Annotated in this window: 54 protein-coding genes and 6 pseudogenes (2 of these 60 cut by a window edge); 28 read left to right on the top strand and 32 right to left on the bottom strand. The window is 73.3% G+C overall.

Annotated elements, in window-relative coordinates:
• On the top strand, positions 1–403 hold the 3' portion of the coding sequence (locus tag ACZ8ZB_RS04770; protein ID WP_470736462.1) for a secondary thiamine-phosphate synthase enzyme YjbQ. Its footprint begins 20 nt before the window's first position; 403 of the gene's 423 nt are visible here — the last part of the coding sequence; its start codon lies beyond the left edge, outside the window; the stop codon is at positions 401–403.
• Positions 404–524: 121 nt separating this feature from the next.
• Here ACZ8ZB_RS04770 and ACZ8ZB_RS04765 read toward each other — a convergent pair whose 3' ends face one another.
• The 4 genes from ACZ8ZB_RS04765 to ACZ8ZB_RS04750 form a co-directional block, all read right to left on the bottom strand.
• Positions 525–3434: an ATP-binding protein gene (locus ACZ8ZB_RS04765; protein WP_470736461.1), complete on the bottom strand. Its 2910-nt coding sequence runs from the start codon at positions 3432–3434 to the stop codon at positions 525–527.
• Positions 3435–3607: 173 nt separating this feature from the next.
• Positions 3608–4618: a (-)-alpha-amorphene synthase gene (locus ACZ8ZB_RS04760; protein ID WP_470736460.1), complete on the bottom strand. Its 1011-nt coding sequence runs from the start codon at positions 4616–4618 to the stop codon at positions 3608–3610.
• Positions 4593–5918 (bottom strand): cytochrome P450, encoded by a 1326-nt coding sequence (locus tag ACZ8ZB_RS04755; protein WP_470736459.1) that lies wholly within the window; start codon positions 5916–5918, stop codon positions 4593–4595. The genes ACZ8ZB_RS04760 and ACZ8ZB_RS04755 overlap by 26 nt, the downstream gene beginning before the upstream one ends.
• Before the next feature lie 462 nt (positions 5919–6380).
• Positions 6381–7217, bottom strand: coding sequence for a universal stress protein (locus ACZ8ZB_RS04750; protein ID WP_470736458.1), 837 nt, complete (start codon positions 7215–7217; stop codon positions 6381–6383).
• Positions 7218–7488: 271 nt separating this feature from the next.
• Between ACZ8ZB_RS04750 and ACZ8ZB_RS04745 the strand changes: the two genes are divergently transcribed.
• Both ACZ8ZB_RS04745 and ACZ8ZB_RS04740 read left to right on the top strand, forming a co-directional pair.
• Positions 7489–7974, top strand: coding sequence for a cation:proton antiporter regulatory subunit (locus ACZ8ZB_RS04745; RefSeq protein WP_470736457.1), 486 nt, complete (start codon positions 7489–7491; stop codon positions 7972–7974).
• Between the two features lie 4 nt (positions 7975–7978).
• The gene (locus ACZ8ZB_RS04740) at positions 7979–9226 is read left to right on the top strand and encodes a cation:proton antiporter (protein ID WP_470736456.1); all 1248 of its coding nucleotides are present in this window, start codon (positions 7979–7981) and stop codon (positions 9224–9226) included.
• 130 nt (positions 9227–9356) lie between these two features.
• Here ACZ8ZB_RS04740 and ACZ8ZB_RS04735 read toward each other — a convergent pair whose 3' ends face one another.
• On the bottom strand, positions 9357–10442 hold the full coding sequence (locus tag ACZ8ZB_RS04735) for a DNA polymerase III subunit beta family protein (protein WP_470736455.1): 1086 nt from the start codon (positions 10440–10442) through the stop codon (positions 9357–9359).
• 175 nt (positions 10443–10617) lie between these two features.
• Here ACZ8ZB_RS04735 and ACZ8ZB_RS04730 point away from each other — a divergent pair, with 175 nt between their 5' ends.
• Complete coding sequence (locus ACZ8ZB_RS04730) at positions 10618–10923, top strand: hypothetical protein (RefSeq protein WP_470736454.1); 306 nt, start codon at positions 10618–10620, stop codon at positions 10921–10923.
• On the opposite strand, the gene ACZ8ZB_RS04725 is transcribed toward ACZ8ZB_RS04730, so the two are convergent.
• Together ACZ8ZB_RS04725 and ACZ8ZB_RS04720 are read right to left on the bottom strand one after the other, a co-directional pair.
• Positions 10889–11377 (bottom strand): hypothetical protein, encoded by a 489-nt coding sequence (locus ACZ8ZB_RS04725; RefSeq protein WP_470741421.1) that lies wholly within the window; start codon positions 11375–11377, stop codon positions 10889–10891. The genes ACZ8ZB_RS04730 and ACZ8ZB_RS04725 overlap by 35 nt on opposite strands.
• Before the next feature lie 139 nt (positions 11378–11516).
• Positions 11517–11909, bottom strand: a complete 393-nt coding sequence (locus tag ACZ8ZB_RS04720; RefSeq protein ID WP_470736453.1) for a DUF5997 family protein — start codon at positions 11907–11909, stop codon at positions 11517–11519.
• A 58-nt stretch (positions 11910–11967) separates the two neighbouring features.
• On the opposite strand from ACZ8ZB_RS04720, the gene ACZ8ZB_RS04715 reads away from it, so the two are divergent.
• Complete coding sequence (locus ACZ8ZB_RS04715) at positions 11968–12741, top strand: LysR family transcriptional regulator substrate-binding protein (RefSeq protein WP_470736452.1); 774 nt, start codon at positions 11968–11970, stop codon at positions 12739–12741.
• Positions 12742–12746: 5 nt separating this feature from the next.
• Here ACZ8ZB_RS04715 and ACZ8ZB_RS04710 read toward each other — a convergent pair whose 3' ends face one another.
• The 4 genes and pseudogenes from ACZ8ZB_RS04710 to ACZ8ZB_RS04695 all read right to left on the bottom strand — a co-directional run bounded on the left by ACZ8ZB_RS04710 (position 12747) and on the right by ACZ8ZB_RS04695 (position 16085).
• Positions 12747–13496 carry a DUF4142 domain-containing protein gene (locus ACZ8ZB_RS04710; protein WP_470736451.1) on the bottom strand — a complete coding sequence of 250 codons (750 nt, stop codon included), beginning with the start codon at positions 13494–13496 and terminating at the stop codon, positions 12747–12749.
• 641 nt (positions 13497–14137) lie between these two features.
• Positions 14138–14756 (bottom strand): annotated as a pseudogene (locus ACZ8ZB_RS04705) (beta-L-arabinofuranosidase domain-containing protein); the annotation flags it as partial.
• 136 nt (positions 14757–14892) lie between these two features.
• Positions 14893–15588, bottom strand: coding sequence for an HAD family hydrolase (locus tag ACZ8ZB_RS04700; protein WP_470741420.1), 696 nt, complete (start codon positions 15586–15588; stop codon positions 14893–14895).
• Between the two features lie 20 nt (positions 15589–15608).
• Positions 15609–16085: an Lrp/AsnC family transcriptional regulator gene (locus tag ACZ8ZB_RS04695; RefSeq protein WP_470736450.1), complete on the bottom strand. Its 477-nt coding sequence runs from the start codon at positions 16083–16085 to the stop codon at positions 15609–15611.
• 208 nt (positions 16086–16293) lie between these two features.
• On the opposite strand from ACZ8ZB_RS04695, the gene ACZ8ZB_RS04690 reads away from it, so the two are divergent.
• Entirely contained in the window at positions 16294–17781 is a 1488-nt protein-coding gene (locus tag ACZ8ZB_RS04690; RefSeq protein ID WP_470736449.1) for an FUSC family protein, read from the top strand.
• Positions 17782–17875: 94 nt separating this feature from the next.
• On the top strand, positions 17876–18922 hold the full coding sequence (locus tag ACZ8ZB_RS04685) for a lactonase family protein (protein ID WP_470736448.1): 1047 nt from the start codon (positions 17876–17878) through the stop codon (positions 18920–18922).
• A 63-nt stretch (positions 18923–18985) separates the two neighbouring features.
• Here the strand turns inward: ACZ8ZB_RS04685 and ACZ8ZB_RS04680 are convergent, their stop codons facing one another.
• From ACZ8ZB_RS04680 to ACZ8ZB_RS04650, 7 genes and pseudogenes are all read right to left on the bottom strand, one after another.
• On the bottom strand, positions 18986–19909 hold the full coding sequence (locus ACZ8ZB_RS04680) for a sirohydrochlorin chelatase (protein ID WP_470736447.1): 924 nt from the start codon (positions 19907–19909) through the stop codon (positions 18986–18988).
• An 84-nt stretch (positions 19910–19993) separates the two neighbouring features.
• Entirely contained in the window at positions 19994–21001 is a 1008-nt protein-coding gene (locus ACZ8ZB_RS04675) for an N-acetylglucosamine kinase (RefSeq protein ID WP_470736446.1), read from the bottom strand.
• Positions 20998–21675 carry a uracil-DNA glycosylase gene (locus ACZ8ZB_RS04670; protein ID WP_470736445.1) on the bottom strand — a complete coding sequence of 226 codons (678 nt, stop codon included), beginning with the start codon at positions 21673–21675 and terminating at the stop codon, positions 20998–21000. Before ACZ8ZB_RS04670 ends, ACZ8ZB_RS04675 begins: the two co-directional genes overlap by 4 nt.
• An 82-nt stretch (positions 21676–21757) precedes the next feature.
• A pseudogene (locus tag ACZ8ZB_RS04665) lies at positions 21758–22913 on the bottom strand (WD40/YVTN/BNR-like repeat-containing protein).
• 97 nt (positions 22914–23010) lie between these two features.
• Positions 23011–23421 (bottom strand): annotated as a pseudogene (locus tag ACZ8ZB_RS04660) (DNA alkylation response protein); the annotation flags it as partial.
• A gap of 217 nt (positions 23422–23638) precedes the next feature.
• Positions 23639–24436 carry a pectate lyase gene (locus ACZ8ZB_RS04655; RefSeq protein ID WP_470736444.1) on the bottom strand — a complete coding sequence of 266 codons (798 nt, stop codon included), beginning with the start codon at positions 24434–24436 and terminating at the stop codon, positions 23639–23641.
• A 235-nt stretch (positions 24437–24671) separates the two neighbouring features.
• Positions 24672–25751 carry an NADH:flavin oxidoreductase/NADH oxidase gene (locus ACZ8ZB_RS04650; RefSeq protein ID WP_470736443.1) on the bottom strand — a complete coding sequence of 360 codons (1080 nt, stop codon included), beginning with the start codon at positions 25749–25751 and terminating at the stop codon, positions 24672–24674.
• 124 nt (positions 25752–25875) lie between these two features.
• Here ACZ8ZB_RS04650 and ACZ8ZB_RS04645 point away from each other — a divergent pair, with 124 nt between their 5' ends.
• Entirely contained in the window at positions 25876–26235 is a 360-nt protein-coding gene (locus ACZ8ZB_RS04645) for an ArsR/SmtB family transcription factor (RefSeq protein ID WP_470736442.1), read from the top strand.
• A gap of 30 nt (positions 26236–26265) precedes the next feature.
• On the opposite strand, the gene ACZ8ZB_RS04640 is transcribed toward ACZ8ZB_RS04645, so the two are convergent.
• Complete coding sequence (locus ACZ8ZB_RS04640) at positions 26266–27621, bottom strand: FAD-dependent oxidoreductase (RefSeq protein ID WP_470736441.1); 1356 nt, start codon at positions 27619–27621, stop codon at positions 26266–26268.
• A 199-nt stretch (positions 27622–27820) separates the two neighbouring features.
• Between ACZ8ZB_RS04640 and ACZ8ZB_RS04635 the strand changes: the two genes are divergently transcribed.
• Entirely contained in the window at positions 27821–28288 is a 468-nt protein-coding gene (locus ACZ8ZB_RS04635; RefSeq protein ID WP_470736440.1) for a DUF6214 family protein, read from the top strand.
• A 39-nt stretch (positions 28289–28327) separates the two neighbouring features.
• On the opposite strand, the gene ACZ8ZB_RS04630 is transcribed toward ACZ8ZB_RS04635, so the two are convergent.
• On the bottom strand, positions 28328–28990 hold the full coding sequence (locus ACZ8ZB_RS04630) for a DUF305 domain-containing protein (protein WP_470736439.1): 663 nt from the start codon (positions 28988–28990) through the stop codon (positions 28328–28330).
• A 191-nt stretch (positions 28991–29181) separates the two neighbouring features.
• Between ACZ8ZB_RS04630 and ACZ8ZB_RS04625 the strand changes: the two genes are divergently transcribed.
• Positions 29182–30684 carry an LVIVD repeat-containing protein gene (locus tag ACZ8ZB_RS04625; protein ID WP_470736438.1) on the top strand — a complete coding sequence of 501 codons (1503 nt, stop codon included), beginning with the start codon at positions 29182–29184 and terminating at the stop codon, positions 30682–30684.
• Here the strand turns inward: ACZ8ZB_RS04625 and ACZ8ZB_RS04620 are convergent.
• The 4 genes and pseudogenes from ACZ8ZB_RS04620 to ACZ8ZB_RS04605 all read right to left on the bottom strand — a co-directional run bounded on the left by ACZ8ZB_RS04620 (position 30672) and on the right by ACZ8ZB_RS04605 (position 33277).
• Entirely contained in the window at positions 30672–31349 is a 678-nt protein-coding gene (locus tag ACZ8ZB_RS04620; protein WP_470736437.1) for a TetR/AcrR family transcriptional regulator, read from the bottom strand. The two genes, ACZ8ZB_RS04625 and ACZ8ZB_RS04620, sit on opposite strands and share 13 nt — an antisense overlap.
• 147 nt (positions 31350–31496) lie before the next feature.
• Positions 31497–32207, bottom strand: a complete 711-nt coding sequence (locus ACZ8ZB_RS04615; protein WP_470736436.1) for a phosphatase PAP2 family protein — start codon at positions 32205–32207, stop codon at positions 31497–31499.
• A gap of 276 nt (positions 32208–32483) precedes the next feature.
• Positions 32484–32624 (bottom strand): annotated as a pseudogene (locus ACZ8ZB_RS04610) (M56 family peptidase); the annotation flags it as partial.
• A 104-nt stretch (positions 32625–32728) separates the two neighbouring features.
• On the bottom strand, positions 32729–33277 hold the full coding sequence (locus ACZ8ZB_RS04605) for a DUF5134 domain-containing protein (RefSeq protein WP_470736435.1): 549 nt from the start codon (positions 33275–33277) through the stop codon (positions 32729–32731).
• A gap of 146 nt (positions 33278–33423) precedes the next feature.
• Here ACZ8ZB_RS04605 and ACZ8ZB_RS04600 point away from each other — a divergent pair.
• Together ACZ8ZB_RS04600 and ACZ8ZB_RS04595 are read left to right on the top strand one after the other, a co-directional pair.
• Positions 33424–34716: pseudogene (locus ACZ8ZB_RS04600) on the top strand (FUSC family protein); the annotation flags it as partial.
• Between the two features lie 257 nt (positions 34717–34973).
• Positions 34974–35693 (top strand): MarR family winged helix-turn-helix transcriptional regulator, encoded by a 720-nt coding sequence (locus ACZ8ZB_RS04595; protein WP_470736434.1) that lies wholly within the window; start codon positions 34974–34976, stop codon positions 35691–35693.
• 22 nt (positions 35694–35715) lie between these two features.
• On the opposite strand, the gene ACZ8ZB_RS04590 is transcribed toward ACZ8ZB_RS04595, so the two are convergent.
• Both ACZ8ZB_RS04590 and ACZ8ZB_RS04585 read right to left on the bottom strand, forming a co-directional pair.
• Entirely contained in the window at positions 35716–36480 is a 765-nt protein-coding gene (locus ACZ8ZB_RS04590; protein WP_470736433.1) for a VOC family protein, read from the bottom strand.
• A 92-nt stretch (positions 36481–36572) separates the two neighbouring features.
• Entirely contained in the window at positions 36573–36977 is a 405-nt protein-coding gene (locus tag ACZ8ZB_RS04585; protein WP_470736432.1) for a VOC family protein, read from the bottom strand.
• An 81-nt stretch (positions 36978–37058) separates the two neighbouring features.
• Between ACZ8ZB_RS04585 and ACZ8ZB_RS04580 the strand changes: the two genes are divergently transcribed.
• Entirely contained in the window at positions 37059–37601 is a 543-nt protein-coding gene (locus ACZ8ZB_RS04580) for a GNAT family N-acetyltransferase (RefSeq protein WP_470736431.1), read from the top strand.
• Positions 37602–37605: 4 nt separating this feature from the next.
• Here the strand turns inward: ACZ8ZB_RS04580 and ACZ8ZB_RS04575 are convergent, their stop codons facing one another.
• Positions 37606–38289: a glycerophosphodiester phosphodiesterase gene (locus tag ACZ8ZB_RS04575; protein WP_470736430.1), complete on the bottom strand. Its 684-nt coding sequence runs from the start codon at positions 38287–38289 to the stop codon at positions 37606–37608.
• A gap of 253 nt (positions 38290–38542) precedes the next feature.
• On the opposite strand from ACZ8ZB_RS04575, the gene ACZ8ZB_RS04570 reads away from it, so the two are divergent.
• The 5 genes from ACZ8ZB_RS04570 to ACZ8ZB_RS04550 all read left to right on the top strand — a co-directional run bounded on the left by ACZ8ZB_RS04570 (position 38543) and on the right by ACZ8ZB_RS04550 (position 43812).
• Positions 38543–39940, top strand: coding sequence for a DUF6421 family protein (locus ACZ8ZB_RS04570; RefSeq protein ID WP_470736429.1), 1398 nt, complete (start codon positions 38543–38545; stop codon positions 39938–39940).
• Between the two features lie 44 nt (positions 39941–39984).
• Positions 39985–40731 (top strand): SDR family NAD(P)-dependent oxidoreductase, encoded by a 747-nt coding sequence (locus ACZ8ZB_RS04565; protein WP_470741419.1) that lies wholly within the window; start codon positions 39985–39987, stop codon positions 40729–40731.
• Positions 40728–41798 carry a threonine aldolase family protein gene (locus ACZ8ZB_RS04560; RefSeq protein WP_470736428.1) on the top strand — a complete coding sequence of 357 codons (1071 nt, stop codon included), beginning with the start codon at positions 40728–40730 and terminating at the stop codon, positions 41796–41798. Before ACZ8ZB_RS04565 ends, ACZ8ZB_RS04560 begins: the two co-directional genes overlap by 4 nt.
• A 75-nt stretch (positions 41799–41873) precedes the next feature.
• Positions 41874–42446, top strand: coding sequence for a transglutaminase-like domain-containing protein (locus ACZ8ZB_RS04555; RefSeq protein ID WP_470736427.1), 573 nt, complete (start codon positions 41874–41876; stop codon positions 42444–42446).
• A gap of 184 nt (positions 42447–42630) precedes the next feature.
• Positions 42631–43812, top strand: coding sequence for a hypothetical protein (locus tag ACZ8ZB_RS04550; protein ID WP_470736426.1), 1182 nt, complete (start codon positions 42631–42633; stop codon positions 43810–43812).
• A gap of 22 nt (positions 43813–43834) precedes the next feature.
• Here the strand turns inward: ACZ8ZB_RS04550 and ACZ8ZB_RS04545 are convergent, their stop codons facing one another.
• Together ACZ8ZB_RS04545 and ACZ8ZB_RS04540 are read right to left on the bottom strand one after the other, a co-directional pair.
• Entirely contained in the window at positions 43835–44854 is a 1020-nt protein-coding gene (locus tag ACZ8ZB_RS04545) for a hypothetical protein (protein WP_470736425.1), read from the bottom strand.
• A 107-nt stretch (positions 44855–44961) separates the two neighbouring features.
• Positions 44962–45690 carry a lysophospholipid acyltransferase family protein gene (locus ACZ8ZB_RS04540; protein WP_470736424.1) on the bottom strand — a complete coding sequence of 243 codons (729 nt, stop codon included), beginning with the start codon at positions 45688–45690 and terminating at the stop codon, positions 44962–44964.
• Positions 45691–45915: 225 nt separating this feature from the next.
• On the opposite strand from ACZ8ZB_RS04540, the gene ACZ8ZB_RS04535 reads away from it, so the two are divergent.
• The 7 genes and pseudogenes from ACZ8ZB_RS04535 to ACZ8ZB_RS04505 all read left to right on the top strand — a co-directional run bounded on the left by ACZ8ZB_RS04535 (position 45916) and on the right by ACZ8ZB_RS04505 (position 50766).
• Positions 45916–46305, top strand: coding sequence for a thioredoxin family protein (locus ACZ8ZB_RS04535; RefSeq protein WP_470741418.1), 390 nt, complete (start codon positions 45916–45918; stop codon positions 46303–46305).
• Between the two features lie 212 nt (positions 46306–46517).
• A complete protein-coding gene (locus ACZ8ZB_RS04530; RefSeq protein ID WP_470736423.1) occupies positions 46518–47027 on the top strand; it encodes a flavin reductase family protein in 510 nt (169 codons plus the stop codon).
• Positions 47028–47244: 217 nt separating this feature from the next.
• Positions 47245–48042: an electron transfer flavoprotein subunit beta/FixA family protein gene (locus ACZ8ZB_RS04525; RefSeq protein ID WP_470736422.1), complete on the top strand. Its 798-nt coding sequence runs from the start codon at positions 47245–47247 to the stop codon at positions 48040–48042.
• 61 nt (positions 48043–48103) lie between these two features.
• Positions 48104–49066 (top strand): electron transfer flavoprotein subunit alpha/FixB family protein, encoded by a 963-nt coding sequence (locus ACZ8ZB_RS04520; RefSeq protein WP_470736421.1) that lies wholly within the window; start codon positions 48104–48106, stop codon positions 49064–49066.
• 229 nt (positions 49067–49295) lie between these two features.
• Positions 49296–49891 (top strand): annotated as a pseudogene (locus tag ACZ8ZB_RS04515) (DUF6986 family protein); the annotation flags it as partial.
• Between the two features lie 159 nt (positions 49892–50050).
• Positions 50051–50548, top strand: coding sequence for a DUF2975 domain-containing protein (locus ACZ8ZB_RS04510; protein ID WP_470741417.1), 498 nt, complete (start codon positions 50051–50053; stop codon positions 50546–50548).
• Positions 50548–50766 (top strand): helix-turn-helix domain-containing protein, encoded by a 219-nt coding sequence (locus ACZ8ZB_RS04505; RefSeq protein WP_398920634.1) that lies wholly within the window; start codon positions 50548–50550, stop codon positions 50764–50766. Before ACZ8ZB_RS04510 ends, ACZ8ZB_RS04505 begins: the two co-directional genes overlap by 1 nt.
• A 93-nt stretch (positions 50767–50859) precedes the next feature.
• On the opposite strand, the gene ACZ8ZB_RS04500 is transcribed toward ACZ8ZB_RS04505, so the two are convergent.
• Positions 50860–51087: a hypothetical protein gene (locus ACZ8ZB_RS04500; RefSeq protein WP_470736420.1), complete on the bottom strand. Its 228-nt coding sequence runs from the start codon at positions 51085–51087 to the stop codon at positions 50860–50862.
• Between the two features lie 248 nt (positions 51088–51335).
• Complete coding sequence (locus ACZ8ZB_RS04495) at positions 51336–52430, bottom strand: LacI family DNA-binding transcriptional regulator (RefSeq protein WP_470736419.1); 1095 nt, start codon at positions 52428–52430, stop codon at positions 51336–51338.
• Between the two features lie 197 nt (positions 52431–52627).
• Here ACZ8ZB_RS04495 and ACZ8ZB_RS04490 point away from each other — a divergent pair, with 197 nt between their 5' ends.
• From ACZ8ZB_RS04490 to ACZ8ZB_RS04480, 3 genes are all read left to right on the top strand, one after another.
• Positions 52628–53581: an ROK family protein gene (locus ACZ8ZB_RS04490; RefSeq protein WP_470736418.1), complete on the top strand. Its 954-nt coding sequence runs from the start codon at positions 52628–52630 to the stop codon at positions 53579–53581.
• Positions 53582–53695: 114 nt separating this feature from the next.
• Entirely contained in the window at positions 53696–53887 is a 192-nt protein-coding gene (locus tag ACZ8ZB_RS04485; protein ID WP_470736417.1) for a hypothetical protein, read from the top strand.
• Between the two features lie 154 nt (positions 53888–54041).
• A complete protein-coding gene (locus tag ACZ8ZB_RS04480) occupies positions 54042–55082 on the top strand; it encodes an NUDIX hydrolase (protein WP_470736416.1) in 1041 nt (346 codons plus the stop codon).
• 9 nt (positions 55083–55091) lie between these two features.
• Here ACZ8ZB_RS04480 and ACZ8ZB_RS04475 read toward each other — a convergent pair whose 3' ends face one another.
• Positions 55092–55134, bottom strand: partial view of an MBL fold metallo-hydrolase gene (locus tag ACZ8ZB_RS04475; RefSeq protein WP_470736415.1) — the 3' portion only. 692 nt of this gene lie beyond the right edge of the window; the window shows 43 of its 735 coding nt (coding positions 693–735); its start codon lies beyond the right edge, outside the window; its stop codon occupies positions 55092–55094.

Below are 55134 nucleotides of genomic sequence, written 5' to 3'. Positions count from 1 at the left end.
CCGAGTCCTGACCGTCGCCACCGGCTCCGCCGAGAGGGTCGTCGACATCACCGGCGACTGCGAGGCCTTCCTGCGGGAGACGGCGGCCGGCCGGGACGGCCTGCTGAACGTCTTCGTGCCGCACGCCACGGCCGGCGTCGCCGTGATCGAGACCGGCGCCGGCAGCGACGACGACCTCCTGTCCGCCCTGCACACCCTGCTGCCCGCCGACGACCGCTGGCAGCACCGCCACGGCAGCCCCGGGCACGGCCGCGACCACGTCCTGCCCGCCTTCGTCCCGCCGCACGCGACGCTCCCGGTGGTGGACGGACGGCTCGAACTGGGCACCTGGCAGTCGGTGTGCCTGGTCGACACCAACCGTGACAACCCCGACCGCCGGGTACGGCTGAGCTTCCTGGGCTGAACCGGGCCCGGCGGAGGCGGTCCTCAAGGCGCCCCGGCCGGGGCGGGCCGCGTCCGGTGGTGCGACACGCGGCCGGGGCCGGGAGCCGCGGGCCGTGCGGACGGCCCCGGCGGCGGTCCGTTCACGGCCGTTGCCGGGGAAACGACTCCAACGCGGCCGCCAGACCGGAGGCGTCCGTGCCGATCTTGCGGTAGACCGACGAGAGCAGATGACGCACGCCCTGCTCCGTGAGGCGCAGCTTCCCGGCGATCACCGCCGTGGACACCCCCCGGGCCGCCAGCTCGGCGGCCTCCCGTTCGGGCGCGGTCAGCGTGTCCGTCTGGGCGTACCGCAGGGGCAGCGGCCGCAGTCCGGCGGCGGCGAGCTCGTCCCTGGCCCGCACCGCCAGTGCCTCCGCGCCGCAGTGCACGGCGCCCTCCAGCCCGCGGTAGAGGCGGTCGGCGGCCTCCTGCACCTGCCCGGTTCGGGACAGCGCCGCCCCGTGCCCGACCAGGGCGCGGGCCAGCTCGTAGGCCGCGGGCGACTGCTCCAGCCGGTCGACGGCCTCCGCGTACAGGTCGAGCGAGGCCCGGCCGCCGGTCACCTCGGCCAGGGTGTGCAGCGTCTGCCCGATCGCCGAGGCCGCCCCGAAGTCCCTGGCCCGCTTGACCGCGTCCTGCGCGTGCCGGACCGCCCGGTCGGGCGCGGTACGGGCGAGCGCGGACGCCAGCCCCGACTGCCAGCCGCACCAGGCGGGATTGCGCCACTCCCGCCCGTCCAGCCACTCCCCGACGGCGGAGAGCAGCGCGGCGGCCTCGTCCGCGCGGCCCTCCGCCAGCAGCAGCTCGGCGTACACCGTCCGCGGGTCGGGGTAGATGACGGCGTTCGGGACCAGCCTGCCGTAGCGGTGCTGGTCGGCGACCTGGCGGGCCGCCGCCGTGCGTCCGCGGGCCAGGAGCGTCTGGATGAGGATGCCGACGGCGAACCACTGGGCGGGCACCGCCCCCTCCACCCGGTCGGCGATGCGCAGCCCCTCCCGGACGAGGTTCTCCGCCTCGGCCAGGGAGCCCCGGCGGTAACGGATGTACCCGGCGAGGGTCTGGCCCAGGGCGAGGTGGGAGCCGCGCCAGCCCTTCGCCTCGCACTCCGCCATGCCCCTGCTGAACAGCTCCTCGGCACGCCGCGGCTGATCGGCGTAGAGGAACACCATCGCCACCGCCACCGGCACCTCGAAGCCCCGGTTCTCGTCGGTCCAGCTCAGCCCGCCCCGCAGGGCCCGCTCGGCGTACTCCAGGGCCGTCTGCCGCGGCTCGCCGCACACCACCGCCTCCCAGGCCCGCAGGCCCAGGATGTACCGCTCCTCCAGGCCCCGGCCGGTCACCTGCGCTGCCAGTCTGGCGAGCCTGCGCGAGCGGGCGGCGGGATCCGGCTCGTCGGTGCGGTACGAGCTCCACACGAAGTGGTCGGCCTGCATCCGCAGCCGGATCCGGGGATGGGCGGTGCGCCGCGCCTCGTCGGCGGCGACGGCCGCGGCCTCGGCCACCTGGTCGGTGTGCGCCAGCGCCTGCGTGAGCCGGTAGACCATGGACGCCCGCAGCTCCGGGTCGATGCCGGGTTCCGCCAGTGCCTCACGCAGGTGCGCGACCGTGGCCGTGGGCTTGATGAGGAAGGTGGAGGAGGCGAGTTCGTGCAGCAGCTCGGCGCGCTGCTCGGGCAGCGGAGGCTCCTGGAGCGCCCGCGCCAGCAGGCGCCGGGCCGCTTCCGGGGCGCCGGCGCGCATGTACTCGCGGGCGGCCTCGCGCAGACACGCCACCGCCTCGGCACGGCCGTCGCAGGGCACCTCCAGCAGGTGCCGGGCGGCCGCCGCCGGCCCGAACCCGGCGGCACGGATGGCCTCGGCGGCCCCGTTGTGCAGTCCGACCCGCAGCGCCTGGGGGATGGAACGGTAGACGGCGGTGGCGATCAGCGGGTGGACGAAGGCGAGTCCGTCCCCGGCCCCGTCGTCCTCGGCCAGGATCCGGGCGGCGCGCAGCCGCTCCGTCGCCTCGGCGGCCGCCTCGTTGCCGACCACGGCGATGGTGGCGGCGAGCTCCCGCGACACGGACTCGCCGAGCACGGCCACGGCGTAGGCGAAACGGACCGTGGACGTCCCGAGGGCGTGCAGACGTTCGATCAGTCCGCGGCCCTTGACCGCCGCGGCGAGGTCCCGCATCGCGCGCAGCTCGTGCCGGGTGCCCCGCAGATTGTGTTCGCCCAGGCGGATGGCGAGTTCGACGGCCTCGAACGGGCTTCCCCCGGTGACCTGCCGGCACTCCTCGCAGAACTCGTCCTCGGCCTCGTCCCCCACCTCGTCCCTGACGATCCGCGCCACCCCTTCGGCGGTGAGCGGCTCCAGCGCGTAGGGGCGGATGCCGAGGCTGCCCGGCAGGTCGCGCAGCGGCTCCGCCCCGGGCGGCAGGTCGTCGGGCCGGTGGGCGAGGACGATCAGCATCGGCAGATCCGCCGCCCGGGGCGCGAAGGAGGTGAGCCAGTCGAGGGACTCGACGTCCGCCCAGTGCAGGTCGTCGAGCAGCAGCACCATGGGCGCCTTCCGCACGGCGAGCCGGGTCATGACCCAGTCCAGGCCCTCGCGGACCCCGGACGGATCGGGCACATGGGGGCCGGACCCCGCCTCCAGGCCGAGGACGGTGGCGACGACGTCGTACCAGCTGTCCAGGAACGCGCGGAGCTCGTCGTCGTCCATCGCGGCCAGTGAGGGCTGGAGGAGCCGGCGCACCACACGGAACGCCAGCTCCTGCTCGTTGCGGCCGCCGCAGCTCGACAGCACGGTGACGCCCTGGGCCAGCGCGCGGGAGCGGGCCTGCGCCAGCAGCGCCGTCTTGCCGATCCCGCCGGGTCCGGTGAAGACGAGGAGCCCGCCGCGCGGCGCCTGCGGCACCCCGTCCCGGGTGTCCCGCAGGTCCGCCAGCGCCTCGTCCAGGGCCCGGAGCTCCCGTCGGCGTTCCAGCAACGGCCGGGACTCGGTGACATGCTGCCGCCGCTCGATCGCCATGTGCCCTACCGCTTCCTGTCGTTCGGTCAACGGGTGGCAGACGAGCGTATGCCCGTCGCGGCGCACCGCGCCCGTGTTCCGGTACGGCCACGACAGGACGAATGAATCGAAGGCGGCGGCGGCTTGAGACATCCTCTCCGTGGGTAGGGGGCGTCGAATGGACGGCGCCCGGGTCAGACGGGGCCCGCCGCCGCGTCGGCATAGCGCGGCACGGTGCGGGACCAGTGGTAGCACCCGCGGATCCAGCCGGCCATGCCCTCCACATAACCGACCGCCGAGGGACTCAGCCGCGGCCTGATCTCCTCGAAGAGACCGACGAACTCGTCGGTCGCGCGGTTGATCTGCCGGATCGCCAGCATGACGGCGACCGGCAGGGAGCAGCGGCGGGCCCGCTGGTGGGCGAGGGCCAGATTGATCATCCCGCCGGTCCGCCGCTCCTTCGCCGCGGAGTACAGATCGGGGATCCACACCGCCGCGTCGGCCGACAGCCGGGTCAGCCGCCGCATCACCGGGTGCTGGAGCTCCGCGTCGGACAGTTCGCACGGCTGTGCCGCCTCGCACAGCGGGTGGAAGGGCTCGACCCCCGCGGTCAGCGACCGTATCGACGTGCACAGTCCGGTCGGCAGCGGGGCGGTGTCGGCCTGTGCCACCGCCTCGTACAGCAGGCCGTGCACGTACTCACGGCTCTTGGCGGCCCACCGCGCGGCCTGGGCGGGCGTGCACCGCTCGCGGACCCGCCGGTGCAGATCGGCCAGGGCCGCGCCGAGCGGCGTCGACGGCGGCGCGTCGTCCCGAAGGACGGCGATGCTCTCGTCCAGCATGGGCAGCAGCCGGCCGGGCCCCTGCCGGCCGATCTCCTCCGCCCGGTCGTCGAAGACGAATTGATAGGCGATCTGATCGGCGACGATCTGCAGCAGACCGGAATCCATCTCCGGGCCGTTGTAGGAGGCGAGCTGGGCCGGACGAGTGCGGACGATCATTTCCGGGACCCAGCTCTCCTCCGCCAGTCCCGTTTCCCGCAGCCACTTCTCGACGCCCGCCGTGACCTGGTGCTCGTGCGGATTGCTCCGGAAAGGGAACGGCATGCGCAGATGGGCGTCGATCAGGTCGCTGAGAGGGGAGCCGGGAATTCCGTGCAGTGTGCCGGCCGCGATGTCCTCATGCGTGGTCGACAAGGGTGTCACCCGCCCCTCGGGATCGCCGGTCGAGCCCGTACCCGCGCGGTTCGCAGATCATCTGCAGCGACCGGGGGCCCAGTGTCACCGCGGGACGCACCGGCGCGACGGGCCCCGGGGGGTGCCGCAGCCGCCAGCGCCGGGCGATGGTCGCGAGCGCCACCGTGCTCTGCGCCATGGCGAAGGCGTCCCCGAGGCATTTCCGGCTGCCCGCGGAGAACGGGATCATCGCGCCGTACGGCTGGTCGGTGTGCTCGCCCGACAGCCACCGCTCGGGCCGGAACCGCTCGGGGTCGGGGAACGACGAGGGCGTGTGGTGCAGCAGATACGGGCTGTACAGAACGGTGGCCCCGCGCGGCAGGCGGCGCCCGCCGAACTCGACGTCCCTGGTGGTGGACCGGGTGAAGAGCCAGCCGGGAGGGGAGTGGCGCAGGGTTTCGTTGATCACGGCCCTGGTGTAGGGGAGGCGCGGCAGGTCGTCGGAGGCGGGGAGGGCACGCCCGGCCAGTACGGAGTCGACCTCGGCGTGCAGCCGGCGCTCGGTCTCCGGGTGCTGTGCGAGCAGGCTGAACGTCGAGGACAGGCCCAGGGAAGGGCTCTCCGACCCGGTGAGCAGCAGGGAGACGAGCTGGTCGTGCACCTCGCCGGGGGTCACCCCGTGCTCCCCGGCGTCGGCCGCCGCCAGCAGGGCTCCCAGCAGATCGTCGCGCGGCCCGCCCGCGCGGCGTTCGGCGATCGCCGCGTCCACGAGCCGGTGCAGCCGGGCGACCGCGTCCCGGTACCGGCGGTTGGCGGGCAGGGGCACCCGGAACAGGGCGTCGACCGGGACGACCGTACGCACGAACAGTCCGTGGACGATCCCGGCCAGGCAGTCCCGCACCTCGGCGCTCCTTGCCGCGTCGAGCGAGTCGGAGAGGAGGACCCGGCTGATCGACCCCGTTGTCAGGGCCATCATGGCCGCGCTGACGTCGACCTTCCGCCCCGACCGCCACGCGCGGCACGCCGACTCGGCCTCCTCGCCCATCACCTCCGTCAGGCCGGCGACGCGGGACGGGCGGAAGGCGGGCTGCAGCAGCCTGCGCTGTCTGCGGTGATCGCCGTGCGGGCAGGTGACGACCCCGTCCCCCATGAGGGCCCGGAGCCGCTCGTAGAGGGGGCCGCCCTTGTCGAAGGTGCGGGTGTCCCTGAGCATCTCGTGGACCAGCCGTGGGTGGCACACCACCCAGGCGCGGACGGGACCCAGGCGTATCTCCACCAGATCGCCGTAGGCGGACAGAGAATTCAGAAACTCCAGCGGACGCCGGAACAAGGCGATACCGTGTCCGAGGGACGGTAATATGCCGGGTGCGCTTCCCGACCTCCAGGTCGGGGCCGGTTCATGAACACAATTGCTCATCGAATACCACCTGTCTCAAGCGACACAACGGAATTCAGTGAGTCCACATATGCGAGTCCACATACGTGTGGCACTCGAACCTTGTCCTGCCCATACCGGACCGGCACCCGACGTACCCCCTCCCGTCGCCAAGGGGGCGCACGGGTGCATGGGAGGGCGCAAGGAATTTGAACGTGCGCCCCCATGGAACGGGCGAGCCGAACCCGTGCCGTGGTGATCGTCACCGTGTCGCGCGACCGTCTCCACGCTCACCGGCGCCCGCTGGACGGACGGGACACGTCCACCCGTGCGAAGGCACGGACCGTGTGCTCGGTCCGGTCGCGCCGCGGCGAGGGAGTTCCCACGGGGAGCGGGGACACCCCCTCACCCGGCCCTTCACCCCCCGCCGCGGACGACGGCGACGGGACAGTCGGCGTGATGAAGCAGTGCCTGGCTGACCGAACCGAGCAGCATTCCGGTGAAGCCGCCGTGGCCGCGGGCCCCGGCCACCACCAGCTGGGCCTCCCGGCTCGCGTCGAGCAGCGCGTGCCGCACCCGCGCCCGCTCCAGACGCAGCTCCACGGCGACCCGGGGACGGGTGTCCCGCCACGGAGCCACCGCCTCCGCCAGCAGCCGCCGGTGCCGCTCACGGAGCCGGTCGAGATCCACCACCACGTTCAACGGATCGGCGGGCCCCTCGTACGGTGTCGGCTCGCTCCAGGTGTTCCACACGTGCATCGCGACCAGCGACGCTCCGCGCAGCGCGGCCTCGGCGAAGGCGAAGTCCGCCGCCGCGGCCCCGGCCGGCGAGCCGTCCACGGCGAGGAGCACGGGCCCCTCGGGAGCGGGGCGGCCGCGGACCACCAACAGCGGACCGTGCCCGTGCGCGGCCAGCTGTACGACCGTCGAGCCCAGCAGCAGATCCCCGAACCCGCCGTGGCCCCGCCCGCCGACCACCGTCAGCACCGCGTGCCGCGACTCGCTCCGCAGCACCGTCAGCGTCCCGCCGGACGCCACGGTCCTGGCGATCTCCAATCCCGGCGCGCGGTCGTGGGCACGCTGCTCCGCCTGCGCCAGGACGCCGTGGATCATCGGGTCGAGGTCGGCCGGGCGGCTGAACGCGTGCACGATCCGCAGGCGCGCGCCGCGCAGCAGGGCCTCGTGCGCCGCGACGTCGACCGCGGTGAGACTGGACGGCGAACCGTCCACTCCCACCATCACCGTGTCGTTCACCACTCGCTCCCGTCCCCGGTCATGGCGGTACCTCCGGGTACCCGCGGGGGACGGCCCGTACCCGCCCCCTCGACCTGCGGCGATGCGGTTTCCCCGGGCATCCTCGGCTTTGTCGCGCCTCCTGTCCATCCGTGACAACACCCATGTTCCGGCCGAATGGCGGGATGGCACCATTACCCCCGTGGGGGTGGATCACCCGTGCCGTTCGACGGCAGGGCCGGCACCCCGCTTCGGACGACATCGACAAGAGAACCGGGAAAGGGGACGGGCTGTGCCTGCTCCACGGATGAGCGCCACGCCGCTGCCGGGCATCGGCGTGAAATACGACCTCACCACGCGTGAGCACGAGCACCTGTCCGTGATCGCGCACCGCGACGGTGCCCGCACGGTCAACGTCTACCGCTCCGACGACCCGGACGCCTGCGCCCGCTCGATGCGGCTGACCGTCGCCGAGTCGGCCGCGCTGATCGACGCGCTGATGCCCGCCCACCACAGTCCCAACCTGCTGCACACCACCGACCTGGGGCTGGTCGCCGAGCGCATCGAGCTGTCCGCCGCCTCCCACTGGAACGGCCGGCTGCTGGGCGACACCCGGATGCGCACCGACACCGGGGTCTCGATCGTCGCCGTGCTGCGACGGGCCGAGGCGATCCCGTCCCCCGCGCCGGACTTCCGGCTGGCCGGCGGGGACACGCTGATCCTGATCGGCACCCGCGAGGGCATCGACGCCGCCGCCGCGATTCTCGGGCGGGAGTGAGCGAGTGCACTCTTCCGCGGTCTTCCTGATCGAATTCGGTGCGATCATCCTCGGGCTCGGCCTGCTGGGACGCCTCGCCGGACGCCTCCAGTTCTCCCCGATCCCCCTCTACCTGCTGGCCGGCCTCGCCTTCGGCGAGGGCGGGCTGCTGCCGCTCGGCGCGAGCGAGGAGTTCGTCGCGATCGGCGCCGAGATCGGCGTCATCCTGCTGCTGCTCATGCTCGGCCTGGAGTACACGGCAAGCGACCTCGTCTCCAACCTCAAGACCCAGTACCCGGCCGGCCTCGTCGACATGGCGCTGAACGCCCTGCCCGGCGCCGCCCTGGCCCTGCTGCTCGGCTGGGGCCCGGTCGCCGCGGTGGTGCTGGCCGGCGTCACCTGGATCTCCTCCTCCGGAGTCATCGCCAAGGTCCTCGGCGACCTCGGACGGCTCGGCAACCGCGAGACCCCGGTCATCCTCAGCATCCTGGTGCTCGAGGACCTGGCCATGGCGGTCTACCTGCCGATCATCACCGCCCTGCTGGCCGGCGTCAGCCTCGCCGCGGGCAGCGTCACGCTGGCCATCGCGCTGGGCGTCGCCGGACTCGTGCTGTTCGTCGCCGTCCGCTACGGGCGGGTGATCTCCCGCTTCGTCTCCAGCGACGATCCGGAGAAGCTGCTGCTGGTCGTGCTGGGCCTGACCCTGCTCGTCGCGGGCCTCGCCCAGCAGCTGCAGGTCTCGGCGGCCGTGGGCGCGTTCCTGGTCGGCATCGCCCTGTCCGGGGAGGTCGCCGAGGGCGCGCACAACCTGCTGGCGCCGCTGCGGGACCTGTTCGCCGCCGTGTTCTTCGTCTTCTTCGGACTGCACACCGACCCCCAGTCGATCCCGCCGGTGATCCTGCCCGCCCTCGCGCTCGCCGTCGTCACCGCGCTGACGAAGATCGCCACCGGTTACTGGGCCGCCCGCCGGGCCGGGATCTCCCCCAAGGGCCGCTGGCGCGCGGGCGGTACCCTGGTCGCCCGCGGGGAGTTCTCCATCGTCATCGCCGGTCTCGCGGTCACCGCCGGCATCGAACCGGACCTCGGCCCGCTGGCCACGGCGTACGTCCTGGTCCTGGTCGTCCTCGGCCCGCTCACGGCCCGCTACACCGAGCCCATCGCGCTGCGCCTGACCGCCCGGCGCACCGCGTCCGCCGACACCGTGCCCGCGCAGATCGCGGTGCCGGCCGCGGAGACGCTGGAGCCGGTGGACGAGAGCCGGCCCGAACGCTGAACCGGCCGGCGCCCCCGCCGGCGGAAGAGGCCGGGGCGCCGTTCGGATCAGGCCGGCTCCGGTGAGCGACACCCCGCAGCCGAGCCGAGCGGTTCCGGACCCCGCGACCCCGGCAGGATCCGAACGGACCCTAGTCCTCCAGCCGTACCGGCATCAGGAGCGAGAACGTGTGCGCGTCGTCCGGCCGGCGGATCACGAGGGGCGCGGTGGGGGCTCCGAACTCGAGGATCAGCCGGTCGCCGGCCCCCGCGGCGAGCGCGTCCAGCAGGAACGCGCGGTTCACGGCGACGAGGTCCCGGCCGACGGCGCCGTCCCCGGCCAGGGTGACCGAGCCGTCCTCCGTCACCTCCAGCACACTGAGATCGGCGGACGTCCCGCCCTCCTCGCGCACCTCGCCCGCGCGGACGGGGCCGGTGCGCACCGCCTCCCGGAAGGCCGGCGCGTCCACCACGGCGCGCCGCCCGGCCGGGAGGCGGACGAGACGCCGGTAGTCCGGGAAGTCGTGGTCGAGGCACTGGCCGGCCGCCTGCCGGTCCCCGGTCTCCAGCGTCACCCGGTCACCGTCCACGGCGAGCCGGACCTGTCCCTCGCCGTCCAGCAGCGCCCGCATCGCGTCGGCGAGCGGAAGGGGCACGGTGACCTGGACGCGGGACCCGTCGTGCCCGTCGGCGGCGGCGCGCGCCACGGCCATCCGGTACCGGTCGGTGGCCACCAGGCACAGCGCGTCGCCCTCGATGTCGAAGAGGATCCCGCCGAGCATCGGCAGTTCCGGGTCGCTGCCGGCCGCGAACCGGACCGCGTCCAGCGCGGCGGCCAGCCCGGGGCCGGAGAGGGACAGCCGTACGGCGGTGTCGGTGCGAAGCGAGGTCATGGGGTTCTCCCTGTGGTCGAGGAGGTGTCGGAGCGCGGAGAACTCGGCGCGGGCATCGGACAGCCCCTGCTCCAGCCGGCGCAGATGCGCCCGAAGCAGCTGTCGTACGAGACCGGTCTCGTCGCCCGTCCAGCCGGCCAGCACCAGCCGGATGTCCGCCAGCGGCATCCCGGCCCGGCGCAGCCGGGCCAGCAGCCGGGCCTCGTCCACCTGCCCGGGCGCGTACCAGCGGTAGCCGCTGACCGGATCCACCCGGTCGGGGACCAGCACGCCGGCACGGTCGTAGAACCGCAGGGCGCTCACGCCCAGCCCGCTCTCCCGGGCCATCTCACCGATGCTGCGCATCTCGCTCTCCACACCGCCAGACCCTGGCCCCTCGACAAGGTCGAGGGTCAACCCCGGACCGCTCCTGCCCGGCAACGGCTGTCCGGCGAGGCCGTACGCGTGAGGGCTTCACCCGACCCGGCGGGCCCGGCACCACCGGCGTACCACCGGCGCACGGGGGGCGCGTCGGACCGGCATGGACAGCCCGGGGACGGCGCGGCGCCTTCTCGGACACGACGCCGCGGGCCGGTCGTACGCCGGACTCACCGGCGGGTACGGCGGCCGCACACCGATCTGCACGGCCCTCGCCGCGGAGTGGCGGGCCGGGGGCCGGACGGTCCCGGAGCACCGCGACGGCCTGTGGCCCCCCTTCGCCGCCGCCCCGGCCGGGGAGCGTGCGACGGTGCTGCGCGCGCCCTTCTCCGTCCCGCTGCCGCGACCGCCCCCGAAGGACACCCGCGAGGAACTCACCAGCGCTCCGGCCCCGCCGACTCCGTGCTGACCGGCGCCAGTACGGCGAGCGTGCCGGTCGCCCCGCGCAGCGCCAGTTCGAGCGGGCCGGGGGCGTGCAGGGTGCCGGTGCCGTCCGGCGGGACCAGCCACTCCAAACGCCCGGCCGGCCGGTACGGCGGCGGCACGGCGACCCAGGACCCCCGGCCCACGTGCCGCACCCCGAAGCCGACCCATTCGCTGACCGGGTCGGGCGGCAGGAAGAACCCCACCCTGCGGGCCGTGACGTCCACCAGCGTGGGACCGGGCACCTTCAAGGGGTCGCGCCACAGGATGTCCAGGGCGAGCAGCCCGAGACGGTCGGGCACGCTCAGCACGTCCCAGTACCGGCCCGCCGCGAGCAGCGCCGTGCCCTTGCCGTGGTCCCACTCGCGTTTGCACTCCTGCGGGTCCGTGGCCGCCGCGGCCAGCCACTCGACGGCTTGTTTCCACATGGCGCTGTGCATGTCCACCCCGGGCACGGTCGGCTGCGCCGCTGCGGGCGCGTGCGGTACGGACATGCTGGTGGATGTTTCCATCCACCGGAAGGGTGGCGCGGGCTGGCGTTTGTGGAGTCCCGTCCGGCTCCGGACGGGACTCCCGGTGTCAGCCGTCGCCCTCCGCGCGCTCCGTGTCCCGCTTCTTGATCCGGGCCGCCTCCTTGCGGACCTCGGCCTGGGTGGCGCGTTCCCGCTCCAGCCACTCGGGGCGCTCCTCCTTCAGCGCCTCGATCTGCTCGGTGGTGAGGGCCTCGGTGATCCCGCCGCGCGCGAGGCCGGCGATGGACACGCCCAGCTTCGCCGCGACCACCGGACGGGGGTGGGGACCGTCGCGCCGCAAGTCCCGCAGCCACTGGGGCGGGTCCGCCTGGAGCGCGTTCAGCTCGGCGCGTGAGACGACACCGTCCCGGAAGTCGGCGGGGGTGGCGTCGAGGTACACACCCAGCTTCTTCGCCGCGGTCGCGGGCTTCATCGTCTGGGTGTTCTGGTGCTGCGTCATGGCGTCCAGGGTATCGAGCGTGTGCACGGTCGCCGACCACGGCCGGTAACCTGGCCAGGTGACAGGCTCGGAAGTGTCCCCCTCGTTCCGGCTCGTGTACGTACCCGGCGTGATGCCCGACAAATGGGCGCGCATCTGGAACGAGCGGCTGCCCGACGTCCCGCTGACGCTCACACAGGTCCCCGCGGAGGCGGCGCAGGGCCTGCTGCTGGGCGGTGACGCCGACGCGGGCCTCGTCCGGCTGCCCGTCGACCGCACGGTTCTCAGCGCGATCCCCCTCTACACCGAGCAGACGGTCGTCGTGGCGCCCAGGGACCACCTCGTCACGGCGGTCGACACGGTGTCCCCCGAGGACCTGGCCGACGACATCGTGCTCCACCCGCTGGACGACGTCCTCGCCTGGGAGAGCCTGCCAGGACGGCCCGCGCTGGAACGTCCCGCCACCACCGCCGACGCGATCGAGCTCGTCGCGGCCGGGATCGGCGTGCTCGTCGTACCGCTGTCGCTCGCCCGGCTGCACCATCGCAAGGACCTCACCCACCGGCCGCTCGAACCGGCCCCCGAGTCGAGCGTGGCGCTGTCCTGGCCCGAGGCGGCGACGACGGACCGGGTCGAGGACCTCATCGGGATCGTCCGCGGCAGGACCGTCAACAGCACCCGCGGCCGCAGGCAGCAGCCCGCGCAGGAGAAGAAGCCCGCCCAGGAGAAGAAGCCCGAACGCACCGCCCGGCGGCCGCGGCCGGCCGGCGGACCGGCCGGCCGCGGCCGCCGGGGCGGCACCGGCGGCACACCGAAGAACCCGCGGCGGGGCAAGCCCCGCCGCGGGTCCTGACCCGGCTATCTGACCGTCGCCGACGGCGACGGCGCCGGGGACGCCGTGTCGAGGTCCTTCAGCTCCTCGGGGATCTCCAGCACGAGGACCGGAGCGCCGGCCTGCGGAGCCGGCGGGGTCACCTGCTCCCGCGGCATCTTCGGCGGGCTGGTCTGCTGGAAGTTGACCTGTTCGTGATTGACCAGCCCCGTCTTCTCCAGCACCGTGATGTGGTCGAGCACCGTGTCGTTGGCCTGGTCGGCCAGCTGCCGGATCAGGGTGTTCCTGGTGTTGGCCCGGATGTTGGCGATGGCGGGGAAGATCTGTCCGTGCGTCACGCGCATGATGTTCACCGCCGTGGAGTCGAACTCCTTGCCGCTGGTGGACCTCACGGTCTCCACGAACCCCTGCTGCTGCGGTGACGCCTGGTTCGGCAGCGTGATGCCGAGCTCCAGGGAGATCTTGCGGCAGCTCTCGTCGAGCCGGCCGTGACCGACGACCAGGTGCTCGCCCGCCTCCTTCATCTCCGCCGTCGTACCCCGCTCCATCGCCAGCAGCCCCAGCGGGTGCTCCCACAGTCCCGCCGCGCGCACCTTCACCACGAAGTCGCGGTCCGCCTCGGTCAGCGGGCCGTAGTTCGTGTTGGCCACCACCCGGTCCTGCTTGGTCGACGTGTTCTGTACGCCCAGCATGGTGGGATAGGCGAGCGCGGTGAGGGTGAGGATCATGGCTCCGCCCACGAACGCGGTTCCTGCCGTGCTGCGCGAGATGCGCATCGTGCCTCCTGGGATAAGAACGGCCCAACAGCAGGAAGTACGGACGCCGGACGCGGAGCAATCACCGTTCGGGAAAGAATTTTCGGCCGGGTCAGCGGGCGTGGACGGCCTTCCGCGCCGTGCCCACCACCTTGTCGCCGTCGGCGCGGCTGAGCAGCCCTTCGAGGACGCCAGGCCGCCACGGTGGACCGCACCCGCGTCACCAGCGCTCCCTTGCCGCGGAAGGGAGCCCCGGCCCAGATCTCGTCGAGCAGGGTGGCGCCGTCGTCCCGGGCGGGATCGGCGACTCCGGAGTCCGACGTGCCGAAGATCACACGCGGTTCCGAGCGCCGGACGTAGGCGTGGGTCGGGTCCTCGGTGCCCTCCGCGAAGGGCGCCGGCTCGATGCCGTCCAGCGTGTAGTGCAGGGGTTCGTCCGGCACCGGCGTGAGGGAGGGCAGCAGGGCACCGGAGAGGCCGGCTCGCGGTACAGACCCAACCGCACGGCGTCCGGCCCCGGGTGGCGGGCGACCAGGTTGACCGGGCCGTGGAACAGGGCCTGCAGCGCGGGGTCGTCGGGGGCCGGCTCCACCCGCAGCCGGAAGGGCACGGAGATCCGTACGGTGTCGCCGTCGCGCCAGGTCCGCGCGACCTCGAAGTAGCGGCCGCACCCACGTGGACAGGGTGAGCGCCGGGGCGCCGGTGAGAACGGCCGCCGGAAGGTCCACGTACTGGTACGAGCCGCGCACGTTCTCCGCCGCGCGGCCGAACCGTCCCTCGACGCTCAGCACGGCCGGACCGTGCCGCAGCGCCTCCCGCACCTCGGCCAGGGCCCCGACCACGGTGCCGATCCGGTCGGCGAGGACCTGCTCGCCGGTGCCGCGGTACGCCTGCGCCAGCACGGTCAGGAAATGGCCGGTGTAGTGGCCGCGCAGATTGCCGTTGGCCTCCCCGTCCGGCCCTTCCCAGCCGCCGGGGCGCGACCGCGCCCAGGGTGGACAGGCCGGCGGTGGCGCGGAAGACCTGGAGCAGCCGGTGCACGTCGTAGCCGCGGGCGTGGTCGAGCGTCAGCCGTCGTTTGCCGGCGAAGACGTCCGGCCCGAGCGTCACCTCCTCCAGTCCGAAGGGCCGTACGGTCCACGCCGCCGGCACGCCGGAGGCGCCGGCCGGCGTGCGGGGTGCGGCGACGGCGCGTGCGGTGGCCGCCGTGGGGAGCGCGGTCGCCGTCGCCGTCAGGGCGGCGGTACGGAAGAGGGTTCGTCGGGAGAGGGGCGGTGCCATGGATGCTCTTCTGTTCGATATCACGAACACTATGCGAGCCATAGACCAGGCGATAGGAGGAGGCGGAAAGGCGTCAACGGCTCGGGAGCGATCGGTTCCGGACGTTCACCGGGGACGCGCGGACGGCGGGAGCCGCTCAGGAGCGACGGGTGGAGTCCGCCAGCCAGGCGAGCGCGGCCCGTGCCGTGAACTCCTCCTGCCCGCCGCGCAACAGCAGGCCGGCGGTGGCGAACTCGGGGGCGTCGGCCTGGGCGGCGACGTAGGGGACCGCGATGCAGCGCATCCCGGCCGCGTGCGCGGCGGCGGCGCCCGGGGCCGCGTCCTCGACCACCACGCAGTCGGCCGGGTCCGCGCCGAGCCTGCGGGCCGCCTCCAGGAAGACGTCGGGGGCCGGCTTGCCGTGCGCGACCTCGTCGGCCGCGACGACGGTGCGCAGATGTGCGTCCAGACCGGTGCCGGCCAGGATCACCTCGATCGCCTCGGGCGAGGAACCGGACGCCACGGCCATCGGCACCTCCTCGGCCGCCAGCAGTTCGACGAACGCCCGCATCTGCGGGTACACCCGCGTCGAGACGCCGGCCAGCCGCAGATAGTGGCGGTTCTTGACCGCGAGCAGCTCCTCCACCGGGGCGGACAGACCGTACCGCTGCCGCCAGTCGGCGATCGTCTCCCGGGTGCTGATCCCGACGTAGCGCTCGTGCTCGGCCCAGGAGAAGTCCGGCACCCCATACTCGGCGAGGGTCCGTCGGCCCGCCTCGTAGTAGTTGGGTTCGCTGTCCACGAGCGTTCCGTCGAGATCGAAGAGGACCGAGAGGCTGCCGAGCGTGTTCACGGGGTCCAGGATGGCAGGGCTCACCTGCGCGCCGTACGGCCGATCGACTCCACCAGCGGCAGCAGCCGGTGCGGGACGCGTTCGCGCAGCGCCACCTCGCTGCGGGTGCGGACCACGCCGGGCAGGCTGATCAGCTTCTGGATCACGTCCTCCAGGTGCGCGTTGTCGCGCGCCACGACCCGGGTCAGCAGATCGCCGCCGCCGGTGATGGAGAACGCCTCGACGATCTCCGGTACGGCGGCCAGCGCCTCGCCCACCTCGTCCAGGCGCCCCTGGGTGACCTCGATGTGCACGAACGCGAGGACGGGATGGCCCAGCGCGGCGGGGGAGAGGGCGGGGCCGGTGCCGGTGATCACGCCCTCGCGCTCCATGCGGTCGAGGCGGGCCTGCAGGGTCCCGCGGGCGATCCCGAGGATCCGGGCGTACTCCCGCACGCTGGTGCGGGGCTGCTCCAGCAGCAGCCGCAGGATGCGGGTGTCGAGCTCGTCCACGGCCATCGGGCCTCACGTCTCCGGTTCGGCCATTGGCACGTCGATGGCCATGGGAATGCCGAGAGCACTGTACCAATGGCACACTTTCGCAAGAACCTGTTGAGCCACTGGTGGAAGAGGTGCTGATATAGGTGAGTCGATGGCGCTGCGGACGACCCCGCGGCGCCTTTTTCGTGCCACGGCGCACACCATCGGATCTCCCAGGGGGCGGTACGTGCTGAAGAGGGTGTTCACGGCTCCGGACCCGGGCCGGACGCGGCTGCGCTTCGCGACGCGGGCCGTGCTCGGCATCGGTCTGGCCGTCGTCGTCTGCGGCCTGGCCGGGCACTCGCTCACCGGTGCCGTCACCGGTGGGCTCGCCGCGCTGCTCGCCCTGTTCACCGTCACCGACGCCACGGTCCGCGGGCAGGCCGTCACCACGGCGCTGCTGCCCGCCGTCGGCCTGCCGGTGCTCGCCGCCGCGGCCGTCCTGCACGACCATCCGGTCGCCCGCGACCTCACCTTCCTCGCCGTGGTCGGGCTCGGCGTGTACGCGCGGCGCTGGGGTCCGCGCGGCCACAGCCTCGGGGTCTTCGCGTTCATGACCTACTTCGTGGCGCAGTTCCTGCACGCGAGGACCGGCCAGCTCCCCGAGCTGTACGCCTCCGTCCTGCTGTCCGTGCTCGCCGCGGCCGCGGTGCGCTTCGGGCTGTGGTGCTACGAGCGCCGGCTGCCCCCGGCCGTCGTACCGGCGCCGCCCGGCGGCACCGGACTGGCCCGCGTGACCACCCGCCAGGCGGTCCAGGCGACCGCCGGTGCGGGCTTCGCCCTGGTCGTGGGCCAGCTGGTGTCCGGACAGCGCTGGTACTGGGCCGTCGGCGCCACCTGGTGGGTCTTCGTCAACACCGCCTCGCGCGGCGAGACCCTGGTGCGCGGCTTCCGCCGGGTGCTCGGCACCGTCATCGGCATCGGGCTCGCGCTCCTCGTCGCCGTCCCCGCGCACGGGGACGGGCCGTTGACCGCCCTGGTCGTCGCCGTCGCGGTCTTCGGCATCTTCTACACGGCCGCCGTGTCCTACACCTGGATGATGCTCTGGGTGACGTTGCTCGCCGCCATGCTGTACGGCCTGCTGGGCGTGCTCACCCCCGGCCTGCTGGCGCTCCGGCTCGTGGAGACGGCCGTCGGCGCGCTCGGCGCCGTGCTGGCGGTGCTCCTCGTCCTGCCCGTGACCACGCACAGCGTCACCGACGCCTGGATCCAGCGGGCCCTGCGCTGCGTCCACGCGTGCACCGCCGAGGCGGCCGCCCGGCTGGCCGGGAGGGCGGACGCCGACCCGGCGCCGGTGGTGGCGGAGCTGGAACAGCTGCTCGCCCGGGTACGGCTCTCGGTCGCCCCGCTGGTGCATCCGCTGAACCCCCTGCTCGGCCGCAAGCGGCGCGCCCGGCGGGTGCTCGACCTGCTCGACGCATGCGCCCGGGAGATCCGGGGCCTCGTCGCCGTCGCCGCCGACCCGGAGGCCTCGCACGACGCCCGGCTGGCCGCCGCCTGCTGGCGCGTCGAGGCCGCCGTCGAGGCGCTCACCGGCGGTCGGGACATCGTCGTACGGACCTCCCCGGCCGGGACGGAGCCCGCCCTGGCCCACCTGCACGGCCTGGAACGCGCCCTCGCCGAGCTGGCCGCGCCGCTGCGGGCGCCGTCCGGCTCCTCGTCGGCCGGGGTCTGACCCGCACGGACGCACCGGACGGGTCTCTGGTCTAGACCTGAGGTGATCGGCTGCTACCGTCACCCCGGTCGGCAGCGGACGAGAGGGGACAGTCGTGGCGGACGGCAGGCGGCGGGCGTTCATCGGGTCGTTCACGGCGGCGGGAGGCCCGGGCATCGTCACCGCGGCCATCACCCCCGGCAGCGGCGCGCTGACCGTCCTGAGCACCCTGAACGCCGTGCCCGACCCGTCCTACCTGGCCCTGTCGCCCGACGGCCGCATGCTGTACGCGGTCAGCGAGACGGCCGAGGGCGCCGTGGCCGCGTTCCGCGTGACCGGGAACGGGACGGAGCCGGCCGGGCGCCGGGTGCGGGTGGACGGCAGCGGGCCGACCCACCTCAGTCTCTTCGCCGGACACGTCCTCACCGCGAATTACGGTTCCGGCAGCGTCAGCGCCGTCCCCGTCCGCCCGGACGGCAGCCTTGCGCCGGTGCCCGGGGTGTTCCGGCACAGCGGCTCCGGTCCCCACCCACAGCGCCAGCGGGGCCCGCACGCCCACCAGGTGCAGCCCGACCCGAGCGGCCGCTGGGCGGTCGGTGTCGACCTGGGCACGGACTCGGTACGGGTCTGCACCCTGGCCGACGGCGTGCTCGTACCGCACCGCGAGACCGCCCTGCGCCCGGGATCGGGCCCGCGACACCTGGCCTTCCACCCCGACGGCTCGTACGCGTACGTCCTCAACGAGCTCAGCCCCACCCTCGTGGTCTGCCGCTGGGACGCCGCCGGCGGCGCGCTGAGACCGCTGGCCGAGGTCCCGGTCCTGTCCGGCGCCCCGGCCGGCGACGCCTACCCGTCGGGGGTGGCCGTCTCGCCCGACGGACGCTTCGTGTGGACCGCGACCCGCGGCGAGGACGTCCTGTCGGTATTCGCGGCCGGGGGGAGGGGCGAGGCGCTGACCCCGGTCGCCACCGTCCCCTGCGGCGGTCACTGGCCCCGCGCGATCACCGAGTCCGACGGCGTGCTGTACGTCGCCAACGAGCGTTCCGGGGACGTGACCTGGTTCGCGCTCGACCCGGACACGGGAGTGCCGCGGCGCGCCGGCTCCGTCCCGGTGGCAGCGGCGTCCTGCGTGGTCACCGGGACGGAGCCGGAAGGGGCATGACGAAGGGCCCGCTCCGGAAGATCCGGAGCGGGCCCTTTCGGCGTCGGGCGCGAGCCTGCCGGGTCAGCGGGCCGGGGTGCTCTGCGCCTGCTGCGGGGCGATGCCCAGCGCGGTCGTGTACTTGGCCAGCGCCAGCTTGCCGATCGCCGGGTACGGGCCGAGCGCCTCGGCGGCTGAGCAGCCCGCCTCCTTCGCGGCCTCCTCGATCAGGCTGGCGTCGATCTCCGGGCCGATCAGGTACGGCGCGAGCGCCAGCTGCTGCGAACCGGAGCCGCGCAGCTGCTCGGCCACGGAGGCGATGGAGCCGTCCTGGTCCAGGGCCGCCGCCATCACCGGCACGGCGAGGCGCGCGGCGAGCAGCATGCCGGTGATCCCGGCCGCCTGCACGGCCTCGTCACCGCCCACGGAGGCCAGGATGATGCCGTCCGCCGCGGTCGCCACGGTGAACAGGCGGGCACGGTCGGCGCGGGCCAGACCGGCCTCGGAGAGCCGTACGTGCAGCGCCTCGGCGAGCAGCGGGTGCGGACCCAGCACATCGGTCAGCTCGGCGGCGACGCGGCTGTCCATCACGGCCTGGCGGACCTGGCGCAGCAGCGCGCTGTCCGGACCGGCGAGCAGCGGCACGACGACGGCGACGGGGCCGTCGGGCTCCTTGACGTCCATGCCGGCGGCACGGGCCTGCTCGAAGCGGGCCGTGCGCTCCCCGGCCGCGTGCGCGAGGACGGACGTCAGCGAGGAGAACTCCTCGTCGTCGCCGTCGAGGTAGCCGATCCGGGCGTCCAGGCCGGGCAGCTCGGAACGGGCGATGCTCACGACCTCGTCGGCGAGCGAGCGGGTGGCACTACTGGGCGCACCCGGCACGGCGAGGACGAGCGCGGGCGCGTCCTCGGGAGCCACCAGCGGCTCGGGACGGCGGTGCCGCCCGGGCTGGCGGGGGCGCGGCATTCGTACTGGCAGGCCGGACGCGGGCCCAGTGGGGGTGCTCATATTGCGGCATGTTAGTGGCTTCCCGGGCTCCCCTGTTCGGGGAGGGTGCAGGTGAGCGGTATCCGTCCGGTTTTGTCTGATGAGTCACGTACGGACGTCGGCCGCGCGGGTGACGTCCTCACCTGCCGGGCTCGTCACGCACAGCATCTTCTCGTCGCCCGGAAGGGTGAACGCGTCGGCGAGGAGGTCCTCCGCGACGCGGACCGCCCCGTGCAGGGGGTCTCCTTCGGCCATGATCCACCGCGCCCCCGGCAGCCGCTCGGTCAGCTCCTCGTCCAGGGGGCCGAGCAGCGCGGCGCCCATCCGGAACAGGCCTCCGGTGAGACCGATCACCGGTGCGTCCGCCGCCGGGCAGACGGCCGCGGCGGAGTCGGCCATGTGCCGGGCCGCGGCCCGCAGCACCCGCACGGCGACGGGGTCGCCGTCGGCCGCGCACTCGCCCACCCGGGGCGCGAAGGAGGCGAGCACGGCCGGCCGGTCGGTCCGCGGATACAGCCGGCCGGGCAGTTCGGCCGCCGGGCCGAACAGGTCCTCGGCGGCGGCCAGCAGCCGCGCGGAGCCGCCCCGCCGCCCGTCGTGCGCCCGCAGCGCCGCCTCCAGCCCCGCCCGCCCGATCCAGGCGCCACCGCCGCAGTCGCCGAGCAGGTGGCCCCAGCCGTCCGCCCGGTACCAGCCGGTCAGGTCGGTGCCGATCGCGATCAGACCCGTACCGGCGGCGATCACCGCACCGGGCCGCGGCCCGAGCGCACCGACGTACGCGGTGACGGCGTCCGCGGCCAGCGCCGCCCGTCGCACGCCCAGCTCACGGCGGAGCGCGTCCGGCAGCTCCGCGCGCAGCGCGTCCCCCAGGCCGGCCAGCCCGGCCGCGCCGACGACGGCCACCTCCAGCCGCTCGATCCCGGCCTCGGCGCACAAGGCCCGCGCCATCGGCGCCAGCCGCTCCACGAAGTGCCCCGGGTCGATGCCGCGCTCACCGGTCCGCACCGGTTCCCCCGAAGCGGCACGGGCCAGCGGACCCCGCCCGCCGGCCCCGACGGCCGCCCGCAGACCGGAACCCCCGGAGTCCACGGCGAGGAAACCGGGCCCGGTCACGGCAGGCGCCAGTCCACCGGTCGGCCGCCCTGCCGGATCAGCAGGTCGTTGGCCCGGCTGAACGGACGGGAGCCGAAGAAGCCGCGGTCGGCGGACCTCGGTGACGGATGGGCCGACTCCACCGCGGGCAGATCGCCCAGCATCGGGCGGCAGTTGCGGGCGTCCCGCCCCCACAGGATGGAGACCAGGGGTTTGCCACGGTCGGCCAGCGCCCGTATCGCCTGCTCGGTGACCTCCTCCCAGCCCTTGTCGCGGTGGCTGCCCGGCCTGCGCGGGGCCGTCGTCAGCGCCCTGTTGAGCAGCAGCACGCCCTGCTCGGTCCAGGGGGTGAGGTCGCCGCTCGACGGCTGGGGCAGTCCCAGGTCGGTGTTCAGCTCCCGGAAGATGTTGATGAGGCTGCCCGGCAGCGGCCGCACCTCGGGCGCGACCGAGAACGACAGTCCCACCGCGTGCCCCGGGGTGGGGTACGGGTCCTGCCCGACGATCAGGACGCGTACCTCGTCGAAGGGTTGCTGGAAGGCCCGCAGGACGTTCGCTCCGGCCGGGAGGTAGGTGCGTCCCGCGGCGATCTCCGCACGCAGGAAGTCCCCCATCGCGGCGACTCGTCCGGCCACCGGCTCCAGGGCCTTCGCCCAGCCCGCTTCGACGATTTCATTCAAGGGTCGTGGTGCCACGGGCGTCACCCTACTGCCGCGACGGCGGCGCAGATCAACCAGTGGCCAGGGCCGGACGGGATCCCCGTGCGGCTCGTGCGGCTCATGCGACGACCGCGGCCCGTACGCACAGTACGTCCGGCAGGTGCGACGCCAACTGCCGCCAGCTGTCGCCGTCGTCGGCGGACGCGTACACCTCGCCGTTGCGGTTGCCGAAGTAGACGCCCGCCGGGTCCGCCCCGTCGTGACACATCGCGTCGCGCAGCACCGTGCCGTAGTGGTCCTCCCGCGGCAGTCCCGCCGCGAGGGGCTCCCAGCTCCCGCCCGCGTCCGTGGTCCGGTAGACCCGGCAGCGCCGGCCGGCCGGCACCCGGTCGGAGTCGGCGTTGATCGGGAACACGTACGCCGTGCCGGCGCGGTGGGGGTGGGCCACGACCGCGAAGCCGAACGTCGACGGCAGGCCCCCGCCGATGTCCGTCCAGCTTCCGCCCGCGTCGTCGCTGCGGTACACGCCCCAGTGGTTCTGCAGGTACAGCCGGTCCGGGTCGCCCGCGTCCCGGGCGACCTTGTGCACGCACTGCCCGAACTCCGGGTTCGGGTCCGGCAGAAACACCGCGGACACCCCGGAGTTGGACGGGGCCCAGCTCGCGCCGCCGTCCAGGGTGCGGAACACGCCCGCCGTGGAGACGGCCACCGTCACGGCGCGCGGATCACGCGCGTCGGTCAGCACGGTGTGCAGGCCCTCACCGCCGCCGCCCGGCACCCACTTCGCGCGCGTGGGGTGTTCCCACAGCGGCCGGACCAGCTCGAAGGACTCCCCGCGGTCCTCCGAGCGGTACAGCGCGGCCGGTTCCGTCCCCGCGTACACCACGTCCGGTTCGGCCACGGACGGGTGCAGCTGCCAGACCCGCTCCAGCGAAGCCCCCGTGTCCTTGGGGAACCTGACGGCGGGCCGGGCCGGCTCGGTCCAGCTCCGGCCCAGGTCGTCGGAGTGGAACACCGAGGGGCCCCAGTGCGCGCTGTCCCCGCCGGCCAGCAGCCTCGGGCTCGCGCCACGGGTGTCGATGGCGACCGAGTGCACGGCCTGTGCGTTGAAGTGGGGACTCTCGTCGAACTCCCAGGCGCCCCCTCGCCGGCGCCCGATGAACAGGCCCTTGCGGGTGCCCACGGCGAGCAGTACCTCGGTCATGCCGATCACCTCCGAGACGTCTTCGTCGACGCCCTCGTTCCAGGACACCGGCCAGTCTGCACCCCACCACTGACAGTCACCCCCCCGGACCGGCGTCGCCGCAGGCCGGAACCGGTGCCACCGCGTACGGGGAGGACCGTGCGAGGCGACCCGCCGGCGGGTCGGCCGCCGTCCGGCAACGCGTGGCCGAGGATCGCGTCCAGCCCGGCCGCCGCGGACAGCGTGCCGAAGGCGTGCCCCCGGTCGCCGCCCAGCCGCGTCGCGCAGAAGGCGTCGGCGACCGCGGGCGGGGCGTGCCGGACGAGGAGGGAGCCCTGGAGGGCCGGGGCCATCCGCTCCACCAGCCGCCGGGCGCCCGCCTGCGACCCCTCGGCCGACCGGTCCTTCAGCCCGGCCACGGCCGCGTCCAGCCGGACGTCCGCCCCGCGCGCCACGGCGAGCCCGTCGAACAGGGCCTGCGCGGTGGCCGGGTCCCGGCCGAGCGCCCGCGGCACGTCGGGCGCGTTGACGTTCCCCGAGCCCTCCCAGATCGACGGCAGCGGGGCCTCGCGGTAGTGCCGGGGCATCCCGGACTGCCGTCGTGCGCCATCTGCTCGCCGATCCCGTCCTGCTGCCCGCCGACTGGCCGGGCGAGGAGCCGCGGTCCGCCTACGCGGGGTGCCGGCGGGAGCTGACGGGGAGGTGCGCTCCCGCGTGGGGGGGGGGGGGCGGCGCGTGACGCGGGGGTGCGCACGGGGACGGCCGGCCGTACGAGGCGCCGCGCGGGACGTCTCGTACGGCCGTCACCCGTGGGGGCTACCGGTAGGTGATGTCGGACGACGCGTACTTGCAGTACGTGCTGTCGGGGCCGGAGCCGTTGGTGCTCGGCTCCTTGCCGGTGTTGTTGCCGATGTACTTCTGGCAGGGGACGATCTTCTTGCTGCTGTCCCCGATGATCGTGATGTTGCGCAGGGTCGCGCTGTCGCCGTAGTTGGTGTTGATGCCGGCGATCCTGCTGCCCTTCCAGGTCACCTCGATGGTGTTGAGGTTGATGGTCCGCTTGTACTGCGTGGAGCAGTTGCCGCAGGAGCGGACGAAGGTGCCGAAGTTCTTGACCGCGAAGTTCGACACGTTCAGCGTTCCGGCCCCGTTGAACTGGAACACCTTGTCGCCGGCTTCCTTGGCGCCGCCGCCGCTGACGGTGTAGACCGACCCCGAGGACTTGCCCTTGAACGTGGCGGCGTCCTCGCCGACGTCCTCCCACCAGACGTTCTGCAGCGTGCAGGAGCCCTTGCAGTGGACGCCGTCGGCCGCGGGGGCGCCCAGGATGACGTTCTTCAGGACCGCGCCGTCCGCCAGTTCCAGGATCGGGCCCTGGTCCTCGTCCTGGCTGCCGGAGCCGAGGTCGCCGGTGCCGTACAGGCGCTTCATCCCGTAGTCCTTGGTGCCGGACACGGCGATGGTGGAGGAGACGCCCTGGCTGCCGTTCGCGGTCGGCCAGGTGGCGGCGCTCGCCGGGGACGCACCCGTGGTCATGAGCATGCCAACAGAGAGTCCCAGGGTGGCGAGCGCGCCCGTCAGCGCGCGGGCGCGTGGTCGTTTCGCGGAAGTCATGTCGTTCCTTCTGTCGTGGTGTGGGGGGCGAGCCATGTGGGTGAACGACGTTCAGGATGATGCGCGATTGACCCGCCAGGTTGACGTGAGCGGGTCATACCGCTGAACGGAAGGTATGGGGCAAGCGCTTTCTAGTCAATGTCCCGCGCACATCACATTCGGTCAGGAAGGAACGTCGTCGGCGGCCCGGGGCGCTGGGGGCGCCCCGGGCCGCCGACGCGGTGGCGGACGGTGCTCAGACCGAGAGGTGGTACTGGTCCGGCACGTGGACCTCGCCGCCCAGCTCGCGGGCCGCGTGCCGGGCCCAGGAGGGATTGCGGAGCAGCTCGCGGCCGAGGAGCACCGCGTCCGCCTCGCCGTTGGCCACGATCTTCTCCGCCTGTTCGGCGTCGGTGATCAGCCCCACGGCGGCGACCGGCATCGGCGTCTCGGCGCGCACCCGCGCGGCGAAGGGGACCTGGTAGCCGGGCCCGGTCGGGATGCGGACGCCGGGGGCGTTGCCGCCGGTGGAGACGTCCAGCAGGTCGATGCCGTGGGCGTGCAGTTCGGAGGCGAAGCGGACGGTGTCGTCCGGGGTCCAGCCGGACTCCTCCAGCCATTCCGTGGCCGAGATCCGGAAGAACAGCGGCTTGTCGTCCGGCCACTCCTCGCGCACGGCGTCGACCACCTCGAGCGCGAACCGCGTCCGGTTCTCGTACGAGCCGCCGTAGGCGTCGGTGCGGCGGTTGGAGCGCGGGGACAGGAACTCGTTGATCAGGTAGCCGTGGGCGCCGTGGATCTCGGCGATCTCGAACCCGGCGGCCAGCGCGCGGCGCGCGGCGGCGCGGAACTGTCCGACGACGTCACGGATCCGGTCGACGGACAGCTCGTCCGGCACCGGGTGCCGCTCGTCGAAGGCGACCGCGCTCGGGGCCACCGGCTGCCAGCCGCGGGCGTCCGGCCCGACCGGCGCACCGCCCTTCCAGGGCCGCTCGGTCGACGCCTTGCGTCCGGCGTGCGCGAGCTGGACGGCGGGGACGGTGCCCTGCGACGCGAGGAAGCGGGTGATCCGGCGGAACGCCTCGACCTGGGTGTCGTTCCAGATGCCGAGGTCGTACGGGGAGATCCGGCCCTCCGGCGACACGGCGGTGGCCTCCACGACGATCAGTCCCGTGCCGCCGGCCGCGCGGGCCGCGTAGTGCGCGAGGTGCCAGTCGTCGGGCGCGCCGGCCCCGGGCCCTTCGGGTGCGGCCGAGTACTGGCACATCGGGGACATCCACACCCGGTTGGGAACGGTGACGTCGCGCAGGGTGTACGGCTGGAAGAGCGTGCTCACGAGGGGCTCCATTCGGCGAGGGCCGGGACGGGTGCGGCTCATACGGTAAACACCGTAGTACGGGAAGTGTCAAACTATGATGGTTCTCGTACCATGAGGATCCCCGGACCGAAGGTGAGCCGCCGTGACGAACGCCTCCCCTGCCCCCAGCAGCCGCGATCTGCCGCACCCGGCGTGCGAGGAGATCCGGCTGGAGGGCGTGCTGCACGCGCTCTCCGACCCCGTACGGCTGCGGATCGTGCGCGAGCTCGCCGCCGGGGGCGTCGAGCTGTCCTGCTCGCACTTCGATCTGCCGGTCACCAAGTCCACCACCACGCACCACTTCCGGGTGCTGCGCGAGAGCGGTGTGATCCGGCAGGCCTACGAGGGCACCGCCAAGATGAACAGCCTGCGCCGGGGGGACCTGGACGCCCTGTTCCCGGGACTGCTCGACTCCCTGCTCACCGCGGCCGCCCGCCAGGCCGTCCGCCACGACGGGCTCTGACCGTCCCGGGCCCGGACACGCCCCCTTCCGTCACGGGCGGGGCTGCCCGTCCGCTCCGCGAGCCGCCGACAGGAGGGACTCCCAGTCGGGGAGCTTGACGACGCTCCGGCCGAGGGAGGCGCCCAGCCGGGCCTCCGCCCGCTCGATCGCCTGCCAGCCCGTCCACGTGACCGGTTCGACGCCCTCGGCCCGCAGTGCCGCCAGCGGATCGCCGGGCAGGTCGCGGTCGGTGAGGAAGGGCGCGTCCCGCAGCAGGGAGGTCACCGTCTCCTTCGCGCAGGGCCGGTTGGTGCCGATGACGCCCGTAGGACCCCGCTTGATCCAGCCCGCCACGTACTCGCCCGGAGCGACGGCGCCCTCCCGCAGCACCCGCCCGGCGAGATGCGGCACCGTGCCGCCGGCCGGGTCGAACGGCAGTCCTTCCAGCGGCACCCCGCGGTACCCCACCGAGCGGAGCACCAACTGCGCCTCGATGTCCTCGAACCGCCCCGTGCCCGTGACGCCGCCGTGGCCGTCCGGCACCGTCCGCTCGAAGCGCGCCGCGCCCACCCTGCCCTCCCGGGCGACCAGTTCGACCGGGCGGAGGAAGAAGCGCAGCCGGATCAGCCGCCGGGCGCCCGGCGGCGGCGCCCCGGCCCAGCCGCGCAGCACCTCGACGTTGCGGCGCTGCGGGGCGGGCAGCGCGGACGGGTCCGTGTACGCGGGGTCCCGCGCCGCCTCGGCCGGGTCCACGGCGAGGCCGGTGTCCGGCAGGGTCCCCAGTTCGCGCAGCTCCTTGGTGGTGAAGCGGGCCTGGGACGGGCCGCGCCGGCCCACCATGTGGATGCGGTCCACCCGGCCGGCCGCGAGCGCGGTCAGGGCCGCGTGCGGCATGTCGGTCGGGCTCAGCTCCGTCGTGCCCCGGGCCAGGATGCGCGTCACGTCCACGGCGACGTTGCCCACCCCGATGACCACCGCGGACCGCACCCCGCGCAGGAAACCGTCGTCGGAGGCGTCCGGATGCGCGCTGTACCAGGACACGAACTCCGTCGCCGACCAGCTGCCCGGCAGCTCCTCGCCCGGGATGCCCAGGCGCCGGTCCGTGGCGGCGCCCACGCAGTACACCACCGCGTGGTACAGCTCCCGCAGCCGCGCGACCGGCACCCCGCCCGGCCCGACCGGCACCCCGCCGAGGAAGCGCACGCGCTCGTGCTCCAGGATCGCGCGGAGGGTGCCCTGCAGGGACTTGATCTTCTCGTGGTCCGGCGCCACGCCGTAACGGACCAGGCCGTACGGGCACGGCAGCCGGTCCAGGACGTCCACGCGCACCCGGGCGTCCTGCTGGACGAGGCTCTGGGCGGTGTAGCACCCGCTCGGCCCGGAACCGACGACGGCGACACGCAGCACGGCGGAACTCCTCACCCGGGGACCGACAGGAGATCGCTGGTGTCTCCAGCATGGCACCGTCCGCGCTCCGCTGACAGGGTGCCGTCCGCCGTCCGGGGTGCGTGTTCTTACGGAGGGAAACTGATCACGCGGTTACGTTGCGTGTGTGCTTGAGGCATCTTTTCTTCATCTTTCCGATCGTTCTCCGGTGGAGGGCGCGGTGTCCGTATGGCCCGCGTGGGAGGTGCGGGAGGGCGAGCGGGCGACGCGGTGGCTCCACGTGCGGCTGGCCTTCGGCGACGGGGCCCGTATCGACGCGCTGGTGACGGTGTGCGAGGGATGGGTCTGCGTCGAGGACGTACGGGCCCGGCCCGCGCTGGCCCTGGAGGACCTCCCCCTGTTCGCCGACTGGATCGAGGGGCCGCTCGCCCGGGCCTGCGGCGCCGAGGCCGAGCCGGGCCCCGGGGACGGGGCCGAGCCGGGCGGGTCCCGGGAGCGGCCCGCCCGGCCGGGGGAGCCGGTGGAGCACGGTCGCGTGGCGCGGGCGTACCGCGCGGCGCAGGAGCGGGGAGCCGATCCGGTCCTCGCCGTGATGGACGAGACCGGGTACAGCCGGCGCGGTGCGCTCAGGCTCATCGGCCGGACGCGTGACGCGGGGCTGCTGCCCTCGCGGCACGCCCGGCGCTGAGCCGCCCGGCCGGCCGCCGGGGCGGCGTGCGGCGCACCGTCACATCAGATCGCGCATCCGGCTGATCTCGCTGGTCTGCTGGGCCACCACGTCGTCCGCCATCTCCTCCATCACGATGTTGTTGCCCTGCCCCTTCAGCTCGGTGGCCATGGTGATCGCCCCCTGGTGATGGGTGATCATCAAGGTGAGGAAGAGCTGGTCGAAGGCCTTTCCGTCGGCCGCGCGCAACTGCTCCAGCTGGGTCTGCGTGGCCATCCCGGGCATCGTCGCGTGGTCGTGTCCGTGCCCGTCGTCCCGCTCCGCCTCGTCGTGGCTCCTCAGCCAGCCCTTCATGGCCTTGATCTCCGGCTGCTGCGCGGCGGCGATGCGCTCGGCCAGCTTGACGATCTTCGGCGACCCGGCGCGGTCCGGCACCAGTTCGGTCATCTCCAGGGCCTGCGCGTGGTGCCGGATCATCATCCGCGCGTAGGAGACGTCCGCCGAGTTGGGGGAGTCGTCCTCGACGCGCTGCCGCTGGGCCTCCTCGGCCGACAGGGTCCGGTTGGCCTCCCCGGGCTCGCCCGGCGCGATGACCGAAGGCCCGCCCCCGGCGGCCGATCCGGTCTCGTCCGTGCCGGAGTCGCAGCCCACGAGCCCGAGTGCGGCCAGGGCGGTCAGCCCGGCCGTGACGACGGACACGCGTGACACACGGCGGTAGTGCACAAGGACCTCCTGTGGCTGGCAGGTTGCAGGACACCTCGTGAGTGTCGACGACCGTCCTAGCACGCTTCCGCACGGCGGTGATCGAAAAACTTCATTGCAAGTGTGTTGCCCCCTGTCGGTATGAGCATGTCCACGACGATACTGCCGGTGCGAAAACCGTTCCGAGGCGAACGGAACCAGGGAGGAAAACAGTGATCCTGTTGAGCGTTTCCCGAACCCGGCGCAGACGCCTGGGAGTTGCCGCGGCGGCCGGCGGGCTGCTGGCCGCACTGCTCACCGCCGCGCCGGCCGCGGCGATCCCCGACCCCGGGGACTCGCCGGCCGCGGAGAAGGAGGTCCCGCGCAGCGCCCAGGCCGAGGCGCGCGAGGCCATCCGAAGCGGCGAGATACCCGGCCAGGACGAGATCGTCCACTCCGACAACATCCGGCACGTGGCCCACGTCCCCAAGGACGCGCTGCCCGGCACCAACTCGGACCTGGCCTTCCAGGGCCGGTACGCCTTCGCGGGCAATTACGACGGCTTCCGCATCTTCGACATCAGCAACCCGAAGGCGCCGAAGACGGTGGCCCAGGTGCTGTGCCCCGGCTCGCAGAACGACATCTCCGTCTCCGGCGACCTGCTGTTCCTGTCCACCGACTCCTCGCGCAGCGACAGCAGTTGCAACAGCACCACGCAGCCGGCGACCGAGAAGTCCTCGTGGGAGGGGATGAAGGTCTTCGACATCAGCGACAAGCGCAACCCGCGCTACGTCGCCGCCGTCGAGACCGCCTGCGGCTCGCACACCCACACGCTGGTGCCCGAGCGCAAGAACGTCTACGTCTACGTCTCCTCCTACTCGCCGAACGCGGCCTACCCCGACTGCCAGCCGCCGCACGACGGCATCTCGGTGATCAAGGTGCCGCGCAAGGCCCCGCACAAGGCGGCACTGGTCGGTTTCCCGGTGCTGTTCCCGGGTGAGGGCCCGGACGGCGGCGGCAACCCCGGCGCTCCCACCAACCCGGGCGTCTCCAAGACCACCGGCTGCCACGACATCACCGTGCTGCCGTCGAAGGACCTGGCCGCCGGCGCCTGCATGGGCGACGGCATCCTGTTCTCCATCAAGGACCCCGAGCGGCCCAAGGTGATCGACCGGGTGCAGGACAACGTCAACTTCGCGTTCTGGCACTCGGCGACCTTCAACCAGAAGGCGAACAAGGTCGTCTTCACCGACGAGCTGGGCGGCGGTGGCGGCGCCACCTGCAACGCGGAGATCGGCCCGAACCGCGGCGCGGACGGCATCTACGACATCGTCGGCAAGGGCGACCGGCAGAAGCTCGTCTTCCGCAGCTACTTCAAGATCCCCCGTCACCAGGCGGACACCGAGAACTGCGTGGCCCACAACGGCTCGCTGATCCCGGTCAAGGGCAAGGACCTGATGGTCCAGGCCTGGTACCAGGGCGGCGTCTCCGTCTGGGACTTCACCGACTCCTCGAAGCCGAAGGAGATCGCCTACTTCGAGCGCGGTCCGCTGAGCACGGAGCAGCTCGTCACCGGCGGCTCCTGGTCGGCGTACTACTACAACGGCTACATCTACTCGAACGACATGGCCAAGGGCTTCGACGTCCTGAGGATCGACGACCGGCGCACGGACCCGGCCCGCCGGGTCCACCTGCGTGAGCTCAACGTGCAGACCCAGCCGGACTACTTCGACTGAGCGTCCGGCTCCGTGGCGAAGAACCGGGACATGTCCGTCCGGTCCTTCCCGCACGTCCCGCCGGGCACCTCGGTGTCCGGCGGGACGCCCATCTCCCAGGCGAGCCGGTAGCGCTTGAACAGCTCCGCGCGCAGCACCGGGAGCGGCATGGGCGCGCCCGGCATCAGGGCGGCGTACACGGCGCCCATCAGCAGGGCGCGCAGCATCGGGTAGTCCGCGTCGACGTCGTGGGAGCCGTGCCGGGCGACGGTGTCGCCCAGCAGTTCGGCCAGCCGCCGCTGCTCGGGGCAGGGCAGGAACCCCTCGGCCTGCAGCAGTCCGGCCATGTGCTGACGCATCAGCACCGGCCGGTCCCGCGCCAGGCCCAGGATCGCGTCGATGGCCCGTGCCATCCGCTCCCGGCCGTCCTCGGTGCGCGGCTCCCGCTCCAGGGCCTCCTCCAGGGTGCGGTGCATCAGCCGGTGCACGGCGGACTGCACCAGCTGGCGTTTTCCCGGGAAGTAGTACGACACCAGACCCCGTGCGGAGCCCGCCCGGTCGGCGATGTCGCCCAGCGTCGTCGCCTCGTACCCGTGCTCGTCGACCAACTCCACGGCGGCGTGCAGAAGCCGCTCCTTCGAACGCCTCCGCAACTCTTCATTGACCAGGGCGCTGCGCGGGGACATGCTGGACTCCTGCGTTGACTGGCTGCCAGCCAACTATACTCAGCGCATCCGGTGAGGCCCCTTGGCGGGTCTTTCCGGGGTGCCGTTCACCTCGGGCGACGCGGGGGATCGTCCGAGGTGAACGGTCTTGGACGCGGGAAAGCGGCCTCAGGCCATCGGTTGCGGGGCGCCCGGACTCACCGGTGCGCCGGGACGGCGCCGCCGGTGGATCCCCACGGCCACGACGACCACCAGGGCGCCGATCAGCCAGCCGCCGAGGACGTCCGTCGGCCAGTGGACGCCGAGCCAGACCCGGGTGAGGCCGACGCCGGTCACCGAGAGGGCCGCCACGAGCAGCGCCGTGCGCCACAGGACGCGCCCCGCCCCGTGGCGGCGCAGCAACCACAGCAGCAGGCCGCAGACGACGGTCGCGGTCATGGCGTGCCCCGACGGGAACGCCGCGTAGTGCGCGGAGTCCACCGGGTCGGGCCAGACCGGGCGGGCGCGGTCCAGTGCGGCCTTCAGTCCCTGCTGCACCGCCGTCCCGGCGGCGACCGTCAGCACCAGCCAGAGCGCCGTCCACGAGTCCGCGTACCGCCGGACCAGCAGCACCGCCGCCACCCCGCACAGCACCCGCATCGTCCACGGGTCCCAGACCCAGTCCGTCAGCACGCGGGACGTCTGCGTCAGCCCCCGCTCCTCGACCGCCCAGCGGTGAGTGGTCCGGGCGATGTCGGCGTCCAGCTCGAGCAGCGGACGCCACTCCACGCCGACCAGCGTCAGCAGCAGCGCCGAGCAGAGCGCGAGCACCCCGGTGAACAGGGCGGCCGGGCGGTGCTCCGGTGGTCTGGACGGGGATGCGGCGTGGGGGGTGCGCATGAGGCGATCCTTGCTGAACGCCGGCGTCCGGTGCCAGTGCCCCGTCCCCGCCGGGCTTTTTCGGGCCCGTGTCAGCCCCTTTCAGGACGTGCGTCTGCCCTTCCTGGGCTCGCGCACTCCTCCCCGGGCTCGCGCGGGACCCTCCGGACCCGTGCCGGCCCTTTCCGGAGCTGCGCGGCTCCCGCTCCAGGGCCTGCGCCGGCCTTGCGGTCCAGCGTCTGCTTCCTGGCCCGCCCGCCCCCCGGGGCCGCGTCCGGCCTTCTTCGACCGGGTTCGTAGTGCCGCCGCGATCACGCACTGCCACGTCCGCAGCGCCACCACCGGTTCACGGTCCGGCCGGTCGGCCCGGGCGAGCAGCCGGGGACCCGTGACAGCGGTCGGGACGCCGAGCAGCAGCAGGACCGCGGGGAGGATCATGCGTGCAGCCCATGAGCGCGGGCCGCCTCAGGGCACGGCCGGACGGGCCGAAGCGACGCGGCCAACGGTCCCGCGCGGTCGCCGCCGCACCGTGCGTCCCGCCCTCACATCGCCGGCAGCATCGCCACCATCGCGATCCCCATGGAGAGCCGGCAGGCCCGCGCCAGCTCCGGCCGGTCGCCCCAGCCGGCCTCCCGGCCGCCCCCCGCCACGGCGGTCACGGGCACCAGCCGTACGCCGGTGACGAGCACGTACACGACGAAGTAGAGCAGCAGGGCGCCGGTCAGCAGGGGGATGCCCGAGCCGCCGTGCCCGTGCCCCTCCCCGGTGGAGGCGGCCATGGTCACCGCCATGTACACCATCGCCCCGACGCCCACCAGATGATGCAGGTGCCGCACGCCGGTGCGGGCCGCCCACAACGCGTGCAGCCCGGCCGCGCCGAACACCACCGCGAGGGCCGGCCAGGCCCACGCGGGCGGGCTGAACACCGCCGCGGGCACGGCCATCACGGCCATGCCGAAACCCATGAGCGCCTCGCCGCCCGCGGCGCGGCGCTGCTCCGTCACATGGCTGCGCATGCGCAGCAGACAGTAGGCGCCGGTCGCCGCGCAGAGCGCGACCAGCAGCCAGCCGGACGACGCCGGTCCGTGCACCCGAACCTCCCCTCGGCCCGTTCGACGGTCGGTCAGGGCATGCCCGGCCCCTGCGGCGGGCACCCGAGCGCACGGAAGTGCGGGGGGAGCGTCCGGGGGAGCGCGGCGGGACGGACCCATATTTTTCACGAGTAAAATACTTGCTAATGTTGTTCTCCATGCGCAGTACCACCCCCACCGTCCCGAAGGCCGTCCGGCGTCTCCCGCTCGCCGCCCCGCTGCGCCTCGGACGGCCTTCCGACATCTGGTTCAAGCCCGCCCTCAGCGTCGTCGCCGCGGTCGCGCCGCCCAATCTGCTCCTGGTGGCCCTCGGCAGGCTCGACCTCGCCATGTACACCATGGCGGGGTCCCTGTGCGCCCTCTACGCCCACAACCGCCCGTACGCCGCCCGGGCCAAGGCGCTGGTGTGGGTGGTGCTCGGCATGCTCGCCGGCCTCGCCGTGGCCCTGGTCGCCGCCTCGCTCACCACGAACGCCGTCGTCCTGGTCGCCGTCGGCTCCGTCCTGGCCGCCGTGCAGAAGGCGCTGTGCGACGCCACCCGCATCGGCCCGCCCGGCCATGTGATCCTCGTCTTCGTCAGCTCCGCCGCGCTGTTCGTGCCCCAGACCCCCGGACAGGTCCCCGGTCACCTCGCGCTCGCCGCCGCGGCGGGCGTGTGGGCCTGGCTGGTCGGCATGGCGCCCGTGCTGCTCCGGCCGCACGGGCCGGAGCGCCGGGCCACCGCCCAGGCCCTGAGGTCCGCCGCGGCGTACGCCGAGACGGCGGACGCCGGGGAGGGCCACCCGCGCGCCCGCGCCGACGCCTACGCCGCCGTCCAGGCCGCGTGGCAGTCGCTGCCGGCCACGGGGAACCGTCCCCCGGCCGTCCGCCGGGGGCTCGAACGGCTCGTGATCCGCGCCGAGGTCGCGCTCGCCGCGCCGGCCGACGTCGACCCCGCACGTCTGCGCGGCTGGGCCCGCGACCTGCGCGGCACCGGCCCGGTCCCGCGCCCCGGCGACCCCCGTGCGGGCGCCGACGAACTCCTGGGCGTGGCCGCGGTGCACGCCGTCGCGCCGCGCTCCCTGTGGAGCAGGCTCGGACCGCTCACCCCGATCGCCGTCCGCACCGCGCTCGGCTGCGCGCTCGCCGGCTACGCCTCCCTGGCTCTCGGCGTCGGCCGCCCCTACTGGGCCCTGGTCACCGCCGCCTCGCTCTACCAGGCCAACATCACCCTCACCTGGAGCCGTACCGTCCAGCGCGTCGTCGGCAACCTCGTCGGCGTCCTGATCTTCGCCGCCGTCGCCCCGGTCGCCCACCTCGGCCCGCTCGCCCTCGTCCTGTGCTGCCTCGCCCTCAATTTCGGCGCCGAGGCGTTCATCAGCCGCAACTACTGGCTCGGCACCGTCTGCGTGACCCCCCTCGCCCTGCTCGTCACCGAGTTCCCCGGCTACCAGCCGACCGGCGAGCTGGTCGCCGACCGCGTCGTGGACACCCTCGTCGGGGCCCTGGTTGGATTCGCCGCGGCCATGGTGGTCACCAACCGCAGGGCGGGGAACCGTGTCGAGGGGGCGCTCACCACCGTCGGCCGTGCCCGTGAGGGCGCCGCCCGTCTGCTGGCCGACCCGCAGGCCGCACCCGCGGCCCTGGACGCCGCCCGCCGCCACCTGGCCGCCGCCCTGGTCGACCTGCGGGCCGCCGCCGACGCCGCGTCCGGCGAGTGGTGGCAGCGCGCCCTGCCCCAGGAGCGGGTCGTGCTCGCCGAGCAGGCGGGACACCGTACGCTCGCGGCGACGGTACGACGCCTGGGGCTGCTACCGGGCACGGGCACGGGCGCGAACACGGAGGACGTACGGCCATGACGGCGACCGAAGGACCAGCGGCGGCCGACGGCGGGGCACCGGCGACGGCCGACGGGGACACGTCAGGACGCTCACGGGACGACACCGTCGCCGCCGTCGTCCGGCAGTGGCGGGCCGTCCACCCCGGCCTCGACACCGGCCCCATGGAGGTCATCGGCCGCATCAACCGCTGCGCCGCACTCCTCCAGCAGGCGGAGGACGCCCCGTTGCGCCGGGAGGGGCTGACCCGCCCGGAGTTCGACCTGCTGGGCGCGCTGCGCCGCACCGGCCACGAGCTGACGCCCGGCGAGCTGGCCCGTGAGACGTTCTCCTCGGGCGCCGCCGTCACCAAACGCCTCAAGCAGCTCAGCGAACGCGGGCTGGTGGAGCGGCGCGGCGACACCCGGGACCGCCGGGTCGCCCACGTCCGTCTCACCGACGCCGGACGCGACCTGGTCGACGGCATCCTGCCCGCGCAGCTCGCCTACGAGACCGCCGTGCTGTCCGGTCTGGACGGCCCGGCACGCGGCGAGCTCGCCGCCCTGCTCGGCGAGCTGCTCGGCCAGCTGGAAGGACGCCTGGGCGCGCTGCGGGCGTGACGGCCGACGGCCCGTCCCCGGCTCACCTCCCGTCCGCCGCCCGGTACACGCCGAACATCGCCCCCTGCGGGTCGCGGAGCACCGCGATGCGCGGCCCCTCCGGGTGCGAGACGGGCTCCATCAGCACCGTGCCCTCCACCGTCGTGGTCGTCACCGCGGCGTCGTCCACGTCGTCCACGGCGAAGTACGGCAGCCAGTGCGCCGGCACCTCGTGCGGGAACTTGTCGCCCATCGTCACCATGCCGCCGAAGTCCGCGCCGTCGACGCCCCACTGCGGGTACCGCCGGGAAGCGTCCACGCTCCAGCCGAACACGGCGGTGTAGAACGACACGGCCTGCCGCGGCGCCCGCGTCATCAGCTCCACCCAGCCCAGGGACCCGGGCACGTTGAACACCCCCGCGCCGGGGAAGGCGTCCGCCTGCCACAGCTGGAAGACGGCGCCGGTGGGATCGGCGGCCACCGCGAAACGGCCGGCGTCGAACACGTCCGTCGGGCCGAGCAGCGGCTGTCCGCCCGCCGCCTCCACCGCGCGGAGGGCGGCCTCGGCGTCGGTCACCGCGAACGACACGCTCCAGGCCACCGGCTGCGACCGCTGATACAGCGGCGTCAGCGCGGCGACCGCCGCGTCACCGAGGTACGCGACCGTGTAGCCGCCCGACTCCTGACGCGGGTCCGCCTCGGGGCGCCAGCCGAACAACCGCGTGTAGAACCGCCGGGCGGACTCCGGATCGGTGGTCCCCAGCTCGACCCAGCAGGGCCCGCCGGTCACCGGTGCGGACTGTCTCATGGCGCTCCCTTCCCTTCCCCCTCAGCACGCTAAGCCCGGTCCCGGGCACCGGCCATCCGGCGTGGAACCGACAGGAGGAGGGAGCATGCTCCCTAGATGCCCGGCCGGTACCGGAGGGGGTGTTCGGCCGGGATCTCGACCAGCACGATCGGTGTGCCGTCCGGGTCCGCGATCCACATCTCGATCAGGCCCCACGGCTCCCGTACCGGGGGACGGACGATGTCGACGCCCCGGGCCGCCAGCTCCTCGTGCGCCGTCGTGACGTCCTCGACCTGGAGCCACAGCCGCACGTCCGGGGACGAGGACGCCGCGGAGGAGGGGTCCGCGCGGCCCGAGAGCTCCAGGAACCCGCCGCCGAGGAAGTAGACGGTGCCGCGTTCCGGGCCGGTGCCGAACTCGCGGTGGACGGCGAGGCCCAGCCGCTCCCCGTAGAAGGCGCGGGAGCGGTCGGGGTCGGTGGGGCGGAGCAGGACGCGGCTGCTCAGTACATGCACCATGCGGCCGAGCGTAGTGGCCGGGTTAGTCTCGTTCCCGCCCGAGCCGCGCCGGAAGGCGCCAGACGAACCGGAGACGTACTCATGGAATCCGCCACCGGCACCGCACCGGCCTTCCGCGACGCGACCGACGCCGACGTGGACGCCCTCGTCGCACTGATCGAGTCGGCGTACCGGGGCGAGTCCAGCCGGGCCGGGTGGACCACCGAGGCGGACATCCTCCAGGGGCAGCGGACCGACCCGGAGGGGGTGCTGGAGGTCATCAAGTCGCCGGACAGCCGGCTGCTCGCGGTGGAGCGCGACGGCCGCGTGGTCGCCTGCTGCCAGCTGGAACACCGCGGCGCGCACGCCTACTTCGGGATGTTCGCGGTCAGTCCCGCCCTCCAGGGCGCCGGGCTGGGCAGGGCGGTCATCGCGGAGGCGGAGCGTCAGGCCCGCGAGACCTGGGGCGTGACCGAGATGCACATGACGGTGATCTCCGTGCGCGAGGACCTGATCGCCTGGTACGAGCGGCGCGGCTACCGCCGTACGGGAGAGACGACTCCCTTCCCGTACGGCGACGAGCGCTTCGGCGTTCCGCTCCGCGACGACCTCCGGTTCGAGCTGCTGGTGAAGAAACTGGTCTGACGACTCACGCCGTGAAACGGCCGGTGCGCTTGATCTCCGGGTAGTCGGTGGTGGCGCCGTCGAGTCCCAGGGCCCGGACCAGTCTGAGGTGGTCCTGGGTGTTCACCACCCAGCCGATGATCCGCAGCCCGGCCTTCCGCGCCTGCTCCACGGTCTCCAGGGTGAGCCGGCGGATGTTGAGGCAGACGGTGGAGGCGCCCGCTCCGACCGCCCGTTCCACGATGCCGGTGTCGTAACGGCTCGCGATGAGCGCCGTACGCACCCCCGGCACCAGGCGAGCGATCTCCGCGACGGCCTCGTCGTGGAACGAGGACACCTCGACCCGGTCGGCCAGGCCCCGCGCGTTCATCACCTCGGCCAGCGCCCGTGCCGCCTGGACGTCCTTGATCTCGGCCTGCAGGGGCGTCCGGACGGCGTCGAGCACCTCCTGAAAGACGGGAATCCGCTCACCCCGCCCGGCGTCCAGGGCGCGCAGCTCGGCGAGGGTCTTGCCGGCGATCGCGCCCGTGCCGTCCGTGGTGCGGTCCACCTCCGTGTCGTGCATGACGACGAGGGCGCCGTCCTTGCTCAGGTGCAGATCGAGTTCGATGACGTCGAGGCCCGCCTCCTGGGCGGCGACGAAGGACCGGAGGGTGTTCTCGGGTTCGACACCCATGACTCCGCGGTGACCGATGGTGAGGAAGTTCAAGATCCGACTCGCTTCCGTCGACGGCGGCGGGGGACCGCGTCCCTACGGCCCTCCTGGACCGTATCGCCTGTGCCCGCCGCGTCCAGAGGCTGAACCCGGATCGCAGGCACCGTCGCTCACCCCCGTGTTCCACAGGAAAAAATGCGGCAGAGGCGGGGGTGGGGCAGGATAATTTCCCGAAGCTCCCCTTGCTGGGAGAAACCTCGTGTGTATACGGTCTCCTTACGCGAGGTTCTCCCGTGGAGGATGGGACATGACGGAAATTCTTGTGCAAGTGGGTGTCGAGGGGCAAGTTCCTTCGGTGACCAGGGTGGTGGAGCACCCGGCATGGCCCGTGCTCAAGGATGCCGTGGAGCGGATCCGGCCCTGGCAGTCCAAGGACGGCTCGATCGACTTCGACGCCGACGGGGCCCCGGAGCGCGCCGACGCCGAGCGCGCGGTGCGCGCCGTGATCGGCGCCGTCGAGGAGCTCTCCCCGCTGCTCCCGCACGACCGCGCCTACCACGAGGCCCTGGCGAAGGACCTGGACCGCTGGGCCGAGGGCGGCTTCGAGGTGCCCGACTTCCTCGACTCGCTGCTGGCCTTCCAGCCGGCCGCGAGCCGCGCGGACGGCCTCCAGCACCTGGTCGTCTTCCCCATGTACACCCAGAACGGCAACCCGGACCGCAACCTCGAGGCGGTCGTGCTGCGCATGGTCTGGCCCGACTGGCTGGCCGAGCTGGAGCGCACCCGCTACGACAACCCGCTGTTCTGCGGCATCACCTTCGAGGACTTCACCTCGGGCTACGACACCAACTCCGCGGTCCTCTTCCCCGAGACCATCGCCGTGCGGGAGGCCCCGGAGCGGTTCACCTGGGGCGGCATCTTCTGTGACCGCGAGGCCGCCCGCTTCCGCCGGGTCACCGCGGCCGCCGTGGACATCCTGGGCCTGGAGCTGCCCGAGGACGTCGCCGCGATGGTGCACGACCAGAAGCGCTGCGAAGAGGCGTTCGTGCTCTGGGACATGGTCCACGACCGCACCCACAGCCATGGCGACCTGCCGTTCGACCCGTTCATGATCAAGCAGCGCCAGCCGTTCTGGATGTACGGCCTGGAGGAGCTGCGCTGCGACCTCACCGCCTTCAAGGAGGCCGTGAAGCTGGCCGGCGACGGCGTCCCGCAGGCCCGTGACGTCCAGGTCGCGGTGCTCTTCGACCGGATGTTCCGCTTCCCGGTCACCGGTGAGCGCGTGCGCAACTACGACGGCCTCGGCGGCCAGCTGCTCTTCGCCTACCTGCACAAGCACGACGTCGTCCGCTGGACCGACAACAAGCTCTCCATCGACTGGGAGCGCGCCCCGCAGGTCACCAACCGGCTGTGCGCCGAGATCGAGACGCTGTACCGCGACGGCATCGACCGCCCCAAGCTCGTCCACTGGTTCGCCGGGTACGAGCTGGTCTCCACCTACCTCTCCCCGCACCCGGGCTCCACGTGGGCCAAGGGCCCCGACGCCCTCGACCTGACGCTGCCGCCGCGCAAGCTCGTGGACGAGGTGCTTCCGGACGAGTTTCCGCTGAGCATGTTCTATGAGGCACTCTCCAAGAAGCTGAAGAACGTGATCGCCTCCACCAAGGGCATCACGGCGGACGGCGCCGAGCGGGCCGCCGCGTGAGCGACGGCACCGACAACCAGGAACAGGCTCGGGAGGCGAGGACCATGGGGAACGGCGCGCTCGACGGTGCGGTGATCGCGGTGGCCGGAGCGGGGGGACCCGCGGGCCGGGCGGCACTGCTCAGGCTGGCCGAGGCGGGAGCGACCGTCGTCGGCTCGGACAACGACCCGGAGCGGCTGGCGGAGGCCGTGGACGCGGCGCGCTACGCGCACGGCGGCGCCACCGTCACCGGTGACACGGTCGACCTGCTCGACCTGGACTCCACCCGCGAGTGGGCCGCCCGCACCGAGAAGGAGTTCGGCCGGGTCGACGGCCTGGTCCACCTCGTCGGCGGCTGGCGCGGCAGCGAGACCTTCACCAAGACCAGCCTGGACGACTGGGACTTCCTGGAACTGCTGCTGGTGCGCACCGTGCAGCACACCTCGCTCGCCTTCCACGAGGCGCTCCAGCGCAGCGACCGCGGCCGGTACGTCCTGATCAGCGCCGCCGGCGCCACCAGGCCCACCGCGGGCAACGCCGCGTACGCGGCCGGCAAGGCCGCCGCCGAGGCGTGGACGCTCGCCATGGCCGACTACTTCCGCAAGGCCGGGGGCGAGCAGGGGCCGACATCGGCGGCTGCCATCCTGGTGGTGAAGGCGCTGGTGCACGACGCGATGCGCGCCGACCGCCCCAACGCGAAGTTCGCGGGCTTCACGGACGTCAAGGACCTGGCCGATGCCATCGTCGGCGTCTGGGACGAGCCCGCCGCGGAAGTGAACGGAAACCGTCTGTGGCTGACCGAGAAGCCGTGAACCCACCGAGGACCGACGCGCGTCGTCATCACGACCCGGACGTCCGCGGTTTCGCCAGCGACAACTACGCCGGGGTCCACCCGGAGGTGCTCGCAGCCCTGGCCGTGGCCAACGGCGGACACCAGGTCGCGTACGGCGAGGACGCGTACACCGAGAACCTCCAACAGGTGGTCCGCAGCCATTTCGGGCCCACCGCCGAGGCGTTCCCGGTCTTCAACGGAACCGGCGCCAACGTCGTCGCGCTCCAGGCGGTCACCGACCGCTGGGGCGCGGTGATCTGCGCCGAGAGCGCCCACATCAACGTGGACGAGGGCGGCGCCCCGGAGCGGGTCGGCGGCATCAAGCTGCTCACCGTGCCCACCCCGGACGGCAAGCTCACCCCCGAGCTGATCGACCGGCAGGCGTACGGCTGGGACGACGAGCACCGGGCGATGCCCCAGGTGGTCTCCCTGACCCAGGCCACCGAGCTGGGCACGGTGTACACCCCGGACGAGATCCGCGCCATCTGCGAGCACGCCCACGCGCACGGCATGAAGGTGCACGTCGACGGCTCCCGGCTGGCCAACGCCGCCGCCACGCTCGACGTGCCGATGCGCACCTTCACCAACGCGGCCGGCGTCGACCTGCTCTCGCTGGGCGGCACCAAGAACGGCGCCCTGTTCGGCGAGGCGGTCGTGGTGCTGAACCCGGACGGCATCCGGCACCTGAAGCACCTGCGCAAGCTGTCCATGCAGCTCGCGTCCAAGATGCGCTTCGTCTCGGTGCAGCTGGAGGCCCTGCTCGCCCGCGACCTGTGGCTGCGCAACGCCCGGCACGCCAACGAGATGGCCCAGCGCCTGGCCGAGGGCGTGCGCGCCGTGCACGGCGTGGAGATCCTCTACCCGGTGCAGGCCAACGCGGTCTTCGCGCGGCTGCCGCACGACGTGAGCGAGCGCCTGCAGAAGCGGTTCCGCTTCTACTTCTGGGACGAGGCGGCCGGCGACGTCCGCTGGATGTGCGCCTACGACACCACCGAGGACGACGTGGACACCTTCGTGGCGGCGCTCAAGGAGGAGATGGCTCGCTAGCAGTGCATGCATAAATATGTGGTCGACTGGAAATGCATTGACTGCCGGTCGGCCGCATACCTATCCTCTGACGGCATGCAGCTGATCCAGGAAACCCCGGACCTCTCCGCTTATCTCGCCGCTGACGAGGCGATCGACCATCACCATCCGCTGGTCCGTGAGACGGCGGCGCGCCTCGCCGCCGGGGCGGCCGACTCGTATGACTATGCGCGGGCGGCCTTCGAATTCGTACGCGACACCATCCCGCACTCCCAGGACTCCGGCGACCTCCGGGTCACCTGGCGCGCCTCCGACGTCCTGGAGCAGGGCACCGGCATCTGCTACGCCAAGTCCCACGCGCTGGCCGCGCTGCTGCGGGCCGAGGACATCCCGACCGCCCTCTGCTATCAGAACCGCGGTGTCGTGCACGGCCTGGTCGCCGTCCGCTTCGACGGCGCTTGGCACCGGCAGGATCCACGGGGCAACAAGCCCGGAGTGGACGCGCGGTTCTCCCTGGACGGTGAGCGCCTGGCCTTCCTTCCCGACGCCGCGTCCGGTGAGACGGACTGTCCCGTCCTGTACGCCGCACCTCATCCGGTCGTGCTGAACGCCCTCAAGGCAGCCCCCGACCGGCCGTACCTGTGGCGGACCCTCCCCACCGCGCTCTGACCCGAGGCGGCCCGGTACTCCTGCGCCGGCCGTGTCCGACGAGGTGTGCGCCCCCGCACCCGGCTTCGCCCGCTCGTCGGGGCCCACCGCCCGGCCGACGGACCGCTGGAGAGGTTCAACCCCGGCGCGCGTCACCGCGCACCCCGTAGCGGGGACGCCCGGAGCGGCCGTTAGTCTGCCACTCATGCGTGACGGGGGACAGGACGAACAGACGGACGCGGAAGCGCGACCGGGGCGCCTCGCCCTGCTGAGACGGCACTGGCTGCTCAGTTCGGCCGTGGCGCTGGTGCTGCTCGCCACCGCGACGGCGGTCCCGCTGACCCTGGTGGACTCCGGAGACGGCCCGCCCTGCCGGGAGGTGCCGGCGTCGACCCGCGCCCTCGCGAAGGACCCGGCCGCCGCCACCCGCGCCCTGGACCCGGGTGACGACATGTCCCGCTTCCCGGCCGTCCGCGAGCTCGTCCGGCACGAGCGTCCGTGCGGCGACGGCGCCGAGGCGCTCGGGGCCGTGGTGGAGGCCGCGACCCGTGCCGCGCGCCCCGGCGCCCCGCACACGGTGGCCCAGGCGCGCGCCGCCTACGCCGTCGTCGCGGCCCTGGACTGGGCCGAGGTACCCGACGGGATGGCTCCCGGCCTGGCGCGTATGCTGGCCGACTACGTGGTGGACGAAGCCCGCCGCCTCTTCCCCTCCGACGACGTGACGGGCCCGGCCGCGACCCCCGAGCAGACGGCACCGGACCGGGAGGGCTGGTCCAGGTACGGCCGTTTCCTCGCCCCCGGAGAGGCGCACGCCGACTTCGAGTACACCGATCCCACCCTCGACGTGCGGGCGGACTCCGACCGCCTCGTCGAGGAACTGGCCCAGAACCCCGAGGCGTTCGCGATTCTTTACGATGCCGAGCGCGCCTACTTCGCCCACTACCTGGAACGGCTCACCTCCCAGGGCGGCGATCCCGATTTCCGCCCCGCGGACGATTCCCGTGACGCTTCCGCCGCCACCGGCTGGCCCGACAACGACCTGGAGAACATCGCCAGGCGGATCGGCGCCCTGATGAGGCACCGCGCGACGCACACCAGGAGTGGTGAGATCCCCGACCTCGTCGCCTTCGACCGGGCCGTACGGCAGCACACGCGCGGTGCCTACCTGCCCGCCGCGCGGCGCCTGACCACCCGTCCGCCCATGGGCGACATCGCCGACCGCCCGGTCTCCGGACAGCTGCGCGGGGAACTCTCCGATGGGCGCGGCCAGTTGTTCACCATGCTCGACGCCTGGATCGAGGCGCGGAACGTGCCCGAAGCGCGAGCGGCGGCCATGGTCCAGATCATCGACAACGCGTATGTGCTGGGGCTCTGGATGAGCTTTTGAGCGGGTTCCGGCGGGCAGCCGGTCACCTCACCAGCAGGCCCGAGCAGTTCCGCCGCTCCATCTGGTCGCGGGCGAACGCCTCCAGCAGCTCCCGCTTGCCGTCCCGCTCCACACCCGGGATCTTGTCCGACCCGCCGACGGCGAAGTGGGCGGCCTCACCGGCGCAGCGGGCGGTCGCGGTCAGGGGGAGGGGCCGCCCCTTGTCGTCGGCGGCGAAACGGCTGCTCCAGTCGCCGTACCAGGCGACGAACGTCAACCGGCGCCCGTCGCCGCCGTCCGCCGCATCTCGGTCGTACAGCAGACAACGGCCCGTAGGCGCGGTGTCGTTGTTTCCGTCTGCTACCCGCCAGCCGCTTTCGTCCGGGAGGCCCACGCGTGTCACCCACCCGCATCCGGTTCCGCCCGCACCGGCGAGCGGAACCGCCTTCGGCTTCTCATCCGGTTCGGCGAGCCCCGCGTCACCTCCGGGAGCGGTCAGCGGCTCGGCGCCGCAACCGAGCCGGTCGGAGACGCCGTTGACAAGCGCCACGGCCGTCTCGTAGACAACCGGGTGACCCCACAGGGTGTCCGTGCCGAACTGTGTGCGCACCAGCAGCTTGCGCGGACGGCCGTCGTCGTCCTTCCCCAGGTCGGGGCAGGGAAGGAGGAACTGCGCGGCACCGAAACGGTCGATGAAGCCGGGCAGGCCCGGCAGCACCGGCGCCTGCGGGAGGGACCCGTTGTCCGGGAAGGCGGTCAGGAACTCCCGGTCCTGCTGGTCCCGTCCGGTATAGGCCTCCGCCCACAGCACCAGGTCGCTGCGCAGGTCGTCACCCTCGAACGACAGCCTGCACTCGTACTCGCCGAGCTCCCGGTGCGTCACCGACTCGGCGTCCTTGAAGTGCGATCCCTTCGTCGCGAGCTGTCGTACCGCGTCCCCCGGCAGCACCCCGTCGCAGGCCGTGCGCACCAGCCACCAGTCCCGAGCGAAGGGCGCGGCGATCCAGCCGCCCAGGCCCACCACCGCCGCGGCCACCACCGCCACCTTGATCCAGCGCCGCATCCTTCGCCCCCGTGAGCAGCCGACAGAACGGAACCGGCGTTCGGGACGCCGGTTCCTCGCTACGCCGGGACCCTATCGACAGCGTGGGGTCGCCCGGGGCGGTGGGGTCAGTGTGCCTCGGCCTCGCGGACCTGCTCCGGGGTCGGGGCCGTGCCGCCGAGGTGGGCCGGCATCCACCAGGTGTCGTCCGGGCCCTTGGGGCGCACCGGGTAGGCGCGCTGCGCCGCCTCCAGCAGCTCCTGCACCCGCTCGCGCAGCTGCCGGGTGATCGCGCCCGCGTACTTGTCCCTGGACGCCTCGACCGCCTCGCCCACGCGGAGGGTGATCGGGGTGTGGCTGCGCCCGAAGTTGCGCGGATGGCCCTTGGTCCACAGCCGCTGCGTGCCCCACACCGCCATCGGGACCAGCGGCACGCCGGCCTCCTGCGCCAGACGCGCGGCACCCGACTTGAAGCTCTTCAGCGTGAACGACTGCGAGATCGTGGCCTCCGGGAAGACGCCCACGATCTCCCCCGACCGCAGCGACCGCAGCGCGTGCTCGTACGCCGCCTCGCCCTGCTCGCGGTCCACCGGGATGTGCTTCATGCCGCGCATCAGCGGACCGGAGATCCGGTGCCGGAAGACCGACTCCTTCGCCATGAAGCGGACGAGCCGCTTCTGGGGGAGCGCCGCCAGGCCGTTGAAGACGAAATCCAGATAGCTGATGTGATTGCTCACCAGTACGGCGCCGCCCGAGCGCGGTATGTTCTCCGACCCCTGGCAGTCGATCTTGAGGTCCCATACCTTGAACAGGGTGCGGGCGAAACCGACGACGGGACGGTAGACGAGTTCTGCCATGGGCGGGTCGGAACCCTTCCTTCTCTGCCTGGGAAGGAAGCTCCCAGTCGAAGTTACGGAGCCGTAGGTTTTACGGCTTGTCGCAGATGGTGCCCGAAGAACGGCCGGTGAACCAGTCCTGACGCCCGTCGGAGGCGAGATTCTCGTCACGTCCACCCCTTGATCCACCTCGGGCTTTACGGCCACGGCCGGGAATGCCCGCGCTCCCGGGAACGCTGGAAGCCGTTGACGGCGAAGACACGACGGGAGCGGCGAGTGCGGGATCGGGACGAGGGGCGGCGGCCCGGAGCGGGGGAGCCGTGGGCCGGGCTGGGAGTCCGGCTGGGGGAGCGCGCCACCCTGGTGCAGTTCTCCAGCGCCTTCTGCGCACCCTGCCGGGCGACCCGGAGGGTGCTCGCCGAGGTGGCCGGTCTGGTGCCGGGCGTGGCCCATGCCGAGATCGACGCCGAGGCCCACCTGGACCTCGTGCGCCGTCTGGAGATCGTCAGGACGCCGACGGTGCTGGTCCTCGACGCCGTCGGCCGGGTCGTGCGGCGTGCGGCCGGGCAGCCGCGCAAGGCCGATGTGATCGCCGCGCTCGGGGAGGCCGTACGAGGGGAGGCCGGGGCGTGGTGAGGCCGGGGCGTGGTGAGGCATCTCCCACATCACGGGACCGGCTTGACGGTGCATGCCACCCGTCGTCAGCCTGGCCCCATGCCTTCGGAACTCCTTCGCCTCCGGCGGGCACCCGGCCGCCCGGCGGCGGCCGCCCTCGCCGCGCGTGTGCGCCGACCGGGTCGGTGAGCAGCCTCGAACCCGTTCGTCACCTCCCGCAGAAGGACAGTTTCATGACGGCCACGTCCGACCTGGGCACCGCCCGGCCCGCCTCGCCCGAGTTGTTGCGCTCCGTCTTCCGCAAGCACGCGGCGGGCGTCGCCGTGATCACCGCGCGCGGCCGGTCCGGCCCGGCCGGCTTCACCGCCACCTCCCTCGCCTCCGTCTCCGCCGAGCCTCCGATGCTGTCCTTCGGCGTCGGCAGCAAGAGCTCCAGCTGGCCCGTGATCGCGACGGGCGAGCACGTCGGCGTGCACCTCCTCGGGGAACACCAGCAGGAACTCGCGGAGACGTTCGCGCGCAGCGGCGCCGACCGCTTCGGCCCGGCCACCGCCTGGCGGGAGGGTCCGGAGGGAGTCCCCGTACTGGACGACGTGCCGGCCTGGATGGTGTGCAGGGTGGTGGCCCGGGTGCCCGCCGGCGACCACCGGATCGTGATCGCCGAGGTCCTGCTCGGCGACCCCACGGGCCACGGCCGTCCGCTCCTCTATCACCAGGGACGCTTCAACGGTCTGCGCGACTGAGCCGGGGTTCCCCTGGTCGCGGGCCCGTCGAGTTCCGGTTACGCTGCGTTGCGAAGGTCACAGTTCAAAGCGCTTGCTTAGCGGGAAGGAACTGGGTGTACTGGTGAGTAATATTTCGGTCGGAGCGTGGGCCGCCCCGACCGGGATCGCCCGCTTCAGGCGCCTATGCTGCCTGCAGGCAGGCAGCCAGAAATGACGATGCAGTAGGAGAGCCGGCGTGAGCTTGAGGATCGTTGTCACCGTGAAGTACGTGCCCGACGCCACTGGCGACCGGCACTTCGCCGATGACCTGACCGTCGACCGGGACGACGTGGACGGTCTGCTCTCCGAACTGGACGAGTACGCGGTCGAACAGGCGCTGCAGATCTCGGAAGCACGCCAAGAAGCGGGCGACGACGTGGAGGTCACCGTGCTGACGGTGGGCCCCGAGGACGCCAAGGACGCCCTGCGCAAGGCGCTGTCCATGGGCGCGGACAAGGCGATCCACGTCGAGGACGACGACCTGCACGGCACCGACGCCATCGGCACCTCCCTGGTCCTGGCCAAGGCGATCGAGAAGGCCGGCTACGACCTGGTCATCTCCGGCATGGCCTCCACCGACGGCACCATGGGCATCGTACCGGCGCTGCTGGCGGAGCGTCTGGGCGTGCCGCAGGTGACCCTGCTGTCCGAGGTGTCCGTCGAGGACGGCACGGTCAGGGGCCGCCGCGACGGCGACGCCGCCTCCGAGCGGCTCGAGGCCTCCCTCCCCGCGGTCGTGTCGGTCACCGACCAGTCGGGCGAGGCCCGCTACCCGTCCTTCAAGGGCATCATGGCGGCGAAGAAGAAGCCGGTTCAGTCCTGGGACCTGTCCGACCTCGACGTCGACGAGGACGAGGTCGGTCTGGAGAACGCCTACACGGTCGTCGACTCCGCGGCCGAGCGCCCGGCCCGCACCGCCGGCACGATCGTCAAGGACGAGGGCGAGGGCGGCAAGCAGCTCGCCGAGTTCCTCGCGAGCCAGAAGTTCGTCTGAGCTACGAGGCTCCACTCGCTTCCCGCCCCTCACCCTTCGCAAGCAGGAGAGAAGAAGTCCCATGGCTGAAGTTCTCGTCTACGTCGACCACGTGGACGGCGCCGTCCGCAAGCCCACCCTGGAGCTGCTGACCCTGGCCCGCCGCATCGGCGAGCCGGTCGCCGTCGCGCTGGGAGGCGGCGCCGCGGACACCGCCGCCACGCTCGCCGAGCACGGCGCGGTCAAGGTCCTCACCCACGAGGCCGCCGAGTACGCCGACTACCTGGTCGTACCGAAGGTGGACGCCCTCCAGGCCGCCCACGAGGCCGTCTCCCCGGCCGCCGTCCTGGTCCCCTCCTCCGCCGAGGGCAAGGAGATCGCCGCCCGCCTGGCGCTGCGTCTGGGCTCCGGCATCATCACCGACGCCGTCGACCTGGAGGCCGGCGACGAGGGCCCGGTGGCCACGCAGTCGGTGTTCGCCGCCTCCTACACCACCAAGTCCCGTGTCTCCAAGGGCACCCCGGTCATCACGGTCAAGCCGAACTCGGCCGCCGTGGAGGCCGCCCCGGCCGCCGGTACGGTCGAGGCCCTGTCGGTGACGTTCTCCGCCCAGGCGACCGGCACCAAGGTCACCGGCCGTACGCCGCGCGAGTCGACGGGGCGTCCGGAGCTGACCGAGGCCGCGATCGTGGTCTCCGGCGGCCGCGGTGTCAACGGCGCGGAGAACTTCGCGATCATCGAGGCGCTCGCCGACTCGCTCGGCGCGGCCGTCGGCGCCTCGCGCGCCGCCGTCGACGCCGGCTGGTACCCGCACACCAGCCAGGTCGGCCAGACCGGCAAGTCGGTCTCGCCGCAGCTGTACATCGCCTCCGGCATCTCCGGCGCGATCCAGCACCGGGCCGGCATGCAGACCTCGAAGACCATCGTGGCCGTCAACAAGGACGCCGAGGCCCCGATCTTCGACCTGGTCGACTACGGCGTCGTCGGCGACCTCTTCGACGTCGTGCCCCAGCTCACCGAGGAGATCAAGAGCCGCAAGGGCTGATCACCCGAGCCGTGCCGAAGCCCCCGCGACCGATCCGGCCGTGGGGGCTTCGGCGTGTCACGGGGTCAGGACGGCCCGGGCCGGCAGACGGTCGCCGGGGGAGTCGTGAACGCGGGAAGGTGCGGGAGCGGGCCGGGCCGCGAGAGGGCGTTGACCGGCGAGAAGAAGGCCCGATGACTTCATTCAACGGTCTTTTGATTCCGTATCGTGAAAGTGCGGAAGGCGCGAGATGAGCCGAGGGCGGCAGGAGCGGGCGGCGACCAGTCTCGCGGGCGCCATCGGTGAGGAGATCGACGCCTTCCTCGCGCCGGTCGACGCCGAACTGGAGCGCCGACACCCCGGAGACCCCGGCACCCGCCAGCCCGTCCACACCGTCTGCGTCCCCGGCGACGCCTTCGCCGCCGGCACCCTCCGCACCTGGGGCGACCGGGCCTTCGCCGCGCTCGACGAGCACGCCCCGGACGCAGCCTCCCTCGCCGCCGTCCTCGGGCTCGACGGCGACCTGGCCGAGGACGTGTACGGCCGCGTCCGCGCCAAACGGAACGCGAGCCGGTCGAGGACCTGCGCGTCGACTCCGAGGACGGCTACGGCGGCCGCCCCGACGTCGAGGAGGACGAGGCCGCGGCCCGCGCGGCGCGGATCGTCGCCGAGGCGTACGGCGACGGCACCGCGGCTCCCTTCGCGGGCATCCGCGCGAAGTGCATGGAGGCCGCCGTCCGCGACCGGGGCATCCGCACCCTCGACGTCTTCCTCACCGATCTGATGGAGGCCGGAGGCCTGCCGGACGGACTGGTCCTGACCCTGCCCAAGGTCACATGTGCCGAGGTGGCGCGCCTGGCCTTCCTGTCCCGCGCCGACCTGGAGGGCCTCGCCCCGCCCCGGCGGGGAGGTCCCGGGGCCTTCGCGCGGCAGCCCGGGTCACCCGCTTGCCCTGTCTATCGAATTTCGATAGATTTCCATCGTGATTCGGTTCGAGGAGGGGCGATGGGACGGCTGACCGTGCTCGCGCTGCGCGCCGTGATGGCAGCGTTGCTGGCGGGTTCCCTGGGGGTTCAGGCGGTGCTGGTGCCGTTGATGGCGGAGGATCTCGAAGGGCTGGACGCGGAGTACGCGCACCTGCGCGTCCCGTTCCTGCTCATCGTGGTCCTCGGCGTGATGACGGCCCAGGTCGTCCTGGTCTGTGTCTGGCGGCTGGTGACGATGGCACGGCGCGGGACCGTCTTCTCCCACGCCGCCTTCCGCTACGTGCACGTCGTCATCGGCGCGTTCGTCGCGGCGGCGCTGCTGGTGTTCGCGCTCGGAGCGCTCCTCGCGCCCGGCGAGGCCGTGGCCCCCGGCGTCGTGGTACTGCTGGGCGGGGTCGGGCTGGCGGTCCTGGGCATCGCCCTGGTCGTGCTCGTCCTGCGGATGCTGCTGGCGCAGGCCGTCGCGCGCGACGTCGAGGCCTCGCGGATGCGGGCCGAGCTGGCCGAGGTGATCTGATGCCGATCGCCGTCGACATCGACGTGATGCTGGCCAGACGGAAGATGTCCGTGGGCGAACTCGCCGAACGCGTCGGGATCACGCCGGCCAATCTGGCGGTGCTCAAGAACGGCCGCGCCAAGGCGGTGCGCTTCACGACCCTCGCCGCGCTCTGCGAGGTGCTCGAGTGCCAGCCGGGCGACCTGTTGCGCTGGGAGCCCGAGGACACCCTGCCCTGACCGTCACCCGGCCCGGAGGCGGCGCCGACGACGCGCCGGTGCCGGGGCGTCCGTACCGGGGGCGCCCCGCGTACCGCTCCGGGCCGCGGACCGTCACCAGTTCCTCCTCCGCGAACAGCCGGGCGCCGCGCGCAGCCGGGGAGCGGCGCGCGCCCGCGCGCGGAACTCCTCGGGGAAGACGCCGAACAGCTCCCGCAGTCCGGGCGGCCGCACGAGCGGACCGGTGAGCAGCTCCCGCCGGCCCGGACGGGTGCGCGGGACCCCGTGGCGGTTCACGTGCGGGCGCGCGCCGGGGAGCGTGGAGCCGTCGGCGAGTTCCACGCGTACGTCGGGCGCGCCGCGGCCGGCCGCGGCGGAAGGCGCCGTTCGGCCGCGGCGCGCCCTCGCTCGCGAGCACGGGCGCGCGGTCCTCGTGCACCAGGCGGTCCAGCGGCAGCGGCCGGTCCCCGCCCGGCGGTCCCGAATCCCGCGGCCACGCGCCCGGATGCGGCGGCGGGCGCTCGCGCGGCGCCTTCTCGAGACTCCGGCGCCCGCAGGGTGCGGTCCTCCTCCACCGGCGCCGTCCGCCGCTAGTCCGCCGGGGGCAGCTCGCCGGAGCCACGGGTGATCAGCCGGGTGGGGAGCTCGATCCGCTCCGGGGCGAGCAGGGTGCCGTCCAGCTGGCGGAACAGCCGCTCGGCAGCGGTCCGGCCGAGGGCCGCCGCGTCCTGGGCGACGACCGTGACGCCCGGCTGGAGCAGATCGGCGAGCTCGATGTCGTCGAAGCCGACCAGGGCGACCCGGCGGGCGTGCCCGGCCAGCACCCGGATCACGGTGACCGTCACCCGGTTGTTGCCCGTGAAGATCGCGGTGACCGGATCCGGTCCTGAGAGCATCTCCTCGGCCGCCCGGCGCACCCGCTCCGGGTCGGTGACGCCCAGCGACATCCAGGAGTCCGCCACCGTTATCCCCGCGTCCTCCATGGCGGTCCGGTAGCCGCGCAGCCGCTCGGCCGCGGTGTGGATGCGGGGCATGTCGCCGATGAAGCCGATCCGGCGGTGACCGTGTGCGATCAGGTGGCTCACGCCGTCGTGGGCGCCGCCGAAGTTGTCCGAGACGACGACGTCCACGTCGATGTGCCCGGCCGGACGGTCCACGAAGACGGTGGCGACGCCCGCCTTGATCTCCGGCGCCAGGTAGCGGTGGTCGTCCCCGGCCGGGATCACCACCAGCCCGTCCACCCGGCGCGCGCACAGCGCCAGCACCAGCTCCTGCTCGCGGTCGGCGTCCTCCGCGCTGGAGCCGTTGATCAGCAGGGCGCCGTGTGCCCGGGCCACCTCCTCGACCGCCCGGCTCAGCGGACCGTAGAACGGGTCCGCGAGGTCCTCGAGGACCAGACCGATGCTGGCGGTGCGGCCCTTGCGCAGCACGCGGGCGCTGTCGTTGCGGCGGAAGCCGAGCGCCTCGATCGCCTCCTGGACGCGGCGCTCCGTCTCCGGCGTGACTCCGGGCTCGCCGTTGACCACGCGGGAGACCGTCTTGAGTCCGACCCCGGCGCGCGCGGCCACGTCCTTCATCGTCGGACGGTTGCCGTAACGGGTCCCTGGGATGCGGTCGGTGCGGCGGGTCGTCTCCGGCACGGTGCGGTGTCCTGTCCTGTCGGCCACGAGGATGCGTGGGGCCATGGGGTTGTATGAGGATGTGGCGTCGAGCATAGAACCTGGACAACGTTGTCAGGCTCGGGGGACACTGTCCCACGCGCACTCAGGCCCGCACCTCGCCGCACGACCGGGCCGTTGCTCGTACTCCATGTGCCGCCTCGTGGTCGCACATGGTCGTTCTCGGCGATTTTCCGATGTTTCAACGGGGAGAAACGACACTGATGCACACCGACCTCGTGGCCGCGCTCGACATAGGCGGCACCAAGATCGCCGGCGCGCTGGTGGACCGCCGGGGCCGGATCCTGGTCCGCGCCCAGCGGCCCACGCCCGCGCGGGAGAACGGTGAGACCGTGATGCGGGCGGTCGAGGCGGTGCTCGGTGAACTCGCCGCGTCCCCGCTGTGGCGGCGCGCCGGCGCGGTGGGCATCGGCAGCGCCGGCCCCGTGGACGCCTCCGCCGGCACGGTGAGCCCGGTCAACGTGCCCGGCTGGCGCGAGTACCCGCTCGTCGCCCGGGTCCGGGACGCGGCCGGGGGCCTGCCCGTGGAGCTGATCGGCGACGGGGTGGCGATCACGGCCGCCGAGCACTGGCAGGGCGCGGCCCGCGGCCACGACAACGCGCTGTGCATGGTCGTCTCGACCGGGGTCGGCGGCGGCCTGGTGCTCGGCGGGCGGCTGCACCCCGGGCCCACCGGCAACGCCGGCCACATCGGCCACATCAGCGTGGACCTCGAAGGCGACCTGTGCCCGTGCGGTTCGCGCGGCTGCGTGGAGCGCATCGCGAGCGGCCCGAACATCGCCCGCCGGGCCCTGGACAACGGCTGGCGTCCCGGTCCGGACGGCGACGCCTCCGCCGCCGCGGTGGCCTCCGCCGCCCGGGCCGGGGATCCGGTGGCCATGGCGTCCTTCGAGCGGGCAGCCAGGGCGCTGGCCGCCGGGATCGCGGCCACCGCGACACTCGTCGAGATCGACGTCGCGGTGATCGGCGGGGGCGTGGGCAAGGCGGGCGAGGTCCTCTTCGCCCCCCTGCGCAAGGCCCTCACCGAGTACGCCACCCTGTCCTTCGTCCAGCGCCTCGTCGTGGCCCCGGCCCGGATGGGCACGGACGCGGGCCTGGTGGGCGCGGCGGCGGCGGCGCTGGCGGGCAGGACGGATGCGGCGGTGGCGGGGGTCTGAGAGCCGGGTCCGGGCTCCGCTGCGGCCCGTCGTGCGGCGACGCCGTGACGGCCACCGGGGCGCTCCCGGGAACACGTGCGTGACCCCGATGCCGTTCCGGCAGTTGAGGCGGGTATGAAGAAGCGCAGCATGCTGGCCATCGCCTCCCTCGCCACCGGCTTCGTCGTCGCGGCCGTCACCCCGTCGCACGCGGTCGCCGACGTTGCCGCCCCGCTCGGCGTCGACGACACCCTCGACACCCTCGACCGGACCGTCGCCGAGGACAACACCCTGGACCTGGACGTCGACCGGGGTGACAAGGCCTGACGAGCCCCACGGCGCGACCGTACGGCGCCGGCGCCCCCGTCGTCCGGGGACGCCGGCGCCGTTCCCGTGGTTCTCGCGCGTTCTCAACCGGATCTGGTTTCCGTGGCAGGGTGGAGCGGGCAAGCCACAGGGGGCCAACGGAAGAGGGGGAAACGTGATCGTCTGGGTCAACGGCGCGTTCGGTGCGGGAAAGACCACCACCGCGCACGAACTGATCGAGCTGATCCCGAACAGCACGCTCTTCGACCCCGAGGTCATCGGCGGAGCACTGGAGCAGCTGCTTCCGCCCAAACGCCTCGCCGAGGTCGGCGACTTCCAGGACCTCCCGATCTGGCGACGGCTCGTGATCGACACGGCGGCCGCGATGCTCGCCGAGCTCGGCGGGACCCTCGTGGTCCCCATGACCCTGCTGCGCCAGGAGTACCGTGACGAGATCTTCGGCGGGCTCGCCGCTCGCCGGATACCGGTCCGGCACGTCCTCCTCGCCCCGGCGGAAACGATCCTGCGGCAACGCATAGCCGGCCGCGAGGTCCCGGCGGACCTCGCGGCCGGCGAGACGCGCGTCCGGCAATGGTCGTACGACCACATCGAGCCGTACAAGGCGGCCCTCGCCGCCTGGCTCACCGCCGACGCCTACCCGGTCGACAGCGGAACCCTCAGCCCCTACGAGACCGCCCTGCGGATAGCCGAGGCGGTCGGCAGCGGGGAGGCGCCGGCCTGCGACATCGTACAGACGCCCGAACCCACCGCGGAGACGGTCGCCGCCGGCGTCCTGCTCTTCGACGAGCAGGACCGGGTCCTGCTCGTCGATCCGACCTACAAGCCGGGCTGGGAGTTCCCGGGCGGTGTCGTGGAACGCGGCGAGGCGCCCGCGCGCGCGGGCATGCGCGAGGTCGCCGAGGAGACCGGTATCCGCCTCGACGACGTGCCGGCGCTCCTCGTCGTCGACTGGGAGCCGCCCGCGCCGCCCGGATTCGGCGGCCTGCGGCTGCTCTTCGACGGCGGCCGTCTCGACTCCGCGGACGCCGGACGCCTCCTGCTGCCCGGACCGGAACTGCGCGGCTGGCGCTTCGCCTCCGAGGCCGAGGCCGCCGATCTGCTGCCCCCGGTCCGCTACGAACGACTGCGCCGGGCACTGCGGGCACGGGAACGCGGGAAGGCGATGTACCTGGAGGCCGGGGTGCCGGTCGGCTGAGGCCCCCGGTCAGTCCGGGGCCCGGTCCGCCCGGTCCACCGCCGCACGCAGT

The organism is Streptomyces sp. 12E (genome assembly GCF_055633275.1).
Note: the sequence above shows the minus strand (reverse complement) of the source record. Positions and strands in the feature narration are given on the sequence as shown.

Coding starts and splice junctions, on each gene's coding strand:
- ACZ8ZB_RS04585 (WP_470736432.1), bottom strand. CDS start 36,977: ATGGTGCATGTACTGAGCAGCCGCGTCCTGCTCCGCCCCACCGACCCC.
- ACZ8ZB_RS04730 (WP_470736454.1), top strand. CDS start 10,618: ATGGACAGCCCGGGGACGGCGCGGCGCCTTCTCGGACACGACGCCGCG.
- ACZ8ZB_RS04540 (WP_470736424.1), bottom strand. CDS start 45,690: ATGGCAGAACTCGTCTACCGTCCCGTCGTCGGTTTCGCCCGCACCCTG.
- ACZ8ZB_RS04720 (WP_470736453.1), bottom strand. CDS start 11,909: ATGACGCAGCACCAGAACACCCAGACGATGAAGCCCGCGACCGCGGCG.
- ACZ8ZB_RS04555 (WP_470736427.1), top strand. CDS start 41,874: ATGCAGCTGATCCAGGAAACCCCGGACCTCTCCGCTTATCTCGCCGCT.
- ACZ8ZB_RS04545 (WP_470736425.1), bottom strand. CDS start 44,854: ATGCGGCGCTGGATCAAGGTGGCGGTGGTGGCCGCGGCGGTGGTGGGC.
- ACZ8ZB_RS04565 (WP_470741419.1), top strand. CDS start 39,985: ATGGGGAACGGCGCGCTCGACGGTGCGGTGATCGCGGTGGCCGGAGCG.
- ACZ8ZB_RS04495 (WP_470736419.1), bottom strand. CDS start 52,430: ATGGCCCCACGCATCCTCGTGGCCGACAGGACAGGACACCGCACCGTG.
- ACZ8ZB_RS04580 (WP_470736431.1), top strand. CDS start 37,059: ATGGAATCCGCCACCGGCACCGCACCGGCCTTCCGCGACGCGACCGAC.
- ACZ8ZB_RS04520 (WP_470736421.1), top strand. CDS start 48,104: ATGGCTGAAGTTCTCGTCTACGTCGACCACGTGGACGGCGCCGTCCGC.
- ACZ8ZB_RS04485 (WP_470736417.1), top strand. CDS start 53,696: ATGAAGAAGCGCAGCATGCTGGCCATCGCCTCCCTCGCCACCGGCTTC.
- ACZ8ZB_RS04530 (WP_470736423.1), top strand. CDS start 46,518: ATGACGGCCACGTCCGACCTGGGCACCGCCCGGCCCGCCTCGCCCGAG.
- ACZ8ZB_RS04550 (WP_470736426.1), top strand. CDS start 42,631: ATGCGTGACGGGGGACAGGACGAACAGACGGACGCGGAAGCGCGACCG.
- ACZ8ZB_RS04590 (WP_470736433.1), bottom strand. CDS start 36,480: ATGAGACAGTCCGCACCGGTGACCGGCGGGCCCTGCTGGGTCGAGCTG.
- ACZ8ZB_RS04725 (WP_470741421.1), bottom strand. CDS start 11,377: ATGCACAGCGCCATGTGGAAACAAGCCGTCGAGTGGCTGGCCGCGGCG.
- ACZ8ZB_RS04570 (WP_470736429.1), top strand. CDS start 38,543: ATGACGGAAATTCTTGTGCAAGTGGGTGTCGAGGGGCAAGTTCCTTCG.
- ACZ8ZB_RS04765 (WP_470736461.1), bottom strand. CDS start 3,434: ATGGCGATCGAGCGGCGGCAGCATGTCACCGAGTCCCGGCCGTTGCTG.
- ACZ8ZB_RS04620 (WP_470736437.1), bottom strand. CDS start 31,349: ATGTCCCCGCGCAGCGCCCTGGTCAATGAAGAGTTGCGGAGGCGTTCG.
- ACZ8ZB_RS04490 (WP_470736418.1), top strand. CDS start 52,628: ATGCACACCGACCTCGTGGCCGCGCTCGACATAGGCGGCACCAAGATC.
- ACZ8ZB_RS04505 (WP_398920634.1), top strand. CDS start 50,548: ATGCCGATCGCCGTCGACATCGACGTGATGCTGGCCAGACGGAAGATG.
- ACZ8ZB_RS04510 (WP_470741417.1), top strand. CDS start 50,051: ATGGGACGGCTGACCGTGCTCGCGCTGCGCGCCGTGATGGCAGCGTTG.
- ACZ8ZB_RS04615 (WP_470736436.1), bottom strand. CDS start 32,207: ATGCGCACCCCCCACGCCGCATCCCCGTCCAGACCACCGGAGCACCGC.
- ACZ8ZB_RS04695 (WP_470736450.1), bottom strand. CDS start 16,085: ATGGCCGTGGACGAGCTCGACACCCGCATCCTGCGGCTGCTGCTGGAG.
- ACZ8ZB_RS04680 (WP_470736447.1), bottom strand. CDS start 19,909: ATGAGCACCCCCACTGGGCCCGCGTCCGGCCTGCCAGTACGAATGCCG.
- ACZ8ZB_RS04710 (WP_470736451.1), bottom strand. CDS start 13,496: ATGCGCATCTCGCGCAGCACGGCAGGAACCGCGTTCGTGGGCGGAGCC.
- ACZ8ZB_RS04735 (WP_470736455.1), bottom strand. CDS start 10,442: ATGCGCAGCATCGGTGAGATGGCCCGGGAGAGCGGGCTGGGCGTGAGC.
- ACZ8ZB_RS04655 (WP_470736444.1), bottom strand. CDS start 24,436: ATGACTTCCGCGAAACGACCACGCGCCCGCGCGCTGACGGGCGCGCTC.